Raw genomic sequence first — 57,671 nt, forward strand, 5'->3', positions numbered from 1 at the left:
CCCGATCACGCCGCTGAATCAACAGCGGGTCTAAGTCATTATAAGGCTGCCCAGTCGACATGTAGGCATATTTTTCTGGTAAGTTCATCATTTTTCCTCCCCAAACTTGGCCGCGAACGGCTGCATCATGTGGTCTAATAACTCATGATTCAGCGTTTGGTTCCACCAGTCAGTCGGCACCGACTGTTGTGGCCGTTCAAAGGCCATTAAGGATGCCGCCACAGTCGCCACTGTGTCACTGTCACTCCCTAAATTTGCTGCCGCTAAAATACCGGCGGCTAAGTCGTGGTGGTTTAGTGCAATCCACACCGCGGCCTCTAACGTATCCACCACGTAGCCGGTTGAGCGAATGGCCGTAGCTGGTAGTTGCTGAAAGCGCGGCGTAAAGAGTCGTTGGTACGTTGCAGCTTCACTAGCAAATTTTTCATGAGTCGCCACAAAAGTTATTAGGGCTTCCTGCACGTGGGATAATGCCTGACGTAAGCTCATCCCCATCATTAAGTCACGCAATAATTCAATGTAGATGAAGCTGCCCATGATGGCCCGGAGATGGCCGTGTGTCACCACCGTGTAATTATGAATAACCGCAAACCGGTTATCCTGATTATCTTCATTTTTTAAGACCAGGGCTAGCGGTGCAATCCGCATCAAGGCCCCATTGCCATTGGCATTCTCGGCAGTATCCCCACAATGCAACGGTTCAATATGATTAATCGCATATTGCCGCACTGCATGGGCACAGGTCCGCCCAACATCAAAAGTGGTGCCCGTTGGGGTGTAGGCTCCCGTCATCATGTAACGTTCGAACTTATCCATAAGGTCGGCGTAACTGCCCTGCTCATTGATGTTTGCCAAAAGACAAAGCGTCATCGACGAATCATCAGACCAACTACCAGTCGGTTGGTCCCATGAACCATGGCCCGTCATGCCGGTTAGCTGAAAGGTCCCGCGCGCCTTCATTTCCACCGGGACCCCCAGCGCATCGGCTACCACCGCTGCGCGTAACACATTGAGAATTTCTTGAGCAGTCACGTTATCACCCTCCTAATTATCTCTAGCATAACAGACTCCGCATTAAAAAAGGGGGGAAGCTAAAAAAGTGACGAGATAATTTTTTCAAATTATCTCGCCACTTAAGCGCCTACTTATCGAAGATGTTATTGATTGTTACGTTGCAAAACCCAGCTAGTTGATAAATCCATAGCTGCACGAGTGGCGTGCGTGTCATCCAATGAGTTAACCATCACAAAGTCATGAATCATCCCTTGGAATTGAACTTGTGTGACAGCGACACCGGCTTCACGTAGCTTGTTAGCATACGCTTCACCTTCATCACGCAACACGTCTGCTTCGCCATTTAAAATCATAGCTGCTGGCAAGTCTTTCAACTCATCCAGGCTAGCTCGCAAAGGTGAAGCCGTAATTTCTGCCCGTTGCTTTGGATCCGTTGTATACTGATCCCAGAACCACTGCATCCCTTCTTTAGTTAAGTAGTAGTTATCAGCAAATTGGTTGTAAGATGGCGTGTCAAAGTTGGCATCCGTCACTGGGTAGTATAACAATTGTTGATTGATCTTAATGCCTTGGCGTTGCTTGGTCATCAACGTCATAACCGTGGCCATGTTCCCCCCAACAGAGTCACCGGCGACCGTTAACCGATTGACATCAAAGTTCTCATCCTTAGCAATTTCAGGCAATTGTTGCAAAACCGCATAATTTTGCTCAATGGCCGTTGGATACTTGGCTTCGGGAGACAGCGTGTATTCTGGAAATACAACGACTGAATGTGTCCGCACAGCAAGTTCCCGCACGAGCTTGTCATGTGTTTTGGCACTCCCAAATACCCAACCAGCACCATGAATATAAAAGATAACTGGCATCTTGGCATAATCGCCAGCGGGACGAATAATCCGCACATTAATTGCGCCCCACTTACCGGTATCAACCAGTGTATCTTTGATATCAACATTGTACTTCTTGACTGGTGAAGATTGGACCTTTTCCAGTAATGCCCGTCCCTCGGCTGGCTTCAATTCATAAATCCGAGGATGTGGCGCATTGGCTTCACTAAAGTCCTTAGCAGCTGGTTCCAAAACAATTTTTTCTGACATAGCAAACACTCCCGTTTCGCATGTTATAATGCAATTGAATCGTGCACGATTTAATTGATGAACTTATTATAGGACGTGCACGTCATAATTGTCAACAACTTATTTTAAGAAAGGTTCTGGGTATCTTTGACAATCGAAAATTTTCGCGTGCTAGAAGATCATTTTTGCTTCTCTGTTTACAACACGTCACACGCCATTCAACACGTCTATCAGCCAACCCTAGCGCAACACGGATTAACCTATCCACAGTACTTAGTCCTGGTCATTTTGTATAAGCAGCAAGGAGCAACGGTAAAAGAACTGGGTACCCAATTACACCTTGGCACTGGTACCACCACCCCTTTGCTAAAACGAATGGAAAAGATGGGATTAGTGAATCGCCAAAGGAACCCTGCTGATGAACGCAGTGTTAAATTAACCCTGACCCCCGCAGGTGAACAAGAAAGAATCAACCTGAAAGAACTCCCGGATCTATTGATGAAGCAGGCCAATCTCACAGATGATGAATGGGTCCAGCTCACGAATCTCACGAATAAATTAATGCATGCGTTAAACTAGTGTGGCTTTTGTCGCTATCACCGTCACCATTGAACGGCTTGTTTGGAGGTCGGGATATGGTCTAATTTATCTGAATTATGCAAAAATTATCGCCCAACAATTGGCTGGAACCGATTGGGGCGTTTTTTTTGGCCGCTGTATCAAAAAAGCGCTAGTGCCACTGCACTAACGCCCGTTACAATTTCATCCATGGTTCACAGCACCATCATGACCGCTTGCCATAGCAGATAAACCCCGTACAGCATGACTACTCCGCCAGACACGATGTTGACCCACATAAGGAACTTTTGGGGTAACCGCTCCTTCAATAACCCCAACACTAGCGTTATGCCGAAGAACCAGATGGCTGTCGCGGAAATCACCCCGGTGATAAATGGCGTAACTTCACTATCAGTCAGCGTGCCCCGTAGCGCACCAAACATGAGGCTGGTATCGATAATCGCCTGCGGATTCGCCCAGGTCACTACCCACGCATTAACTAATGACTTCTTCATCGGTAACGGTGTGTTGGCACTTTCCAGCTTAAAACTGGCAGCTGAACGTAAAATGCCAAACCCAATCCAAATTACCAATAATCCACCGACAAACATAATAATTAATTTGAATAATTCGTGAGCACTGATAATCGCACCCATCCCGAAGAATGCCGCTAGTGTTAAGGCGGTATCAGCGAACCAAACCATGACCGTCACTGGCCAGGCCCGCTTCAACGGCTGATTGATTGCATTATTAAAAACGAATAGATTCTGCATCCCAATCGATGAAACCAGCGCTAAACTCAGCAACAAACCTCGCAAATACATAGCTGACACATGCTTTTCCTCCCCTAGGCAACCCAGTTTTAGGCTAGACCGTTAAATAAACATATCCTAATAGAATACCAGAGATCGTTATAAAAGAGTAGTGTCCTTCAATATCCACTGGGTTTTACACAAAATAGCGTTGACTATTCGTTCATTTGCCTCCAATCAATGGAGTCAATTCTATAAACGAATTAATAGTCAAGATAAAGTGATCTTTATTGATTTTAATCCTCTTTTCATCTATGATTAGCTCAACTGCACCACTTAAAAGACAATCAACGTCTAATTATTAAAATTAGGCAAGAATGGTGTAAATTAAACCGAAAGAATGCGATCACTGTGAAGAACCGTTCCCGTTTCATCCCATATCACCTGATACTTAGTCACCATAGATGGGAAGTTCTTTTACATGACCGAAATCACCATTCAGCACCTCACATTTGGCTTCGCTGGTACAGCACCACTCTTTGAACACGTTGATTTAAACTTAGATACAACGTGGAAACTTGGTTTAGTCGGTCGTAACGGGCGGGGAAAGACCACGTTGCTTCAACTCCTCTTGCACCACTACCCGTATCAAGGGACAATTATTAATCCGTTAATCTCACAATACTTTCCCGCCGCGGTTACAGACCCCCGCCAAACAACCATTGACCTGCTACAACGCCTAACCGCCACCGAGACGTGGCAGCTAGAACGCGAGTTGCGTCAGCTTAGTTTGAATCCGGCGCAATGGCAACGACCTTTTAACACCTTATCCGGCGGCGAGCAAACCAAAGCCCTGCTTGCTAGTCTCTTTGCTGCCGATAACACCTATCCACTGATTGACGAACCCACCAACCATTTAGATCGGGCCAGTCGCCAAGCCGTCGCCACTTATTTGCAGCAACAGCGACACGGGTTTATCGTGGTCAGTCATGACCGCTATTTTCTCAATCAAATAACCGATCACACCCTAGCCATTGAGCAAAAACAAGTCGTTTTATATCAAGGAAATTTTGCCACTTATGAAGCACAAAAATCACGGCAAGACGCCTTTGAAGAAGAACAAGATGCGCGCTTAAAAAAGGAGGCTGCCCGTCTCAAGTCGGTGGCCACTGACCGAGCGGCGTGGGCTCAAGCTAGTGAAAACGACAAGCATGGCAATCCGCACGTAAAGAACAGCGGTAAACAGGCCAATAAGAATAATAGTAAGCTCGTCGCTAAGATGATGCGCCGGGCAAAATCAGCGGAGCGCCGGCGCGACCGACAACTAGCGGCCACTGAAGGCTTACGCCAAAACATTGAACACATCGCGCCCCTAACACTGACCCCACTGGCGACCCATTATCCGGTTTTACTCCACGTTCAAGACCTGACGTTGCAATATCCCGGCGGCCAACCTTTATTTCACCCGCTATCCTTTGAATTGAAGCCAGGTGAACGACTGGCCTTGTTAGGCCCTAACGGTAGTGGTAAGTCATCACTGCTTGCCTATCTAACCGGTCACTTTTCTGGGACGCATACGGGGAGTGTCGACCATCCCCAACTCAAGGTGAGCACCTTGAAACAACAAACGACTTTGACTGGCACGCTAGCCGACCTTGCAACTGACCAGCAGCTCAATCTAAATGCGCTCTTGAACACCTTAAAAAAGCTGGGACTACCACGTGACGTGTTCCACACCCCTATTGAACAGCTCAGTATGGGCCAACAACGTAAGGTGGCACTGGCACAATCCCTCATCACCCCGGCTCAGCTCTTTATTTGGGATGAACCACTCAACTATCTCGATGTCTTTAACCAAGATCAGCTACTCACACTGATTCAACAGACCCACCCCACGCTACTCGTCATTGAACACGATCAGCACTTCATTGACCAGATAGCCACGAAGCAGGTCACCTTAACCCCATTTTCATAAGCAAAAAGCCGCGCCAAACCCCAATCGGTTTGACGCGGCTTTAATAATTTAGAGAAAATAAAGCAACTGGCATTTTAGTACGTCGTGACAACGGCTGATATAATTTGCCAGTGGTCGGCCACTCGTTGTACGCGTAGGTCCGTATTTAACGGCCATTCAGTCTTTGAGCCACCATGGATCCGAGCTACCACCCGACTTTGACCAACAATTTGCCAACCAGTCACCATTTCATGTACGCTCACATGGTCTTCCACGGAAGAATAATAATGCATAGTTCCGGCTTCAAGTTCTTGAAACCACTCTGCCCGTGGTTGAACGTCTCCTGTCATGTGGGCTAACGTAAACTCCGGTGCTAGAAGTTGAGCCAATACTGACGTGTCATTCGCTGCCATGGCAGCATTATAATCTCGGTATAATTGGATAAGTTCTTCAGTCATTTTAAAACCCTCTCATTAAGTTATGCACTCACTATATCCCCTTGCAGTAACTTCAAGGCAAGTACTAGTCACTGAAAAACCAAAAAAATGCGTTGGTAACTTCGGGGGAAGTCACCACGCATTTTCTGGGGAAAGTCGTTATCGTTAATTTTTATTAAACCCTATTCACCAGCCGGAAAATCCGTTGAGGCAGCTAGGGCGGTTTGGCGCTTAAAATCGGCAACCCGCTTTTCTAGCGTGTCGATGGTGCTTTGCAGCGCTTGTGATCCCAGTACCAGTCGCAATGGCGCGGGATCTTGGTCCACGCTTTCAATAATTCGGCTAGCCATCCGTTGCGGATCACCAGGGGCCAAACCATTAGCGGGATCCAGCATCCGTTGAAATGCATGGGCTGGATTACCTTCATAAGCTGGCATCATTTTCGCTACTTGAGCACTCCCATACCGAAATTCAGTCCGGGCGCCTCCCGGTTCTACAATAGTCACTCCAATATTAAAATCAGCGACTTCTTGGGCAACAGCTTCCATAAAGCCTTCAATACCAAACTTGGCAGCATGATACATCGAATTCCCTGGAAAGGCCACTTGTCCACCATATGACGAAATCTGAATCAAACGACCGTGACCTTGAGCTCGCATGCTTGGTAAGATAGCCCGAACCATTTGAATTGAGCCTGTCAGATCAGTCGCAATAATCCGGTCAACCTCAGCATCGCTTAGCTCTTCTGCAGCACCAAATAACCCATAACCCGCGTTATTAACCAAGACATCAATTTGATAATCCTGTGTTAGTTTCTCCATCAATTGATGAATATTCGCAACATTCGTGACATCTAACGTCTTGCTGATAAATGTTTGAGGGTATTGTTCAACCAAGCCCTGTACCTTTTGGATATTACGGACTGTTCCAATAACCGTCTGACCTTGTGCCAACAGTTGCGATGTCATAGCGCGCCCAAACCCACTACTAACCCCTGTAATTAACCATGTTCTATTTGCCATTTTTAAAATCTCCTTTATTGACGATTAATGCCGAGACTATCCCGTGACCCTAAAGTCTCATTGTGGGCCAAGCGAACGACTAAGTCGGCAATACTCTTACGTGACACGTCATGCCCGCCAAAGGGTTCACCCTTCTTAGTCACCTGATAATTCGTATCATTGCCGTTGTCGAACCAACCGGGCCGAATGACCGTATAGTTAAGGTCAGAGGCTTCCACGACATCGGCGGCATCGCGATACCCTTGTAAAATCGGATTATCTGCCAAATTGCCACCACCAACCCGCGCCGGAATTTCGTTGTAAATGCCCATTGAAGCAATGAACAATAGCCGATTAACCTTAGCCTCATCCATCGCTGCCACTAGGTGTTTAGCCATTCCTGCTAGATTACCACTTAAGGCGGCAAAGACTACATCTTGACCGGCTAGGGCCGCTTTTAACGCTGCTGGATCGGTCACGCTACCCGCAATTGCTCGTTCACGCTCCGCATTTAATTGCCCCAGTCGCCCCGTACTCCGCGCCATTAAGGTTAATTGATCATCCGTGTTATCCAGGAAATATTGCCGAGTCACGCGGCCTACAGAACCCGTTGCACCAATAATTAAGACATTTGCCATGCTGATATTCCTCCACTTCATTTTTGAATAAATTCAGTTTACAACCTTGCAGTAACTTCAGGGCAAGCCTTTCTTCCGTTTATTTACGCTCACCGGGAACAATTAGGAAAATGGCAGCCAATAAGGCCAGCAATAGAAGGCCCGCGCCGGCTAAGATGGCGTGCTGATAACCTACAATCCGACCGCTAAATAACCCCTGCGTGGTGACCAAAATTGATAGACCGACTGAACCACCAATTTGATGCATAACATTGACCACACCAGAAGCAGCCCCGGCATCAGCCCCTTGTGTATGGGCCACTCCGGCCGCCGTGAAGGGACTCAAAGATAATCCTTGACCAATCCCCACAACCAGCATTGGGGCCGCAATGCCCCACCAGTAACCAACGGTCGGGGTAAATCTACTCATCCAAAGCATTCCCAACATAGTGAGGCCAATCCCAGCGACCAGCAAACCACCATTTCCCCATTTGGCCGTCAGTCGAGCAACTTGTAATGCCACGATAAAGTTCACAATGGTCAATGGAAAGAACGCAACGCCCGCCATCAAGGCACTAAAGCCGAGTTGGTTTTGCATCAGTTGCGGTGTAATGAACCAAAAGCCCATCATGGCACCCAGATATAGGAAACGACCCACGTAGGCACCAATCCGTTCACGATCGTTGAACAATCGTAAAGGCATAATGGGCTGTTCCGTTCGTCGTTCTTGGTAAATGAAGCCCGCCAAGAACACGATTGCTAGTAAAAATGCTGGCAATTTAGCCCAATTACCAATGATGCTGTAAACCAACGCACTCATCCCGATTAATGATGTCAACGTCCCAATCCAGTCTAGCTTGCCGGCCTGACCGCGGTCTTTATTCAAGTGGCGAACGGCTAAATAAAACATCCAGATACTGATAGGAACATTAATGAAAAAGCCAACCCGCCAAGTTAACAGACTGGCAAAGATCCCGCCAATAACTAGGCTGACACTAGCACCGATACCGGCCATGGCACCATAGTAGGCAATTGCCTTGGTTCGCTCAGGTCCCTCATAGGTATCCATTAGAATGGCCAGCGTTGTCGGTGCTAAGATCGCCGAACCAATTCCCTGAAAAGCCCGAGCGGCAATGATCATAGGGGCATTTACCGCCGCACCAACTAGCAGTGAGCCTAGTCCAAAAATTACCAACCCGACTTGGAAAACCCGGCGGCGACCAAATAAATCACCGGCCCGACCACCTAGTAATAAGAAACCACCAAATGTCAGTGAATAGGCGCTACTAACCCATGATAAGGTGGCCTGATTTAGATTCAAATCCTGCGCAATTTTAACTGTTCCAGTAAAGATAATCGAGTTATCCAGTAGAATCATAAAGTAACTCATTAAAATAACCAATAAAATCCAATCAAACCGTTTTTTTGTCGTTGCCATTTGTCTTTTACTCCTCGTCTTTAAGTGAATAACGTGAGTTTAGACCTTCAACTACACTTCAAGGCAAGCAGTAATTTTATAAAGTTTAAAATGCAATCCACATAACTCGGTTCTGGTCATCGCAATTTACCTTAACTAATTGTATTGTTTCTAAAGACTTCTCCGAAAAGCTGGAGCCACCAACTAATATTCCGTTTGTTTCACATGAAACAAGTGATAAAACTGAACATTGACCTGACTAAAAAAGCAGGTAGCATCACTATGAGGCTACCTGTTGATGAGTCATATTTGAATTTGATAGTAATTGGAGCCCTAACCGACCAACCGACGCACGCTCCCGTTGAACCGCATCTTCCAGTGCGGATCATTCAAACTAGAGATACCAAACCCCACCAGTATCCGAACTCGGTGAGTCGTGTAGAAATAGCTTGTTGCCTAGATACAAGGCCACATGACAATTCTTACCTTCATCCTTATCGTTGAAGAAGAAAATATCGCCACGCTTCATATGACTGGCCTTAACCTTACGCCCCATTCGAATTAATGAATAGGTGGTACAGCTGGATGTCGGGCCTAAACGCACGCCTGACTTGGCATAAATGTAGTGGATAAATGATGAACAGTCAAACCGCCGGGCACGAATGCTGGCAGCGCTACGGCCACCACCCCAGTCATATTTGGACTTACCAACCAGCTTAGAACCGGTCTTAACCGCCTTTTCGATCTGCTTAATATTGCCGGCTAACACCTTCGTGTTAAAGGACAAATACTTTCCCCGAATCCAATAGGTCTTGTGATTTACCTTCAGCCGATAATAACCCGTACCGGTATTCAACTCGGCCCGCCGATCCACGTGAACCCAGTGACCAACCAGTTGCTTAGTGCTGGTACTCCCGGTGACCTTGGCACCTTTGAGGCCCCAGGGCTTGTTGTATAGGAGTACATGCGCGTGATTCACCTTCATCGAGTAGTTAAGACCCCCCTGATACCGGGTCCAATGGTAAAAGGCATCGCGATTAATCCAGCCACGCGGCGTCTTGAAGAATGTCCCGTGTCCGTTTTTCGCAATTCGCGTCACCGTGAATTTCTGCTCATAGGTTCCTCGCGCAGAACTGCTACGCTTCATCCCGGTCCGATAGAGTCGATGATAAAAATTATATTTTGTATGGTACAACGTCCGAGTCTGATGATAACTCCGGTTGTACACCACATGATCCTTGGCATCACTCGCTTGAGCCGATACTCCCCAACCTAGTAAAGCCATGCCCAATAAACAACCAATCACTATTTTCTTAAAATGCGCCATTTCTAAACCTCCAAATTTAGTCACTCAATCACGATGCTGCTTGGCCGCCAATTGTTCGTCCCGCCTAGCCTGACGCAAGACTGACTTGACCCACTTCTCGCTATAGCCATAAATGCGGGCCAAGTCTTGTTGATTATGCCCGTTGAACTCACGAACCACCCGCTGTGCTGCTAAATCGCGGTCGTATAAGTGTACTGGGACGCTTAGCTGCGTTCCTTTATACTGCTCATAAATTTTCATCATGGCTTCCGGTCCCACCAAATCGCTTAGTCCATGGTAAAAATTATGTAGTGCGCCAATATCCAACTTATCCGTCATTTAACCACCTCCACGAGTTAGTGTAGACGATTGTTTCGCCTTTCATAAGGGCACTACGTCCACCACTATTCCTTGCAGATAGCCTGCTGTTTTATCTTTAAATTAACAAGTCGTTCGTGGTAAGCCTGATTATCAAAAAGACGGATTTTATTAAATATGTCCGGCTAGCGCCATAAATACCAGCTAACAGCTAATTTATAATATATCCATTTTTCAAACTGATATTTTTATTATCAGCATCACCGATTCCCGAGTTTTCATTTACAAAAAATCTTGCAACCTTCGTGAGCTTAATGAATCGTGAGACTCCTAATTTTAATTATCATCAATAGTGGATGATCCCTTTTATAATGCGGAATCATTTGATAAAATCATTAAATATTCTTACATTAATTTATCGCTTTATTGAACGAATTAGACTAGAATAGAGGTAGAAATTCGGCAAAGATCGGGTGTTTGCCAGATGCGGAGGGGTTACTAATGAAACCGACAACTTTCAAAATGCGTAACAAACAGCGATTGATGACTTTAATGATCGCGGGAACCGTTGTGGGGATTGGCTACCAAGCCGATATTGCCCAGGCGGATACCACAGCGGTAGAACCTGAGGATTCGACAGATCAGTCAACGGCCACAGCAACAACGACCGCTAAAACCGCGACACTGAATCATCAATCAACGACCACGGCAGAAGATGAACCGGCAGCTAAGACCGACTCAAGTACGTCTGAGAAAACACCGGCTGTTGAGCCGACAAGCACGCCAACACCGGCTACTAACACAGACCAAGCGCCAACAACCACCGCGTCATCGGCTGCCGCGACGACACCAACTGCTAAAGCGGTCGCAACACCGGCAGCGGTAACCCCACAGGCCCGGGCCATCAGTACACCAACGGCCACAGCCCCGCAATCGACTAACACGCCAGCCGTAACGCCCACAACCACCGCTGCTTCTATCGTAAAGACCGGGACTTTTGGAACGGCACCGTGGACGCTTGATAGTGATGGCAACATGGTCATTTCGGCCGGAACTTTTCGTGATGGCGCACTGGGATCGTATAACCACACCGATGTTAAGCACGTCACCTTTGCTGGAAAAGTTGTCTTAGGTATTGATGCCAGTCGCCTCTTTTCCGGCTGGTCTAGTCTGACGGGAATTGATGGCCTAGCCAATTTGGATACCAGCCAAACCGTGCTCATGGACGATATGTTTTCCCAAACGGGGTTACAGCAGCTAGACTTAAGCACGGCAAATTGGGACACTAGCCACGTGCTGGATATGAGTTACATGTTTGCCAACAACCCCGCCTTAACAACCGTGAACGTGGCTGGATTAGATACTAGTCAGGTCACTAACATGGCTCAGATGTTCTTTAATGATCCGCTACTCGCCACCATTACTGGCACTGGTGACTGGAATACGGGGCAAGTGACGGATATGAATGCCATGTTCGCCAACGATAGTATGGATTGGAATACCTGGCAGACAGCCTATAACGATGCCCTACAAACGGTCGATGTCGCCAATTGGGATACCAGCCACGTCACCGATATGCGTAGCATGTTCACGGGTGATCGGGCGCTGACGCAGCTCGACCTTAGTCACTGGCAAACTGGTCACGTGAAATACTTAGCACAACTATTTGCCGATGATGCGGCCATTGACCACCTCGATGTTAGCCACTGGGACGTTAGTCAGGTTCTCACCACCACATCGATGTTTGAAAATGCAACTGCCTTAACAGCCGTCGACCTCAGTCAATGGCACCCGACTGCCATTAGGGCCATGAACAACATGTTTGCTGGCGATCGTTCCCTAACGAAGCTGGATTTATCAAACATTGATATGAATGCCGTAAGTTCGCTGAACCATCTCTTGCAAGGGACTGTCAGTTTGCAGGAACTGAAACTGGGAACCAATTCCCACCTCTTTGACGGTGAGGATCAGGTAAACCTATTAGATGCTTCGATTAGCGCCACCTTCACCGGTAAGTGGCAAGCTGTGGGTAGTGGCAAGACTTATACCGCGGCGGATTTAAATACGGGTTATGACGGCGCAACGATGGCGAATACTTATGTATGGGAAAAGGTTGCCACAACGGCACCGGATAACAACAATGGCAACACCACAACGCCGGATAATACCGGGACAACCCCGGATACGGGTACCCCGACGGAAACACCCGAATCTGGTGACAGTAGTGATACCATTACGATTCCCGATACTGGCACACCGGTTAAGAAGCCAGCTACTGGCGGTTCCGCTGCACAGATTGACAGTCGCCCCGCTAACAAGACGTCTAAAGCACAAAAGGTTGCGACGCATCCCCAAACGTTGGTTAAATCGGTGACTGGCGCAACCACTAATCATCAAGTAACGACTAACAAGACGGTTCGCTTAACGACACGGACTAATAGAAACAAATCAGGTAAGACAACCGCAACGGTCTTACCCCAAACCGCCGAAGCCTCGACCAGTTGGTTAACCGTGCTAGGCGTTTTAGGATTAAGCTTGGTTAGTTTACATTGGTTTAAGAAACAGGATTAGCACTAGCGACGGTTTCATCATTAACTCTAAAAACCAGAAGGTATTGTTCAGTGAATTTGAACAATGCCTTCTGGTTTTATTGTTAGCCCCACGCATCAGCCGAATATTCTGCCAACTAAAAAGGGCGGCCCATTCATGCATGAATGAACCGCCCGCCTAAACTCATAATGTTTATTGTTTATAACCCTACTTAGACGATACGTTGCTAGAACTCGATGACATGTAATCAGACAGGACATGTTTTAGCTGACTGTCTTTGATTGAAACATCGCCTTTTTTCAAAACCTTGGCAATGACCTCGTGGGTCACCTCGCTATTATTCACTTCTTGGTTAACGATTTGCGCCGTTAATGCAGCCTTGTGGTCTTTAATTGTACCCTTACCAGGATTATTTAACATTAAGATAACATGATACCCGTACTGGGTCTTAACCGGTGCTGTGGTATAATCATCTGTTTTTAACTTGAAGGCCGCTTGCTTAAAAGCCGAATCAAGTGTGGTATCCGTGCTGTCAAACTGTGCCAGCTTGCCACCCTTATTTTTAGTGATGCTATCTGTAGAATAGCGCTTGGCAAGTTGCGTAAATTCTTTCTCTCGGTTAGCGGGCTTAGTGTCACTTAACCGTGCAATGATTTTTTGCGCCGTGGCTTTATTAGCAACTAAAATATGGGCAACCGTAACTTTCGGTTCATAATGTTTGAATTGCTTTTTAAGTTGGGCATCCGTAATTTTAATATTCGCCTTAACGGCCTCTTTGAACAGTAATCTAAAACGAATATCCGATTTATAACTTGATTGAGTAATCCCCCCCTGAGATAAAACACTGTTAAAGGACGAGCCATACTGGGCCTTCGTCTGATTAAAGAGCTTATTAACCGCGGCCTGACTAACTTTGTCACCATACTGTTTTTCCAAAACTTTGCTCAAGATCATCTGCTGTAAAACTTGCTGTCCAGAAGGTGTCTCTTTCAGGCTACTATAGTAGGCCGGCTCCGTAATGTTTCCCCCATTAGTTGTGGCAACAACCTTTTGGCTACCACAACCGGCAAGCGTTGCCGACAGCAACAAACCAGTGAGCGCGATAGACCATTTTTTCATAATATCCAACACATCCATTCCTCAAAATTGGTGTAAACACCATGTATAATAGCGTATCACAAATAATCGCACTGATAATATACAATAATCAGACTTTATAAAAAGTTCAACTGATTGCTATTTATCCTAGATGGGGTTAGCTAATTAATCTGCTAATATCAATGCTGGAAATAAAAGGAGGAATTATTAAGTAGACCCAATGCTAAGCCCGTCATAGCTGGCAGCGTTTTACAATTCATCAGCCGTCACCTATACTACAGAAAGGGGAAAATAGTTTTCTAATTTTGTTTCAGGGAGGATCTTCATAATGAAAAAGATTTTTGCACTTACCGTGGTCGGTCTAGCAATTGGCCTTAACGGCGGCTTAATTAACTCGGCGCAGGCGGCGCAACCTAAGACCAGCTTTAAACATATCGTCTATAATGATAATCACAGCTATTATCATTACACGGCTGTGGCCTACCATGCTAAGCGAGCCACCAAGAATGCCTACATTTGGAATAACACGCATACCAAGAAACTTTATAATTTAAAATCGTTCCCAACCTATACGTGGTTTCTAACAGCTACCGGTACCTATAAGGGAAATCATAACTGGATTCAGGTCACGAATACGCCAGGAACTAAGACTGGCTGGATTTACCGGCCACAACTGGTCAAGGGATTTAATCCCAAAGGCTATCAAATTACGCATCGTAGATTTCTGCAACCTACTTATGCTGGCGATTATTACCACGTCACTAGTGCCACTAAGAATGCCTATCTTTGGGATTGGACACATACGAAAAAGCGCTTGAATCTCAAAAACTACACGAACCAAAACTTGTACCGCAGTAATTCTGTTCAAATTTCTCACAACGGTAAAACCAGTTGGTACTACTATGTTGGTGTCCCCAAAAATGGTCAAACCATTTACGGTTACGTCCCCAGTTCAGCCGTAACTGCTGGCAAAACAACTAACCATTCCGGACGCAATCTCCTATTTCCAGACGATTTCGTCAGCACCAAAGACTACGTCCACTATCTAAATGACAGTAAGTACCAGAAGTTGGCGCGATCCATGGTTAAGTTATTTCCCAATACTCCCGTTGACCTCGGGCTCTCCCGTATTGCGGCTTATAACTACGCCACCAACGACACCTGGGATGAAGACGCTCCCGAGGCTATTTCAACCAAAGGCTATACCAAGATCGTCCCGTTTACGTCAGTTGCCACCTATTTAATGAACCACAAGACTCAGACTAATACCCAAAAACTGGCTGCCATCAAAAAGTTGTTGGCTAAACAAGGCTATCCACAAAGTAAACGCACGAAACTTTCAGATTACAAATTGGGAATTTACGTGATTAATAACGTAATGGGGGGCCGAACCAACGAAGACGGTAGCGTTCATAAAGGAAATTGGTATGGGCTGATTATTGGTCAAAAAGATTAGATTCACCTGTTTGAAGGACGCCTGCGATTGTGTTGGCGTCTTTTTTTATTACGCAATAAGGATTGCATCCGCCAACGCCTAAGATTAAAATACAATTAGAAATCAATCTTACTGAGGAAGTGTTTTAGATGACTCTAACCCACCACTACCTTCGCGCAAGCAATGCTGCGGCCGCGGCTCAGCTCATCACGACGACGCTCCTGACAACTAATCGAAAGGATTATACCGCCGACTACCTGGCCGCCACAATCGCTAAGCTCCAACCCCAAGATCTCGTCGATAAGGCCACCTGGACCCACTTTTATGTGTTCTATGAAGGAACCGAGCTCGTGGGAACGGGGGCGATTGGTTCTTATTGGGGAAAAGCTGATGAGGCCAGTCTGTTCGATATTTTCGTCTCACCCGAGTATCAGGGCAAGGGAATTGGCCGCGCCATCGTGACGACCTTGGAACAAGATGCCTTTTTTAAAACTGCCAAACGGGTTGAAATTCCGGCATCAATTACCGCCTTGGGCTTCTATGAAAAGCTGGGCTACCGGCCTAAAAATCACCAAACACGCCCCGATAATGAACAACTCTTCCGTTTAGAAAAATTCACTGGTGTATCACCAAAATAATAAACGCGGCTGGCTTTCCCTTATTTTCTAGCCTTTCAGCTTTTATCTCGTTAATTGCAAACCTATACGTCATTTACTTCGTGACGGTAATCGGTTTCATTGGTATGCTTAGAGCGTATCAATTTCATCTTTTCGAGGAGGAGTTATCATCATGGCAAGTGTTCATCACCATAAATTACTCTATAGTTTATTCGTATCCTTATTAGCAGCCGGTAGTGTTACTGCCCTGCCCGGCTTAGCCGATACCGGGCAAGCGGCCAAGGTCACCACGCAAACCGACAAGTATCGCGTTCCCACCAGCCAACCGGGATTCAAAAAAGTGGCTAAAAAGTACAAACAAGCCATCCCCATCCAAATCCTCGGCATTAATGACTTACACGGTGGCCTGGAAACCACGGGGAGCGTCACCATCGGGACGAAAACCTATAATGATGTGGGAACCGTAGCCCGGTTAAGTGGTTCATTGGACCAGGCGCAAAACCAGTTCAAAAAGAGCCAACACGCCAAAGCGGCCAATACCTTCCGGGTTGAAGCCGGTGACATGGTCGGCGCCTCGCCGGCTAACTCAACACTGTTAGCCCATGAGTCAACGATGCACGCACTGCGGGCGATGAACTTTCAAATTGGGACGTTGGGGAACCATGAATTTGATCACGGTCTGGGTGAATTTAACCGCATTTTGAAAGGCCATAAACCCGCGGCCAGTGCCGATTCCTTGATTAAAAACTATCCACATCAGGCCTCAAAGATTAACTTGGTCGTGGCCAATGTGGTTAAGAAGTCTAATCATAAGATTCCATACGGTTACAAGCCCTATACCATTAAAACGATTAAGGCCCATGGAAAGACGGCCAAGGTTGGCTTTATCGGTATTGAAACCACCGATCTTCCCCATCTGACTCTGTTGAAAAACTACCAAAACTACCAGGTTTTGGATGAGGCCAAGACAATTGCAAAATACGACAAGATTTTAAATAAAAAGGGCGTCAAAGCCGTTGTGGTAATGGCTCACACGGGCATTGCCAGCCAAGATGGTAAAACTGACGGTAGCGCCGTATCTATCCTGAATAAAGTTAATCAATTGGATAAGCAGAATCACGTTGGGCTGTACGTTGCCGGCCATTCTCACCAATATGCCAATGCTACGGTAGGCAAAACTCACGTGGTCCAGGCCGTTTACACCGGGAAAGCTTATAACGATACGCAAGGCTATATCAATCCGAAAACGGGGAAATTTATGCACTTAGAATCCCACGTCTACCCTGTCTTGCCAGCTAAAGCCAATCCCAAGGCTAAGAGTAACGCAAAAGTCGTTGCGATTGTGAAGGACGCGGATAAGCGAGTGGCACCAAAGGTTAATGCGGTTATCGGTAAGGCGGCCACACCGGAACCCATCACCGGTCGCAATAACAACAGTAAGACCATGGAAAATGCCGCCGGAGAATTAGTGGTCGATGCGCAACGTTACGAAGCCCAAAAGGCCGGAACGACACCCGACTTTGCAATGACTAATAACGGTGGTGTTCGTGCCGATTTGGCGGTCACTAAACAAGGCGATATCACTTGGGGCGCGGCCGTGGCCGTTCAACCATTTGGCAATATTTTACAAGTGGTCGAGATGACGGGCCAACAAATTAAGGATGCTCTGAACCAGCAATACGATGAAAACCAAGCCTTTTACCTACAAATCTCGGGCTTGCGTTACACTTATACAGATAATAATGATGCCAAACAGCCGTACAAGGTCGTTGATATCAAGAAAGACGATGGGACCCCGGTCAGCATGACGGCCACCTATCGCGTGGTGATCAATGATTTCTTGCATGGTGGTGGTGATAATTTCTACGCTTTCAAGAACACACCGATCAAGGCCTCCATTGGCGCTGATACCGATGTCTTTGTCCAATATTTCAAGGATATGGCGGCGGCCAACACCCCAATCAAGGCCCCAACTCTGGATCGCAAGATTTATCAGCCGGCTGGTAGCGCGATGGCTACTCACACACAGCCAGTTGAACAGGTGGCATTGGGATAGAACAGGTATATAAAATAAAAATCACCAACCGCAAGAAAACGCGCGGTGGTGGTTGCTGAGAAACGGTTGACTGGTCGCTAAGGCTGGTTAGCCGTTTTTTGTCGCTTTCAAGTAATGGCTTATACGCGGCACACTAATGTAAAATGGCACCGCCATCTTTAAAATGGTTAACCTTCTTCGCATAATCATACTTACTGAAGCCATGCTTTTTATGGTAACTATATCCGGTAGAAGCAAAGGTTTTACCCTTGCGATAAACAGCATAATCCATGTTGCCGCCGAGTACAAACCCACTTTTAGCCATGTGGCCTTTAAGTCTGTACAAATGCGTACCGATCTTTTTGTACTTTAAATGTGTTACCAGTTGATCGGGCATATTAGACTCGCTGATATCAAACTTTTTAGCAGTAAGTGTATAAGCGGGGCCGAATCCCTGAACCGATGAGGTCCGTTTCCCTTGATACTTGCCACGTAACGCCTTAGGTGTCCCTTTGTGCCAAGTTGCCGCACTAGCCGTTGTCGATACCGTGCCGCCCACTAATAAGACGGTCATCGCCGTCATTGCTAACTTCGCAATTTTTCTCATGTGCTTCTTCCTCCTAATTAAAACTGTTGTGCGCTTTCATTAACTAGTTTAGCTGATTTATCGGTTCAATGTAATCGGATTAGGTATTGCCATTCAGACGTTCTTTTTCCTTGTCGCCTTCCTAAACTACCATGCTGAGAACGCGCAATGATGAATTGAAAGAAGCTTCAAACATGCGCTGGAAAACTCAAGGAAAACGGTTGGTCATAGTGGACTTGAAGGGCTTTCAGAGTTACGTATACTAAGGCTAATAAGGAGGCTACATCGATGATACTACATAAAAAGGAATGGCTGCTAGCTCTATTCACTGTTACAACAGCGTTGGGACTTGCTGACACTACAGCAAACGCCAAAACTATCTGGTCTTTTGGAAATAAAATGAAGACCGTTCGAACCGCTCCAAAATCTATTCGAGGAAATTGGTATGGATTTGGGTACAGTACGGATAAGCATCCCCTCAAACTATCAGTTCGTAAAAAGGGATTCGTTGTCCCGGTTAAAAAACACGGAAAGACTGTCTCCAAGACTCTAACCTATGTTAAAAACTGGAAAACTGCCTACAAAGGCAAGTTAGTTCCTAGCGTTGACTTGCGAAAGGAAAGTCATGGGTGGTATTACTTCTCCGTAAACGGTAATCACTGGAACATTTCTGACAACACCTTTTTCACTGGGATGATTCAACCAGTCAAGTACAAGCACACCACTGCATTGGCATATTATCCAATCACAATCGAAAAAAAGGGAAAAGTATTGCTACTAACGAAGAAAAAATACAACCATCCCGTCTACATGTCCACTAAACATCTAACCATTGTGAATCTATATGGTGGTAAATAGTCGACTGGATACTTCGAACTATCAGGAGAAATAATGATGAAAAAACACTTAAAAAATCTGATTTTACTGGTCGCATCGGCTGGCCTATTTGCTAGTATCACGCCAACCATGACGGCCAACGCCAAAACGAAATACTATACCAATCCCTATACCCTACGTCACCATAAATACTGGTACTCTTGCCAACAAGATTATAATGGTAATTGGAATTATAGCCGACTTCATTTCGCCAAACACAGCGTCTTTTTTGCTACTAAGACCAACCGCAAGGGTAACTGGCACCACAGCCATATCCGAGCGAAATACTACTTCGTTCGTAAACATAACGGTTGGTATACGTTTGGCACTCGAAATAGTGACGATGTCTATCACGTCAAGCCAAGCTGGCGGTATATGAACAATCATAAACATTGGACTTTAGGTGAATTTGACCCATCCAACAATGACGGTGGCTATCAGATCAATCCCCCATACACGGTCTGGTCATACACCACCTTCATGACTAAAGATGGTTGGTATTATACGCTCAATCATTTACCAAATTTCTAGGAGGCCCACTATGCGTAAAGTAAGCTCATTAATCGCGCTGTCTCTGGCGGCCGTGACACTATCACCACTTGTACTACCGACCACGGCCAGTGCCAAAATAACTTATCTTCCCAGCACCATTCGCCATCATACTTGGTATCGACTAACCGATGGCGCCCAAGGTGGCTTTCATGACAAGACTCAGGTTAAGGGAAATAAGCTACACTTAAGAACTGCTGCTGGAAACGCCCAATGGTATTTCACCGGTCTTAAACGACACAGTAAGACTATCTATTACGGCCGTCTGCATTACTCAAAAAAGGCTTCACAACCGGTAAAAGTCAAAATATTTAGTACCAAACATTTCGATATCGTGCCCAAACATATACACGGTCTCAAGGGAAACTACACCGGAAATGAGCAATACGGCGCAACCATTTTCAAACGGTGAGACTTAGTTACCAATATCGCGTTCAAAGCAAAGAGCCAACAAGTGGCGTTATCGTCCGCTTGTTGGCTCTTTGTGTTGGTTTGGATTCTTCTTTTACATCGCTTATGATACGAAGACCCATAACAGCATCTCAACGTTCTATAAGTATACACAGCTGGGTACCACACAATCATACTAACTGAATAGGTACTTCCATGACATAATGACTTTCAAATGAATCAATCAGATTTACGACATAGGATCAGAACCCCCGACATTTTATAACTGACCGCAAAATCGACGCGATATGAATGCAAGAACTCACCCCCCATAGAAAGCCATTAATTCTTTCTAATTTCAGAAGCCATGTGTCGTATTCTCCAATCATTATCTGAACTAAATGTTTTAATTATATCTTGGAAGTTTTCCGTTGTTACATATTTTTTATACCGCATAAGAGTTGTTATTACTTTAGCACGTACTTCAATCGACTCAGAAGTATGTAGTCCTAATATTCTCTCTAACATATCCACTTGATTCTCACAAAAGAGTAGGTAAATGGCAAGTGGGATTACCTCTAAAGTAATTTCTGCATTGTTTGAATTCAGCCAAATTTTAATATAATCATACCTAGCCTTATTACCACTTATATCTCTTTCTATTGCTAGTATGCAAGCCTTAACCGTATACTTATTTGAATTTGCATATACATTTAGCCATACACTATCGTTAGATAATAATGTGTAATTAATAATTAATAATAAACTATTAATGTCACGATACGTTCTAGCAAATGTCTCTATACTCGTAGCTTTTTTAGCTGATTCTGATAAATAGATGTTCCCAACGTTTTTAAAATATTCTGGGACGTTTAAGTTATTTAAATAAATCTTTTCCAAAAGTTCAACCATAACTTCCAATACACCTAGTATGATTGAAAGACTTGTTCCCGTAACAGCCTTCTTTAACAGATCAACTAAAATTACTGTTGCTTTATTAATATCATTCTGTGATAACTCAAAACCAATAATCGCTGATTCCAGGCACCAAATATTTTTATTTCCCCCAAGAGATATCCCACTTTGTTTTGACTCCTCAATGTCTTTTTCTAATGTGCTTTTTAGACCCACTAGGTAATCCTCCGAAAAATTCCCACCATCTAACAATAATCTAAGATTAAAAGTCATAGCCAATGAATGTTCCCTTACACTATTGAGAAGATCAGGATTATTAAGTTCTCTTATTGCTGGTGCAACTAAACTGAAATCACCAAATGGTAATTCTTTAGGAGCCATCTCAGCTAATTCTTTTACTCTGCTACTGAATGTTAACGTATCATATTCATTTACATTATGGGAAACAAGTATTCTGGGAATATAACCTAGATCTATAGGACTTATATGACTCTTCTTCATAATTTTATATGTTAATTCTATAACTTGATTTGGTTTTAGTCTTTTTGAAAGTACTACCAAAGCTGCACCTACACCAATAATGTTTGTATCATCTTTATCTTCAAGAATAGAGTAGATAAACCGAACTGCCTTATCAAAATTACCCTGATTAACCTGTTGGCCCCAATTTTTAATGAACTCAAGCCTGCCCGAAATATTATTTATGCAATACTTCGAATCAAAAATGGAAAACATGTCATCAATTTCATGGTTAAATTGAGAAAACAATAAACGCTTATTTTTATCAAATAGTTTAATCCCGACTTCAGTTTGCCCATTTAAAAAATATAATCTGATCGCCTGTATAACCAAATACGGATCCTCAAACTCTAAACCGTATTTACTAAGTACATCTGCCAATAATCGTCTTGTACCTTTAATATGCGTTGCAGAACCAAAAATTAATGCAATAAAAAAGTAGTCTTGTAACTTTCCCACAATAACTGGCAAAGAGCTACCAAAATTCACAGTATCAGGAGACTGTAAATTATACTTCTGCATTTCATTATCTAATTCCTGCAATGCTTCCGATTTAAATCTATCTAGTACCGGATAAACCAGGATATTTGATCTATTTTCAATTCTCTTTTGAATCTTAGCACTTTCATCATACTGATTGGAATTAAAATATAAGTTTCTGCAATCAATCAACAAATCATCGACTAACCATTCTGGTACCTTTTTTTTACCATCATCCAAATTCTGTAATACATTACTTTCTATTGTCGTTGCTAGTTCATAATTTCTATCCATATTATTCAAAAATGATCTCCATCTTTCTTGAATAATAGGTAAAAATTCACCTAAGCTTTTTTCACTCTTAACAAAATTGATATACTCCTGAACACTTGGTAAATCTGAACCCTGTAGTAACCAGTTAATGGACTTCAACCCAAACTCATTATCCTTAATGTCAATATGTTTTTGAAATAAGGTATCATACAGATTATCTTTATTCTTTTCAAATAAGCTAAGTGTACTAGTGAAATTAACATTACTATTGTTAGTTCCCACAATCTTTGAATACTTTGCTTTTCCTTCAACATCTACAACATATCGTGAGCGTATTTCATCAAGTGTATCTCGTAGAATATTATTACCATTAAAATCTAATAAATTAGTTTCATTAAATGTTTCTCTGTTATCAGCTATCAATTCATTTTTAAAATGCTTGGCATCCATTGTTACCTTTGGATCAATCGCATTGCCATCTATAGTGCTTAAAGTCTTATCAAAATACACAAGCAGAGGAACTTTTAATTCTAACGCTCTTTGGTACTCAGCGTAGGTACCTGATCTTATCACTGATCCAACCAGAAGAATTACTAAATTGGAATTAGTAACTTCATTTAAAAATACACTCTCTGGATCACGTGTTGCAGCCCTATTTTCAATTTCAAACACTTTCAATAACGGATTAGATTCTAATAATATTTTCAAGTTTCTACGAATATCAAGCCAATGTATTCCATGTTCGTCATTCATAGATGAACTAATAAACACTCTAATCTTTTCGTTATCCATATTCAACCCCCCAAAAAATTACAATTTATTTCAGCATTCACCAATTATAAGCGGTTATTTGTGATGTGATACACAAGCGCATCTATCGCATCACTTGTGATATGGACTCCCCTCATTAATCATAAATGCCCGATACACCTGCTCCGTCAGCACCAGCCGCATCAACTGGTGAGGCAGGGTGAACTTACCAAAGGAAATCTGCGTGTCGGCACGCTTCAAGACGGCTGGAGTCAACCCCAGCGAGCCGCCAATCACGAACGTAATATCCGAGTGACCGTACGTGGTTAGATCCTTAATTTCCTTGGCGAATGCCTCCGACGAGCGTTCCTTGCCCAAAATCGCCAGCGCATACACGTACTCGCGGTCCTTGATCTTCGCCAGTATTCGCTCCCCTTCCTCTGCCATTACCCGATCCATTTCCGCTTGCGATAAATTCTCCGGCGCCTTTTCATCTGGCACCTCCACTATTGAAAATTTACAGAAACGCGACAGCCGTTTGGCATACTCCGCAATCCCCTGTTTGAAATACTTTTCCTTGAGTTTACCCACAACCACAAATTTAATGTTCATAATTAGCCTCCTATGCACAGCTTATCCACAAAGTTATCCACAGGTGGATAAGCCGTTTTCCTAGATATAGTGGTTTCATTGGCCCGACCCACTACATTTATTTTTTCTTAAAATGTCAATGATTTTTTAGTTATCCACAAGACACAGACAAAACGCGCGTTCGTTCTGTCCGCTTACAAACCCTACGGTGACAGTCTTTTCGTCCACAATAGCGATCAATACTTTTATTATCCACAGTTATCCCCAATACCTGTGGATAACTTTTGCACCGGTTCCATTCCCGGTTTCACCCTGTTCATAACTTTTCTCCCATTTTGTGGCCAAAGTTATTCCCTGAGTTATCCACAGCCTTGCACCTATCTTTTTTATCGCCTGAATTACTACTCCCAATTTATACCGGTTCGTTCGGCCTTATCCGCCAAGCTGGCGCTTTCATCCCGCTTAATGCCGCCATAAATTTCGGCTTTTCACTAAACAGTTTATCATACTAAAAAAGCGACCGCAGGAAAATTCCCACGGTCGCTTTCATTTAGCGCCTAACTCTCTGACGTTGCCGTCGTCGAGCTAGTCTTTAATTGAGAAGATGTTTCCGTTAATTTAATGGTGCTGGTCTTCTTCTTACCATTGTGATAGTAAGTGATCGAGACTTTATCGTTCAGCTTATACTTGTACAAAATATCTCGCAACGTGGATTGGTCTGAAATCTGATGACCGCCCAGCGCCGTAATCACATCGTACTTGCTCAAGCCAGCCTTCTTCGCTGGTGAGCCCGCCGAAGCACTCATCACCACGACCCCGTTTTCCACATTAGATGGTAACTTCAGGATCGATTTCTGTTGCGCACTAGAAACGTTCGCCAAGTCAACGTAGGTAATCCCTAACGCTGGCCGCACGACCTTCCCGTTCTTGACCAGTTGATTGATGATATTGACCACTTCGTTAGATGGAATGGCAAAGCCCATCCCTTCAACGCTGGTGCCTTCCGCATCACTGGCGATCTTCGATGAGGTAATGCCGACCACTTGGCCACCAACATTAATCAAGGCCCCCCCTGAGTTCCCAGGGTTAATCGCCGCATCCGTCTGGATAACCGTCGCATTTCCGGTTTGCGTTCCCGAAGAATTAGTCGTCTCAATCGTCCGCTTCTTGGCGGAGATGATCCCTTGCGTCAATGACGTTGCGTACTGGCTACCCAGTGGTGATCCAATTGCCAAGGCCGTTTCCCCAACCTTGATATTATCTGAGTTTCCAAATGACGCCACGGTCTTTAATGACGAGCCGTTAACCTTTAAGACGGCCAAGTCGGTAACGGAATCCTTACCAACCAACTTCGCTTGCAGTTGTTTACCGGAACTCGTCACGACTCGTAAGGCTGAAGAGCCGGAAACCACGTGATTGTTCGTCACGATGTAAGCCACGTTACCGTCCTTCTTATAAATCACCCCAGAACCTTCGGAAGCTTCTTCCAGCTCTGACTTGGATTTCGATGAATTGGAGCTCGAGCTTGAGCCGAATAATTGGCCAAGCGTCCCACTACTACTATTTTCCTTCTGTAAATTAATCACCGAGACCATGGCCCCTTTAACCTTATTAAAGGCCTTGGTTGATTGACTCGAGACATTGACGTTGACGTTAGAGGTCTTGGTGTTCCCGGTCGAGTTACTCCCGGCTGGCACCGCCGTATCATTCATCCCACTATTATTAAAGTAGTTGATACCGCCGTACGCAACCCCACCGCCTAAGAGTCCAGCGACCGCAGCCGTCACTGCCACTTTCGTCAGTGTCAGGCCACCCCGCCGTTTCCGTGGTTCCGGAGTTGGTGTGGTTTCTTCATTATGATCATGTTGTTGGTTATTAAATTGATTATTATTGTTATCCATCACATTGCGCTCGCGCGCGAACCCTCCTCATTTAGCGGTCCGAACCAACCGGTCTTCAACCGCTTCGTTATTTTAATACCCCTATCATACCGGGTGCGTGTGAATTTTTTTTGATGATTTAGTGCTGAAGTCCTAAAGTTTCATAAAATTTATAAAGCGACTAGTGGCGTTGCTTCTTCTGGATTGGTATCAATCAATTGGAAGTCATGGCCCACGCCAAAGTCCCGATTTTCCATCATTGACGCCACCGTCAAATGACACAGGGACTGCATATTATTGTGTAAACTACGATGACCGAGATAAATCTTTTTGGTGCGATTACCCAGCACATCCATCAGCGTATCGGCTCCTTCTTCATTGGACAGGTGACCCTTATCACCCAGGATTCGTTGCTTCAAGGGCCATGAATACTCCCCCATCCGCAACATTTCCACGTCATGGTTACACTCCAACAAGTACGCGTCCGCATCGCTAATGATGCCTTCCACATGTTCCGAAACATACCCGGTGTCCGTCAAAATGACAAACGTCTTGCCGTGGTAGTGAATCGCGTAGAACTGCGGTTCTGCCGCGTCATGGGAAACTGAAAAGCTTTCCACATCAATATCGCCAAAGGTCTGCACGGTATCCGGCGCAAATAAGTGCTTTTGTGCCAGATCTACCTTGCCAATCTTGGAACTCATGGCGTCCCAAGTCCCTTCATTAGCATAAACATTCAACTGCTCATAACGCCGGGCTAAGATCCCAACGGCTTGGCGGTGATCGCTATGTTCGTGGGTCACCAACAAGGCATTGACGTCTGCCATCTTGCGGTCGATATCACCCATTAACTTCTCAATCTTTTTACCACTCAAGCCCGCATCAATCATAATGCGCTCGTTAGGGCTCTCCACGTAGCAAACATTACCAGTGCTACCACTCGATAACACACTGATCCGTAAGTCATCGGCTACTGTTATTTTCGTCCGCAAATCCAAATTGACCGCTCCTTTATTTCAATACCGTAATCATACCGCATCTGAGTCGCTTTGTAACTAATATTAATCTCGTTATCTCGCAATTAACGCGACCCCGGTCCAAGAAAAAAGGCTACCCCACGGCAGCCTCTTCACATCATTTTCGTTACTCACTCGTCGTTGTCGAGCCGCTAACCGTCTTCACATTGCTATCATTCGTTAGGATGGCCCCGGTAAAGGCATTCACGTGCTTCAACTGTAAAACACCAGCGTTATTGCCACTATTGGACTTAACCGCGACAACCCACGTGGGAATATAAACGCTACTATTCTTCAAATTGAAATAACGGGTGTAGGCCAATTTTGTCCAAACCACCTTGGTATTGTTGGGAATCTGATTATATTGATACAACCAGATCAACGCTTTACGTTCCGAGATGGTTTCCGTCTTTTCCCGCAACGTTGAGACGTTTGCCAAGTAGCCTTGCGTATAGCCAGTCACAGTGCCCGCATTGGTCAGGCTAAAGCGAATCTCACCATACCGCGAATAGATTGGGCCATCCGCCACCTCCTGCGTATAGACCACCGTATTACGACTAGAAAGCTTGGCATTATACGTGTAGTCCGTCCCGTTAAGAATCAGCGTACTGTTGCTGACCACGGTATCCAAGGTCTTATCCGGATGCTGCGTATCCACGCCGGTAATCGGCGTCTTAAACGTTGACGTAATGGTGCCATCACTTTGGTAACGCACCGTTTGATTACTCAAACTGGTCAGGCTACTCTTGATACTACTATCGTTACTCGTTGAAATGTAATACCCCTCGCCACTCTTTTTAGAAGGCGCCTTAAAGGAAATATTATCAGCCCGCATTTCCTTTAAAATGGTGGTATCACTACTAGAACGGTTCGATGACGTATCCGTTTCACCAGACGTATCACGCTGGAAGGCGGCAAACAAGAATATATCGATGACAATGAACGCAACGAGAAACAACCACTCAATGCGGCGAAAATCCATGCCGGACCGCCCTCCTTTACTGTTATGCCTGTGTCTTTAGCATTTGGGTATACGTCTTCCAGCTACCGGCGTAGTACACGTACCAGGTTGGCGTTAAATTAACCACCTTGTCAGAAGACGTCGACGTCTTCCACTGATACCCTAACTGCAACGTGCTGATTTTCTTTTGACTATACCCCGCCGCTGTTAGCTGGTCAATGACCTGTTGGGTCCCTGGCAACGTCGCGGACTTTTTATCCGTTGGTACTGGAACTTGTAAACTATACAGTGAGAAATTATACCGCCGAACGCCTTGCGATAGCATCTGAATCCTAGCCGCCCCATAATCACTTTGATTAAAGATGGGGAACCCTTCGACAAAGCTCCGGTAAGTCACCGTTGATTTGCCCGTATCATAGCCATAGTAACGTAAGTTTTCCATCGGCAACCCAATGGACTTCACCGCTGAGTAACCAGCCGTCAACGCCTGGCTAAAGCTCAATGAGGCTTGCATCGCGCTATAATCCTCAAATAATGCGGTCCCCCGCTTATTGTAGACGGTCATTTGCCGCGATGCCCCATCACTATACGTGGTGCTATCTTTATTCTTCTTAGCTGACACGTTGGTCGATTCCCCACTATTTAACAAACGCGTGGTAAAGTAATCGGTCGACTGCTGGTTAACCAAATAACTATAGGATGGGACGGTCACCTGACTCGTGACGTATGGCATAACTGTTTGGTTCAGCCAATCCAGTTTCACATTAATCCGAAATAAATTCTCCTGCAAGATTTGTTTAAGCGCCTGCGTGTGACTTTTGCGTACCGTCACCCGGTAAACCCGGTGATCCTGATCGTTTAACAGGTAAATATCTCCCGTATCCGTCAGCGGTACCAAGATCCGTGAGAACTTAGTCGCCGTACGATTAAGCTGACTGCCAAAAACCGTGTTATACATCTTCACGTTGATTGGCGCCGCATAGGACAGCAAAACGCTACTCTTGGTTTGCAAAAACTTCATGTAAGCCGCTTTTGATGACACGTTAACCGTCCGCACACGTCCCAGTTCCCATTTTGACAAGGCTTCTCTGATCTCCGTTGTCAAACTCACTTTACGGTTGTTCAACAACTCCTGATTCCCATTAGCATTCGTATAAACCACTTGCGTCGGTAAGTACACGTCCTTTTGGGGGCGCGCACTTAATTCAGTCGTCGTGGTATTCGAACTACGCTGCCGGTTACGTTCATACTGCGCTGGGTTCGTCCAAATCATCGCTGACAAGGCTACACTCACCGCTACAGCAAGGGTTAATCCCAGAGGCAAAAAGGTTTTAGTTATCTTCATCCCAGAGATCCTCCTCATCATATGGCTTATAAGGCAAGGAAATATAGAACGTCGATCCGCGCCCTTCACGACTGTCGACCCAGATTCGGCCACCTAACATTTGCACAACTTCTCGCGAAATGGCGAGGCCCAAGCCGGTTCCCCCTTGTGCCCGTGAACGGGCCTTATCAACCCGGTAGAACCGATCAAAGATCCGCGGAATATCTGCCCGTGGAATCCCCAATCCTTGGTCAGAAACACTTAAAATGACGTTGTTATGGGTCTCTAGTAGGCGAGCCGTCACGACCCCACCGTCTGGCGAATACTTAATCGCATTATTCATCAAATTATCTAGCACTTGTGTAAAGCGGTCGGTGTCGATTTCCACCCAGAGATCACGCTTCGTGAAGTCCCGTTTGATGGTATACGTTTTTTCCGGCTGGTCATCTTGTTTTAACATCATGTCAAAACGATCCAAGACGTAGTTAAACAACTCATTTAGGTTGACCATTTCCAACTCAACTCTTTGCGTCCCGGAGTCCATCCGTGACAAGGTCAAGAGGTCATTAATCATCCGAATCATCCGGTCCGTTTCTTCTTGTGTCACCTTTAAGAAGTCTGGTGCCACCTTAGGGTCCTTCCAAGCACCTTCTGACAAGGCTTCAATGTAAGACCGCACACTGGTTAATGGTGTCCGCAACTCATGAGACACGTTTGACACGAACTCACGCCGATCTTGGTCGATCTTCTGCTGTTCCGTGACATCATGCAGCACACAGACCAACCCAGAAATAAATCCGGATTCCCGTTGAATAAGTGAGAAGTAGGCCTGCAAGATCAGATCGTGTTCCTTGGTTGAAAAGTCCAAGACCAAGTCATCTGGGTCTTCCAGAAGTTCACGTAACGTATAGTCATCCCGAATATCCAATAAGTCCAAGATTGACTTGCCCACTGCATCATCCGGTTCATGATCCAAAAAGCTGCTAGCCGTTTCATTAATAATCGTCACGTTCCCCCGGCGGTCGGTCGCAATCACGCCGTCCGTCATGTGGGCCATAACTGAGTCCAACCGTCGCCGCTCAGATTCCGTAGACTCCTGGGCTTCTTCCACCCGGACTGACAGGTTATTAACCGCACTAGCCAACTGACCCAATTCATCATTACCATAAACATGAACGTGGCCCGAGTAGTCGCCACGAGCGATCCGCAACGTTTGCTTCTTCATTTCATCAATCGGTCGGGTAATTGCCCGGGAAATAATGATCGCCATGACCAGTCCCAAAATGATGGCTACAAAAGTAGCGGAGACATAGATCAAAGTAATCTGGTTAATATTTTGGTAAACGGAGTCTAAACTCGACCGCATATAAATAACCCCGACTAATTCGCTGTTATTGCCTTGGGTACGAATTAAGCGCGTAATGGTGGTATAGTAGCGGCTATTGCTCTGAGAGCTATAGGTTGTCCGCACCACGTCTCGGTTATTATAAATGGCATTCTTAATGTTATTGTCAGTAGTTTTTTGCCCAACAATTCCTTGGTTATCCACTTCGTTAGTTCCGCGGATAATTCCTTTATTATCAATGACGCGGATCTGCGCATTATTAGTGTTGTTGATTTCCGACAGCGTCGATTTAATTTGCTTATTACTTTTGGTCATCCCACTCGTCGATAGCTCATCTGACAAGCGATTGACGATATGCGTTTGGACGACCTGTTGGGCCTTAAACGTATTTAAATTTTGCCGTTCCAACTGCCGGACAAAGACGGCACCAACGATCTCCAGCGTTAACAGGAGGAGTAGCGCGAAGACCAACGCAATCTTAAAATGAATCGACTGAAACCATCTAATTTTACTATTCACGAAGTCACATACTCCTCAATGCGAGATTTAGCGTTATCGCTAGGTTAAGCTTGATCGGAATCCGGGTTACGTAAGTAGTAACCGACCCCACGGCGCGTCACTAACCACGTTGGGTGACTCGGGCTATCTTCAATCTTTTCCCGTAACCGCCGGACTGTGACGTCCACCGTTCGCACATCACCAAAGTAGTCATAACCCCACACTGTTTGTAGCAAGTGTTCCCGCGTCATAACTTGCCCAATGTGTTGGGCTAGGTAATGGAGCAATTCAAATTCACGGTGGGTCAACTCGATGTTGGCACCCCGCTTAGAAACAGAGTAAGCCTCTGGATGAATCGTCAAATCGCCAATTTCAATGTCTTGGTTTTCTGGTTCTTCGGGTTGAGCATGGGCTGCCGTGTTTTGCCGCCGTAAGTTAGCCTTAACCCGCGCCACTAATTCCCGGTTAGAGAATGGCTTGGTGACGTAATCATCCGCCCCCAATTCTAGTCCCAAGACCTTATCCAATTCAGAATCCTTAGCCGTGACCATGATAATCGGCATGTCATGCTTCTTGCGAATCTCACGAGCAACTTCTAGTCCATCAATCTTTGGCAACATCAAATCTAGGATCACTAAGTCGGGGACGTCTTCTTCAACGGCTTGCACCGCTGCTTCACCATCGTAGGCAACCGCTACTTCATACCCCTCTTTTTCGAGGTTAAATTTCATAATATCAGAAATCGGCTTTTCATCATCAACAACGAGAATTTTCTTAGGCATAGTAAAAATTTCCTCCTTAAGGGAAATACAAGTGAATCCGGTAATTGCAGGATTACCGGCAGGCCAGCCATCGGGTGTCACATTACCACCGACAATGGGGCCACTACGTTAGTTTTTAATCTTTCATCGTTTAAAGTCAAGGAATAATGGTCCCCACTAATTAGGGGCACCCGTTTCAAGGCGTTGCCCGACCTGATAACGTTCCAGTGTCGGCAAAATCAACGCTACCTGAATTATAACACATCATGAAACTTCTTTCAGTCCTAGAGAGCCAAGCTTTTAAGGTTTCTTTAACCGGATATTTCCCGGGAAATGATGCTTCCATTAGTCAGCTGTTTAAATTTTCACTGCGCATTGATTTTAGTAAGCGCTTTCATCAAGCCTGCTTCCTTTTATCATTTTAACTGTCACTTATCTAACGCTGTACCAAACGAGTTACTTGTTACTCATACCACGAAATCGCCGCCTATCTTACCTATTACCCGGCTATTTTTTGCCGGAAATCTTACTTGATGATCCCCTTGTCGGCAACAGCTAAACCATAAAATGCAAAAAAAATTGAATAAAAATCAATTTTTTTCAAAAAAGGGGTTGCGCACCTCTGGCCTGCATGATATGATAGTTCTCGTTGATATGGAAGACATACAACTTAATCACATGGGCAGTTAGCTCAGCTGGCAGAGCAACGGACTCTTAATCCGTGGGTCCAGGGTTCGATCCCCTGACTGCCCATCACTTACTAATCAGCTTTCACGAAGTCGACTTCGTGGTTGCTGATTTTTTTGTACCTTCAAGTATAAATATCCGTATCGCTTATGTTTATTCATCGACTATCAGCGACAACCGCACGGCCAGTTCAGACGTTAATTTTCTGAAATGGCCGTGTTTTAGCACGCTCCCGTTATTTTGTCTCCTAGACAGACCCACGCAAATTGTTTTAAGCTTAATATGTTTACATTGGCAGTTAGCTCAGCTGGCAGAACAACGGACTCTTAATCCGTGGGTCCAGGGTTCGATCCCCTGACTGCCCATTGATCAACACCAGTAAGTGTCATTAAGGTTCATTTAACGGCGTTTTAACAGCTTTTGTAAAAAACGACAACTCATTAAATATCAGCGAAGATCACTTCGATGGTAGTCAAAATGGTAGTCACTATCAAAAGAAAACCCGTTGTGTAAACCACGTTTTATACGACTTATGTATAATCGAAAGAAGAAATTTGGGTATAAGTTACCTGAGTTTCTTTTTTTGTGTCTTAAAATCCCTCCAGCAAAGATGTATTGAGACTTTTGCTTATTGTATACAATCTGGAACAAAATGATATTGAGGGGCCTTTAGAATACAAATACCCTCAAGAGTAAAGTGCTGTGAATTACGCTTTACTCATGGGGGTATTTTACGTCGGGCACGCATAGGAACTATTCTCTCGGATTTCTCTTACTGTAAAACCATACAAGCGCACAGTCCAAAAGTACACCTACAACTAGTACTAAAATGATTAATTTTATAATCAACCGAATTGAAATAGCCGCGATGCCCAGCCCAAAGACAGACAAAACCAATGTTAGAAACAGGTTAAGCGCAATTGCCGTAACAACCCACTTACTAGGGCGACTTGACCAAAAGAACGATTTAGTGCGTGTCATCAAAATTGTTAACATGGCACTTGCAATCAAGAAAACGTACATCGCACTGCTTATTTGGCCCGCAGCTAATTCCGACTGATGTAACCAAGTTAACATCGCAATACCTGTCACTGTCCAACCAACCGTCAAAATACCCGCAATGCTGCTAAGACGCCGAAAATTCCATTGTTCTGGCTTGTAGGAAATAGTTGTATTGTCGGTCCCCAGCACCAAAGTAACAAGATCATTTAAAATAGCCACTAGTACCATCGCATTTAAGGACAATGGGATTTGCTTAAAAACTAAATAACCAAAAGTTAACATCAACGTTAGTTCGGCCGTTCGAGCTAATTTAGTAATGGTCCATGTCATCATACGTTGGTACACGCGGTGACCACTATCTAAAATTTGGGGAAAGGAAGATAAACCAGTTTTCATTAAAATAATCTTTGCCGATTTTTTAGCTAAATCAGCTGCATTTGCCACTGCTACACCGACTTCAGCCCTTTTTAGCGCTGGTGCATCATTGATGCCATCACCAGTCATCCCAACCACATATCCATCAACCTGCAACTTCTCCACGATTGCAAGTTTATCTTCGGGCAAAACACCAGCAATGCCAGCGACTTTACTAAAGTCGGTCATCTTTTGAAAATCTTCTGATGCAATGATATCGCCTTTTAGTCCGACTTCTCTAGCTACTTGCTGAGCAGTCACTGCGTTATCACCAGTTAACATCATGACACGGACTCCTCGACGCTGAATTTCCAAAATTGACGCTCGGCTATCGTTCCGCGGCGCATCGCGCAAAATAAAAATACCGATTAACTCATCATCATCCGTGACGGCCAATGAACGTCCAGTATTCAATTGTTTGCGCCATTTAGCACTCTCAATCGTATCTGCGTCAACTAATCTTTTGAGAGATCCTAAGCGAATTACATGTGATTTTTGGCTAGTATTTACTATCGCCTCGGAGTACCCCAGACTAGGGTCAAAGGGTTTAAAATCTAACGCGTTATACTGACCCATTTTTTCTGTGTACGATTGAACTGCGGTATCGACGACACTAGGTTGATGATAGTCAGTCGCTTGTCTAGCAAGGTATAAGACATCATAATCCGACAGTTGGCTTGTATTCAGAAAAGACACGACCTTCGTTTGATTTTCCGTAATTGTTCCTGTCTTATCAACCAGCAAGATATTTAAGTTACCGGCTTCTTGAATACCCGTTAAGTTGCTCACTAGAATATCTTCGTCACTTAAAACTCGTGCTTCAACAGCGTTTGCAACAGAAAAACTTGATGGCATTGCTATGGGGATAGTAGCAATAAATAACATTCCTAAGAACGGCACCATAGACAATGAGCTTTCGCCCCGAATAAACGAAGTTATTAAAATTACTACTGCTAATACTGTATCTAAAATTGCTAGATAACCAATAATTCTACTTAATAGTTGCTGTAAATGTCCTGGAGCTGAAGAGGTTGTCGCCAAATTAACGGTTTTGCCTGAGCGACTTCTTGCACCGGTTGCAATTACTTCTGCCATAGAATTACCCTTTAATATCTCAGTACCCGCATAGACGTTGTCTTTAACCGATTTTGTAACAGCCGTTGATTCACCTGTGATGCTACTTTCATCAACTTCAAGGCCACTATCCAACAATTGGGCGTCTGCAGGTATGAGATTGCCCCGGTGCAAATCTATAATATCTCCCACGACTAATGCCCTGCTTGGTATTGAAATCCATTTATCAGACCTAATCACACGGGATGTCAAACTTAACTGTTTGGAGAGCTTACCGAGAACTCGACTGGCACGCCCCTCCTGAACCGCACCATTTATAGCGGCAAATAGAAGCATGAGCACAATAAAGCCAGCTTGTATTGTCTTACCCAGCACTATCTCAATAATTAGCGCTACTTCTAGAATCCACGCGGATGGTTCCCACAAACGACTCAGTACGGATTTGCCAAAATTAAAATCATGACTGGCAACTTCGTTTGGACCATCCTTTTTTAAACGCAACTCCGCCTGCTCATCTGTTAACCCCTTTAAAGTCATCGTTTCCCACTTCCTCCTATGAAAGAAAATAAAAAGACGCCTATTGTCCCGAGACTAACCCCAGAACAATAGACGTCATCAAATTTAAAAATTAATTACGGCGAACGTCATCGCCTATGTTATTAGACTTAGTTTACTTCATAAGTCTGTCGGTTGCAAACCAAAAAATTGCTCATTTGATCATTCTTGTTACCTCTTGCACTTTCAAAAAAATGGCAGTATAATGACTTCGAAACAACGGTGATGGTGTTCACCGAAAAAAACTATTCATTAGAATTGACGACACCTACCTCTATTTTAATTGGAGGTAGGTGTCGTCTTTTTTTTAGAAAGAAGTCCTATCTATGTCAGTTTATATTGAAAAGGTTCACGCCAGAGAGGTCTACGATTCTCGTGGCAATCCAACTGTTGAGGCGGATGTTATTTTATCTGATGGTACCCTTGGTCGAGCAGAAGTTCCATCTGGTGCTTCCACTGGCGAAAAAGAAGCTATTGAATTACGTGATGGTGGTACTCGCCTGCAGGGCAAAGGGGTTTTAAAGGCCGTCAACAATGTTAACACTGAAATTAACCAAGCCTTACATGGATTAGACCCATTAAATCAACCACTAATTGATCAAACAATGATTGCGCTAGATGGAACCGACAATAAGGCCCGCTTGGGTGCCAATGCAATTCTGGGTGTATCTATGGCAACTTGTCGCGCGGCAGCCAATTTCCAAAAAGTCCCACTGTACCGTTACTTAGGTGGGACTGACTTAGAACTCCCTCAATCTTTCCACAACGTTATTAACGGCGGTAAACATGCAGATTCAGGGATTGATACGCAAGAATTTTTGATTACTCCCGTTAAGCGTAATTCATTCCGTGATGGCATTGAGAAAATTGCCAACACCTATCACACGCTAAAGACTATTCTCAAAGAAAGAGGATATGATACCGGGTTAGGTGATGAAGGTGGATTCGCGCCTCATTTGGCTTCAACTGACGATGCTATCAAAATCTTAATTGAAGCCATTAAAACAGCGGGGTATAAGCCGGGGTCAGAAATTGCGATTGCAATAGATCCTGCATCATCCGAATTCTACAACACCGAAACCGGATATTATCAGTTTGAGGGCGGTCAAAAATCCCCCGATGAAATGATTCAGTACTATCAGAATTTGGTATCTGAGCATCCCGAAATCATTTCAATTGAAGATCCTTTTAGTGAAGATGATTGGGAGAATTATGCTAAGTTCACTACTGCTATGGGAAATAAAATTCAGATAGTGGATGATGACATAGTCGTTACCAATCCAAAAATCATCCGTGAAGCGATCAAACAAAACGTTGGGAACGCGATTTTGATTAAACTCAATCAAATTGGGACAGTTACTGAAACGTTAGAGGCCATTAGACTCGCCAAGAAGAATAACTTTACTGTCATGATTTCCCACCGCTCCGGCGAAACTGGCGATACATTTATTTCTGACTTTGCAGTGGCGACAAATGCCGGTCAAATCAAAACCGGCGCAATGGCGCGTTCTGAAAGAGTCGAAAAATACAATCAATTTCTTCGCATTGAAGAAGAGCTCGGAAAAGGCGCAAGACTAGCACACTTCCCAAACGACGTTGATTTTGATTAATCAAGAAGGGTAAGAAGATTATGGATAATCAGCCATTAAATAATTTTAGTGAATTACTAATGATTGTCCCTCAGAAAAAGAATGGGAGCCAGGCTGAAATCGTGCAGAATATTATTCATTATTTAGAGAGCCACGATGTATTATGGTATGATGTTCAATCATCTCAAAACGAACGTCATCACAAACATTCGGCCATCCGAATTCAGGCTCATATGCCAAACCAATCAGTCAACGAAACAATAAATGTCCTTTCCGCTTTCATCGATGTTTCTCAAATCATTGTTAGGCCATTGGGCTAGCCCTAAAGGAATCTTCTAATACAAGGAGATTCCTTTTTTATTTGGTAAGCATTTGTTTGTCTGGTAATAGACAGACAAATCTATTACATAAAAATTGTTGGTTTCACCGACGAAAAAATACAACCTAAAGAGTGTATTTCATTCGTCCAATTGCGAAAGCAATTGCTGGGTTTGGGTTTGGGTTTGGGTTTGGGTTTGGGTTTGGGTTTGACCGTCGGCAGGACCCTCTCGGGAGAGTTCTAATGGTAGTCATTCGCAAAAATCGCAGAATTTTGGAGGTCTAAATGCCTATAAATAAGCCTTTCTCTAAAAAATGGATCTTTTCCTGACTGCCCATCACTTACTAATCAGCTTTCACGAAGTCGACTTCGTGGTTGCTGATTTTTTTGTGTCTTCAAGTATAAATATCCGTATCGCTTATGTTTATTCATCAATTAGCAGCGACAACCGCACGGCCAGTTCAGGCGTTAATTTTCTGAAATGGCCGTATTTTAGCACGCTCCCGCTATTTTGTCTCCTAGACAGACCCACGCAAATTGTTTTAAGCTTAATATGTTTACATTTTGCTACAAGTTACTTTTACCCTAATTTAGTCATGGAGAGGAACCCCGTCACATGAAAAAACGTTTGTCTCTAGCGCTGGGCTGCTTGGTCTTACTCGGCTGTTTACCAGCCAGCGCCGCTACAAAGCGAACCACCCCAGCCAACAAATTTCGTTATAGGACCAATAAAGCCAGCTACTACAATAAATCAACTAGCTCCTATTATCGCGCCGTTTGGACCAGTGCTCGCAAGGCTTGGAACGGTTCTAAGACCTTCAAGTGGTCCACTACAAAAAACAAAAAGTCCCGTTCATTTACCACATCCGTGAACCGAAATACCGGCGTATGGACTAACGCCACCGGTATGGCTTATAACGGCCTTGCAATTAACAGTCAAGGTATTCAGACCGGTGCGGGCATGTATTTGAATCGAACTGTTTTGAAGAAGTATAAATACACCAAAAAACAGCGAGTCAACGTCGCTATTCATGAAATGGGACACGCATTAGGTCTTGCTCATAATAATGGCGGCTCCGTCAGTGCGATGAATCCTGCTAATCGAGTTTACGCTCTCCGGTCTTGCGATCTTCGAGGAACTAAACGCGTCTACGCCACCGCAGCCACCACCACGAAGGCCCTTGCCACCGCGGCACAACCCAGTCTAACCGTTGACCACCTAAAAGACTATGACAATGGTATTTCCGGTATCAACCAATTGAAAAAGACTGCTCCCGTCATTGTTGAAGGGCACATTACCAAGAGCGTTGGTCATCATAAAGCGCCCAAGAATTATTACACGACACAAACACTAGCTGTCGACAACACCTTTAAGGGTAAGGTTGGGTCGACACTAACCTTCACACAAGGGGGCACCACCCAAATGGCCGTAACGGCGAGTGAAATCTTGCCGCAACACCAAACAATCATCGTCATGTTGGCTAAGAACACCCACGGTACCTACTACGTCATTAATGACGGCCAAGGCATGTTCGTTGATACGCACACTAGCAATGGTCACAAGTTATTTGATCACGTCTCAGACCATGCTATTTATACCGAAAATATGCTCCACTAAAAAAACGCTAGACTGCCGTCTGGCGTTTTTTCTTACTATAGTAGGACTATATCTGTCGATAATAGCGCCACGCGGCTCCAATGACGTCAATTAACAAAAAGAGGCCGAGAAAACCACCGATACACTCGCCTAATAATCGGCCGTAATCCCACCAAAATAACTGGCCCATCGCAATGAGGTCCATCACACATTTTAAGCCAAAGATCGGGATCAACAGCCCCAGGTAGAGCTTCAACAAGTCAATCGTCTGCTGAACCTGTTGCCACAAAATCTCGCGAAAGGTCACAATCACCGTCTCCTCCCCTATAACATTTATAACCAGACGTAAGGTTACGCACTGATTCCCCTGAAATGATCAGTCATTATTCTCCACCAGCTATTTTACACTAAGCTGGCCAAAAAAAGCGACGACCAACACTTTTTCCCCCCATTATAGTGCGACTAATAAAAATTCCCCGCTTTGATCACCAGATCATCGCGAGGCATTTTCGTTATTTCCAATAAGCGTATTTATACTGAGCATCCGTGGTCATCGTGTAGGTTAAGCCACCAACTGTCTTGGAAACCAGGTGTGCTTTAGCCTGTTGGTACAAGGGAACTAATCCGGCTTGCTTAGTAACATACGTATCGGCTTGCTTCATCAGATTCCACCGTTGTGCTGTGGTGTACGTCGCCGTATCGTCCACTTTCTTCATCAAATTCGTGAAATGCGCATTCTGCCACTTCGTGAAGTTCACTGAACTAGTCCCATCCGCCATCTGCAAGAAGTCAGCTGGATCACGCCAATCGGTCGTCCACCCATCCAGATCAATATCAAAATTCCCGGCGGCACCCTTGGCAATCTGTTGCGCTAACGGCATCGACTTAATGGTAATCGTCAAGCCCGGTAAGTACTTTTGGGCCTGTTGCTGCAGGTATTGGGCTGCGTGCTTTTGTTCATCCGTATCAGCCGTCAGTAACTCCAGACTGGCCTTCTTGATTCCCAATTCCTGTTTGGCTTGCTGCCAAAGTTTAGTGGCCTTTTGGGGATTATAACTCACCAAGTTCCCCACTTCTTTGGTGAAGTCTTTACCCGTCTTAGGATTCGTGCCATCTCCCGACGGAATTAAACTCGTGGCGGCCTTGGACCCATCTTGCAAGACATTCTCGGTCAGGGCCTGACGATTAACCACGTAGGAGAACGCTTGGCGAACTTTGGTATTGTGCGTAATGGTCCGTTTGTCATTAAATTCTAGGAACCGCATCGAACTATTGAGGGTCGTAGTCATTTCCGGATTATTGGCATTCTGCTTGATATATTGGCCGGTCAACACGGTCTCTTGCACCTTACCTGACTTGAATAAGTTAGAAGAAGTCCCCGCATCCTTGACTACTTGAACGTTAACCCGCTTAATTTTGACGTTCTTAGCATTCCAATAATGGGGATTCTTCACGTAAGACCAACTATCGGCAGCACCATTCCACCCGACTAACTTATAGGCTCCTTCGGACATGGTCTTCGCCGCTGACGTCCCATATTTACTGCCACCAACCTGCTTAAACAGGCTAGTCTTAATCGGGTAAACTGCCGTGGCTAAAATATCGGGTAGCCAAGGTTGCGGCTGGGTTAGCGTGATCTGTAAGGTCCGTTGATTCAACGCCTTCACCCCTAGTGTGGACGCCGCCTTTTTCCCCGCTTGAATCGCTGAATAATTTTTAACGTATTTAAGCTTATTGGCTACCTGTGATTTAGATTGCGGGTTAACCTGCCAATCCATTGACGTCACAAAATCCTGGGCTGTCACCGCATCACCATTTTGCCATTTGGCATTCTTTTTGAGCTTAAACGTATAAACAGTCCCATTCTTAGTGGGTTTAACCACTTTCTCTGCCACACCAGCAATTACCTTACCGTGACTATTCAGGGTATACAGGCCCTCCGACGTTTGTGAAATCATGCTGGAACTATTCGTATCACCAGAAATCGCCGGATTAGCCGTTGCGGGATTTCCCGTCATTGTTACGTTCAACGCCTTATCCGTCGTACTCTTCGCCTGGGCCCCACAGCCGGCCAACGCCATCACTGCTAGCAACCCGACACCCAATCCCATAACCTTATTCATTCTCCATTACCCCTCTCAATTCGCCACAAAAAAATCGTTCGTCTCGTTGGCCGTCTCCGGTCAACAAGGGCGAACGATTCGCGGTACCACCTTGATTTATCTCTTATGGTGTTCATGAGAACACCGCGTGCGTTAATGGGCACGACCCAGTACGGACTACTCATTTCACCCGTACGACTTCCAGATGCGCTTCATGGCGATTGCTGACCCGGCTTCCATCATTCCCGGACTCGCTAAACAGTTGATCCACCATTACTCTTCTGGGCAACGTCGTTTTGATTGATATTAAATCTATCATCATTCATTTTCACTGTCAATAGTTTTATAAATATTCATTTAATTGAATATAAGTCCAGAATCAGTGCATAAAAAAGACGACCCCACGTCGCCGTAAGGTCGTCCACTTGAATATAGCCTAAAAAATAGCTCGTATTTACGATAAATCTTTTTATTTATTCACATCTTGCGACTGGCGGCCCGTCATCGTGGTCGTTTCCCGGCTAACCGTTTTACCGGCCTGACTGGTCGTCGTTTGCGTCTTGACCGCCACGTGCCCCTTACCCGTGGTATCCGTCAATTGAACGGCCGTCTGCCCTGAAGCCGGCTTAACAACCGAATCCGTCACCGTTGAGCGGTTTTGCGGCACCTGGCTGAAGAGCAATCCCCCAGCAACGAGGCCCAGCGCAAGCCCAGTAATGCCCCTCGTTCGTTTTTTCATATGATTTCCCCTGATTTCCCTATTGTTCGTGACAATTCCTCTGATGCCATTATACACCAAACGCCCAAATAAATTACTTATAAATTTCCACACGGTGTTGGTTCCGTTGAATCACGAGGCCATTTAGCCCCAAAATCATTAAATTAGCCACTGCCGCCAGAATAAACAGCAATGTATAAGACCCGTGATCAATCACGAGACCACCAAATAACGGACCAAAAGCTTTGCCAACACTGGCCCAAGCATTGGCCATCCCCTGGTACTTTCCCTTAACCGCGTGCGGGGTCAAACTGTTAACAATCGCTGGAATCGCGGGGAATGCGGTGGCCTCACCCAGCGTTAAGATAACCATCGCTACCACAAAGTGGGCGTAATCTTTGGCGAAGATCAGCGTGAAAAATGACAAGGCCACAAAGAAAATGCCGGCATAAACTTGTAAGTATAAATTGCTGAAAAAGTTACTCAACCAATTAATGATCGCCTGGAAAACCACGATCAACCCCGCATTAAGTGTCCACAACAGACTGTAGTCACGCATAGGAATACCCATCCCCGTCATATACACGGAAAGATTGGACACCCATTGCTCATACATCATCCAAATGATCACTAGCGAAAGAAAAAAGGCCGCCATGATGCGGCGATTAGGCCGTGCAATGGCTACTTTCTCCCGTGTCTGCGCAACCACGTGGCGGTGCATCACGGCTGGTGCGCGATAGCACGTCACCACTACCCCCATAAAACAAACGAAGAGACTAAAGGCAATGGCAAATAAGAGCGTGACACTAGTACTATACACGAATCCCACCAGAGCTGTTCCCAACACCACTCCTAGGTTTTGCGCAAAGTACAGCATATTAAAAATATATCGACCGTCCCGGCTATGAATCGTGGTACCCAGCGAGTTGACCATCGTGAGCGTCCAACCCGAAGCTAACCCTAAGAAAATCAGGGCGATGGGAAAGGCCGGCCAGCCATGGTTCAGCATTAGCCCCCCCAAGGTTATCAGCGATAAGGTGACCCCACCGATTGTGAGATAGTAAGGGTTAAAGCGGTCAAACAACCGGCCGCCCAAAACACTACCAACCACGTTGGCTGATGAATATAGAAGTAAGATCACCCCGACCACTGTTAGTGATGCGCCCAGGCGATTATGGAGGTAAATGGTCGTTAACGGCCAAATAAAACTCATCCCAATACTGCTACACAAAGCCCCCAATAGTAGCCATCGTAACCGAATCTCTTGCATCGAACCCCACCTTTCCTAAAGTTAAAATTCAATTAGATTCCATTCTAGCATAGGCGCGCTTCAAAACACTACCCCTCCGAGTCATTTCAATTGCCTTTTACCGCTGGTTCCCCGTAAACTGGTGATCAGGAGGTGGCGAAATGACTGTTTTATTTATCAACGGCAGTCCCCGTAAAACGGGCAACACGGCCGCACTGGGCGAAAGACTCTTACATCAGGTGCCTCACACCACGTGGCACTTAACCGATTATGCTCTACACTTCGAACACGACCAGCGCGAAACTGGGCGTCCGCAGCAAGACTTAACGGACGATTATGAACAACTCATGACGCAATTTGCGACGTTTGATGACATTGTGCTGGGGACGCCGGTCTATTGGTACGGGATGACCGGCCAACTTAAAGTCTTTATGGATCGCTGGTTTGATAGCTATACCCACGATTTCCCCTTTGCCGGTAAACGCCTCTACCTTTTGGTCGTTGGCGCTGACCAGCCCCAAATTAAGGCGACTGGGATTACGCAAGCCGTACAGTATTCCTGCGACTGGCTTCATATGCACTTTCAAGGCGCAACTGTGATTACGGCTGACGGTCCCGATGATGTTCGGCAATTAACGACGCTCCCGGCGAGTTATGCCGCGCTGGCCGCGAAGCTACAAAACACTTAACGTCTTACATAAGAATAGCGGCAACTTCAGTATGATTAGAACTGAAGTCGCCGCTATTTTAGGACAAAAAAAACCACCGCTCGGGGAAAGCGATGGTCATCGGAGTAGGGGTAACGTCATTATATAAGAATGACGTTAACTATTTTTTCATTATTCCAGGGGAGGAGGAGTACATGAAAAAAGATTGTTAATCTTTGGTAGAAGCACCTTACTGGTTAACTTCTATGTTTTATATACTAATCGGAAAATATGATGAAATTGTGAACTTTCTGGCACACTCTTATGAATTTTATCAATTTTGGTGGTTTATTTGGTTACTGTCTAACCAAACATTGATAAAAAATAATCCGATCATCAATTTCACAATCGGTGATCGGATTACTTCCCATCATTACCCCTGATCCGGCGTGTAGGCTACCGAAGAGAACTTGTTGAACGACTTCACGAAGAGTAACTTAACCGTTCCTCGAGGACCCGACCGGTTTTTTTCAATGATGACTTCGACTTCTCCCACGTCTTGATCCTCTTCTTCTCGCGGATCACCGCCACCATCACTGTCGTCGCCTTCCCGTTCGTAATAATCATCCCGGTAAAGGAAGGACACGATATCAGCATCTTGTTCAATTGATCCGGATTCTCGGATATCAGACAAGACTGGTCGTTTATCTTGTCGTTGCTCCACGCCCCGTGATAGCTGCGACAAGGCAATCACTGGCACGTGAAGTTCTTTAGCTAATTTCTTCAATTGCCGTGAAATATCGGACACTTCTTGCTGACGACTTTCGTGGTTACTTCCTTCAATCAATTGGAGGTAATCAATGACAATCAGTCCGAGGTCGCCGCGTTCCTTAGCCAGTCGCCGACATTTGGCCCGAATTTCGGTAATCTTATTTCCAGCCGTATCGTCGATATAAATGCTGGCCTTCGCCAAACTGCCCATGGCGACAATTAAATTTTGCCACTCGTCTTCAGAGAGTTGCCCCGTTCGCAAATGGTTGGCATCAATCGAACCTTCCGCACACAGCATCCGGTTAACCAATGATTCGGCACTCATTTCCAAACTAAAAATTGCCACCGTTTTATCCGTCTTAGTGCCAACGTTTTGCGCAATGTTCAACGCAAACGCTGTCTTCCCCACGGCCGGCCGGGCGGCTAAGATCATGAGTTCATCATCATGTAATCCGGTCGTCATCTTATCCAACTCCGCGTAACCCGTCGATAGACCCGTGATGGTGTCGCCTTGTTCCGACAATTGGTTGATTTCTTCAAATGAACTATTTAGGACCTCACGAATTGGCTTAAACCCGGATTGATTGCGGGTTTCAGCCACACCCATGATGTCGCGCTCAGCGTTATCTAAAAGGTCTGAGACATCCCCATCTTGTTGATAACCCTGAGTGGCAATGTTTGTAGCCGTTTGAATCAGCCGCCGCAAAATCGCTTTTTCTTGAACAATTTTGGCATAGTACGTGGCGTTCGCCGCCGTGGGCACAGCCCCTGCCAGTTCGGCAATATACGTGACGCCGCCGACATCATCTAATTCATTCTTAGCCGTTAACCGGTCAGTAATGGTCACCACGTCAATGGCTTCGTCGCGGTCATTTAGGTCCATCATGCTTTGGAAAATAATCTGATGTTCCCGCCGATAGAAGTCTTCTGGGGTGAGATATTCCAACGCATCCACCAACGCATCGGTACTCAAAAAGATCGCCCCTAAGACGGCCTTTTCAGCTTCGAGGTTCTGTGGTGGTGTGTGGTCTGTTAATACGCTATTATCCATGCTTACCCCTTCATTTTTAAACGCTGTTCTAAATGACCATTTTACCATGAGAGGACCGGGGTCGTAAAATATATGCTTCAATTTCAGCGCTAGTCCGCACTGGTCAACCCGCGCACGGTAATCTGGCATTTCCATCCAAGTCGTTGTCAGCAATCGGGTAGTTTCCGGCATTTTATCATATTTTTCCGTCAGACCGACGAGTTTAGATCACACGAGAAACAATTCGATAGCTAATCAAAATAACCGTTTTGGCAACAAAATCCCCACGATCATTTACGATCAGGTAATCTGGTGATGCATCATTAGGAGGTGTTACACCATGTGGGCATTAATTTTGTTACCAGCTGAAAGAGAATTCCCAGAGCCAGATTTACGCACCAAGTGGTTTTATGATTTTGGCTTTCTATACTATCAGGCACACCAAGTCGTACTGCAACCTAATTGGCACTACCACGTCGCATAATACCAAAAAGCAGACTGTCACCGAACATGCGATGGTGACAATCTGCTTTTTCTGTGGCTATTTTAACGATTCCGTCGCCGATTCATATTGGTGGCTTCCTGCATCCGCAAGTTCTTACCAGTGATTTCATCAAGGACTGCTGACCCGAGTAAGATTAAACCGGCAATTCCAATGATAAAGTTGATAAACCAGATAAAACTAATGACTGAATCGGAGAAAAGTGCTAGAAAATTAACCAAAAAAATTAAACTAGCCCAAAATTTTGGTGTCTTAAATAACATCGCATACACTCCCTTTTACGGTTAAGTATATCGCGATTAGTCGCACCCGTAAAAACGTTTTCTATATAACCTTTAGTCTATTAATGCCATTTACCCCATAATCATATTAAAACTCACTTAGACATAGAAAAACCAGCTGAGATACCTCTAACTGGTTTTCGTCTATAATTATTAAGCTATCGCGTTACTTTATAGGAAAAGTCCGTGAAGGTTGCACTGGATTCATTGCGCCGATACATATCAATGACGTCTAACCCAATAAAATTCCCAGTATATCCTCCCGACAAGAAGCTAACGTCCACCGCGCCCAATGACAGTTGCCGGTGACTATCACTAACAATAAATTCCGCCTGTGACTCATTCATTTGAATACTGAACTGATATTGTCCCTCACCATCAACTGAAACTTGAGCTACTCGTTCAAATTCACCGGCCACTTCCTTATGCAAGATCGCGCAAGGCTTGCCTTGTTCGTCTACCGTAATCATCAGCAAAACGTAGTTTGATAAATCTAAATACAGTGTCATTCCAGCCATCTGTAAATAATTGTGTGGTTGATATTTCATCGTTACTGCTGATCGACAATAGAAATCAACTTGGCGCGTCGCAATTAGGTGCTGATCAAAAGCTGACTGAGGCGATTGACCACCCCGGACAACCAAACCAGCCGTCCCTGGTTGCAACCAATTAGCCTGCGGGAATTGGCGTAACGTATTCCAATACTTTGTATTCAATCCGGCATGTCGGAAATCATCAATAAACTGATGGCTTTCTATCGGCCGTTCACTAACACCTTTGGGTGCTGGCGTTTCGAGGCTAGGATGATTGCCACCATTTGCCAATCTTAGCCAGCCATCGGCCGTCCAATTGACCTTCTGAATGGCTGTTTCACGGCCTAAAATTGGGTCATCCCCTTTAAGCGGACGCGTACATAGGTGTGCCAGATACCATTCATCCTGATCGGTTACCATCAAACTTGCATGCCCTGCACACTGCAACGGTAAAATCGGATCATCAGCAGATGTCAATACTGGATTTTGCGGATCAACTTCATAAGGTCCCCAGACACTACGACTACGAGCAACTGTCTCCTGATGACCAGCCTCCGTACCACCTTCTGCACACAATAAGTAGTAATAGCCATCGTGTTTATAGATTTGTGGTGCTTCCGTTTTTCGTGCTGCAGTTCCATCAAAAATCACTCGCGGATCTCCTTGTAATTTAAGCGTTTTCAGATCCAACTGCTGAGCTACAATCCCGACTGATTTATTATGCGTAGCCAGTCGATAATCCCAAATTTCATTTAGAAAATAAGCTTGACCATCATCATCCACGAAGATCGATGGATCAAAGCCGGAGCTATTAATATACACTGGTTGGCTCCACGGGCCATGAATATCGCTAGCCGTAATTACGTAATTATCACAGTCTTTATAAGGAATCCGAGTAGCATTTACATTGGTATAAACGATGTAAAACTTTCCCTCATGATAACTAGCATGCGGTCCCCAAATTGAGCATCCAGTTGGATTTCCCTGTAGGTTAACACCCGTTTCAGGACCCAGGATAGATGTCTCATACTGCCAATTAACCAAATTATCTGATGAATAGACGCGAATGCCTGGTAACCATTCAAAAGTTGATACAACAATATAGTATTTTTCATTAGCCTTAAACAAAACCGGATCAGGGTTAAAACCGGTCAGGACTGGATTTTGAATCGTTGCCATAATTAATCGCTCCTCAATATTCCACTATTTTTCGGTAGCCTCCGCTGCCATTTCCTTAGCATTCCGTTCTTTTAGTTCAGCGGAAATCTTATCATAGGTTGCTTTATCCAAGTTGTAGAACTTCATTGAGAAAATCGCAATAAAGTAAATAACAATTGGCACAATCGTTGTGGCAATTACAATCCCATGTAGTGCACCGCTGGTTTGATGAGTGGCCGTTGCCACATAACCTGTTGCTGATAGAATCAAACCTGGAATCATACCGCCTAAAGCATTCCCACACTTGAAAACAAAGCCAACAATTGCATAAATCACACCACTCATCCGTTTATTAGTTTGATACTCACCATATTCAACTGTTTCAGGAATTAGGGCCCACATATATGCTGAAATCATCCCATTCCCGATAGAAGCAATACCACGAGAAACAAAGATCCAGACTAACCATTCAGGACGAGCAAAGAACAATCCCACCATCCCAATAATATCAGCCGCTACAGAAAGAATAATCAACTGAAATTTAGATAAGTGGTTCGCTAACCACGGAATTGCTGGAATAAAGGCCAACGCTGGTAAAGTTCCAGCTAAAGAATACCACTTCACTAGATCGGCTCGACCAACATAATAAGTTACATAGTAAATCCCAGTCGCGCTGACAATCGACTTTACACCATAAATTACGAAGAAAAAAATACAAAGGATGACTAAGGGACGGTTATGTAGCAATTGTTCAAAGACATCTTTCACTTTGATCTTAGTGTGTGCAGCCGGTACTTTAACCCGTTCATGGGTAGAAAAGAAACAGCCCCATAATAATAGACCACCTAAGATGCCCATCACCGTCATGGTTAACTGCCATCCACGAGCAGCCCCCATACTCTTGGTGAAAATATCCGCCAAAAATGGAACGAAGAAGGCCACAATTACCTGGCCTACATTGGCTAAGAATGTCCGGTAAGTCGTCAGACTCACAGATTCCTGTTGATCGTTGGTCATCGCCGCTGTTAGACTCCCATAAGGGACATTAACAAACGTATAACAAATCGATAAGAGAATATAGGTAATGTAGGCATAAGCCAACTTAGTCGCTCCGCCAAAACTTGGCACCGTGAAACACAAGACGGCCAAAATGGCAAATGGAATCGCTCCATATAGTAAAAACGGCCGATACTTTCCCCAGCGCGTATTGGATTTATCCACAAAAAAACCAATAATGGGATCGGAAAGTGCATCCACAAAGCGAACCACTAGGAACAGAAACGATGCGGCAGCGGCTGTGATACCAAACACGTTCGTATAAAAGAATAACAAATAACTTGAAAGACTGGCATAAATCAGATTACAGGTAAAGTCACCTAAACCAAATCCGACCTTTTCACCCACACCAATTTGACCGATCGGCCGAATGGCCGGTTTCGTAGGACTGGTACTCATCATAATTGTTTCATCTCCTGATTAAATTTAAAAAAATAAACTAACCAGGGGTAATTATAGCAGAAAGCGTTTTCCTTTCAAGCTTGCGTAATACTGCAAATTGCTTTCATACAAGCATTTAATTAACAAGAAAGCTTTGTTTCATTAATTTGGGCGTTGCTATATATTTTTTTGATTTTATTTTATTAATTTATAAAAATAAACAAATGAAAAGGATCCGTTCTACCGAACAGATCCTCTTAATCATTACTATACTCCCATAAATTCAGCGTTTGACCATCTAGTCCCAATGCCTGATGAGTCAACAAAGCAGCACCACCTAGTAGAGTTGCTAATTGAATGTTTGGCATGAGTTGAATTGAAATATCATACCCGGATAGTCGCTTAAAATACCGTCGAATTTGTCCCAAAGCGCTAGGCACTTGATGTAGGAGTGGTGAGTTCAAATAGAAAACATCTGGATCTAACATTCCAGCCATGTTATGGAGCATCTCCGCAACTCCATTCGCAAACTGGGAAATAACTGTCACAACTTCACTATTGTGATCATCATATAATTTTGAAATATCATCTAAAGACAACGTTGTTTTTTCTACTAGCTCACTAATCTGACGAACAATGGCTAATTCCGAGTAGACATCCTGATAGGTCACTAAACTACGCCGATTATTAATTGGAAATGCTGGCATCACAATATTAGTCCCGATCTTTCCTACTCGCCCTTGAGAGCCTCGATAAAGCTGATCACCCAAGATGAGTCCGGCTGAAATCCCCTGATGAATACTCAAAGTGACCGTATTTTTTTGTGCCGCTGTTTGAATAAAGTCTCGTGAATACAGAGCAGCTAAGTTTGCCTCATTTTCCAAAATTATAGGAACTTGATAATCTGCAAAAAGATCCATAAACGCAACCTGACTAAGATCCACAAAAGAGCTTTGAATCTGATTATGATTGACTAGTCCATGAATAGCGAAACAAATACCCAATAGGCCATGCTGCGTATCTTCAATATCTTTAAATTTAGCAACCAATCGTTGTAATTCTTGCGGTAAATTGCTTGTTGTCGTTAGCTTAAATTGCTGAAAGGCAATAGTTTCACCGTCTAAATAACATGCCAAAGCCCGCACTAACTGAGCCTCAATCTCGACCGTAATTGTGTACCCGTATTGTTTATTGATCTCAAGCAACGTTGGCTTCCGCCCACCATTGGCCGAGGCCGATCCTGATCCGACTTCACTAAGTAGCCCCTGTTGTTGCATTTCACCGCAAAGCAATGACACCGTGGCCTTATTGAGATCTAGGGCCGCCGCAATATCCGAGCGCGAAATCGAGCGGTGATTAAAGATATAGGCAATGATCCGCTGATAATTATAATCATGTGAATTACGTCGATTCTGTTCCTTAACCATTAATCGCTCATCCTTCTTCGTTCAAATTGTCTTCACTTATTTTAGCACAACCAGTGCCGTAAGCGGCTAACCGCCCCATCTTAAATTCTATCTCCCCAAAAGAAAAAGGCCACCCAGCGGCGACCTTTCAAATACAGACTACTGTTGTTTAGCAACCACGTGCACCCGAATCTTAGCGGTCACGTCAGCATGCAATTTAACCGGCACATTGGTGAAGCCCAGAGACCGAATTGGTTCCGGTAATTCAACCTTGCGTTTGTCCAGCTTCAGATTGTATTGCTTATCCAGTGCTTGAACAATTTGCTTACTTGGAATTGACCCGAACAAGCGGCTGTCTTCACCAGCTTTGGCGACAATTTCCACCACCGTCTTATCATCTTCCAGGCGCTTTTGTAAGTCCTTAGCTTCAGCTAATTCTTCTGCTTCGCGGCGCTGTTCAGCTTTCCGTTCTGCATTCAATTGACTCATTGCGGATTGGTTAGCTTCCTTAGCCAAGCCCCGCTTGATGAGAAAGTTTTGGGCGTAGCCATCTGGGACATTCTTAATTTCGCCCCGCTTACCCTTGCCTCGAACATCTTTCATAAAGATCACTTTCACGTCGGTCACTCCTCACTTATTCCATTCTAGGTTCAATCCTACGCCAAGTCTGACGCAGAAGCAATTAACTACATTGTCGCCGTTTCTGGCTCATCGCTATGCGTTAAAATATCTAGCAATTGTTGGCGAACCTCCGCCACCGTCTTATCAGCAATTTGAGTTGCCGCATTAGACAAATGACCGCCGCCTCCCATAGCTTCCATGGTTAACTGGACGTTGATTTCACCCAATGATCGCGCTGAAATACCAACGCGTCCATCAGCTCGCCGGGTTACCACGAAAGAAGCATCGACCCCCGACATATTCAACAAATCATCCGCCGCTTGAGCCGCCGTAACGGGATCATAGCTTTGGTCTTCTTCACCCACAATCAACGCCATATCCTCGTTAACGAACTCAACCATTTCAATCAAGTGGTTACGTTGCAAATAACTATCAACATTTTCTTTCATGTACTGTTGCATCTCAACGGCATCGGCACCGGCAGACCGTAAGTAACTGGCGGCATCAAACGTCCGCGTCCCGGTCCGTAATGAGAAGTGCTTGGTATCAACGAAGATCCCCGTCAACATCGCCGTTGCTTCCAGTTTATTGATCGGTTCGCCTTCTTGAGACTGATACTCAAACATTTCCGTAATCAACTCACACGTTGAGCTCGCATACGGCTCGATATAAACCAACAACGGGTTCTCAGGGAATTCTTCGCCCCGCCGGTGATGGTCAATAATCATCACGCGGTTTTCCAATCGATGATACAGGTCGGCAGAAATTGAAATCGACGGTTTAGAGTGATCCACCATCAAGAGCATGCTTTGATCGGTTGCCTTCTCTAAAGCCGTTTCTGGTGAAATAATCGCCGCATCAATGTCCGGATACTGTTTCAAGTTGTCCAATAAACGTTGCACATCGGAGTGCACCGTTTCCTTATCCAACACAATCCAGCACGTCTTGTTGTTCATCTTGGCAATCCGCCGAATTCCGAGACAAGCACCCAGTGAATCCATATCTGGCTGTGAATGTCCCTGAACAAAGATCTGATCGGATTCGTTCATCAACTCTTGCAAGGCCTGCGAGATCATCCGTGCACGGACCCGCGTCCGTTTCTCCATCGGGTTAGTCTTACCACCGTAGTACCGGGCTTCTTGATCGGCTGCTTTGACCACAACCTGGTCACCACCCCGGCCTAAGGCTAAGTCCAGATTACTCTGAGCCTGGTCGGCCAACTTGTTAAGATTAGGATCACCATACGCAATCCCCATACTCAAGGTCAACGGGAAGTTTTGCTTCGAGGTGCTTTCACGAATCGTATCCAAGATTTTGAACTTATCCGCTTCAATCGCGGCTAACGACTTCGCATAAGCCAAAATGAAGTAATGGTCATCATCCAATTGCTTGAGGTACATATCAAACTGCTGGACCCACGTTGACAGCTCATTGGTCACGTAATTTCGCAGGTTGGAAATGTCCTGATCCGTCATCGACTGGGTAATCTCATCATAGTTATCCAAGAAAATCTGGCCAATCGCAATCTTTTCATTGTCGTATTGCTCCTGAATCAACTGATAGTGCGTGATGTCATAGAGATAAACGGCATGAAAATCTGGTTGAACATACAACGTAAAGCGATAATCGCGCCAAGTGACCGTTGTCATCGTCTGGGCTGGCGCGTCTGCGATTAACTTCGCTAACTCACCATCAACAGCTGTCAGTGAGCGGTTCAAGACATCCGTATCACCAAAATAATGCTGGAGATACGGGTTAACCCATTCAATCTGATCACTATCGCCCAGAATCATAACACCCGGCGGCATGCGGATCAGGGCTTCTTGCTCACCCTGTTGAATCCGAAAAGACAGATCGGAAATATATTGCGTCGTATCCGCACCAATCTCAGCCATCGTATTAAACACCATCAGTGTCGCCACGCCCACCAAGATTAGGATAACGATCCCAAAAATCCAATTAAGCAAAAACGCCAATACAATACCTAAAATGGCGAGTCCGGCCGTCATCATCGCGATGCCCCGTAAGCGCCGGTTCTGTAAAAACTCCGGCACGTTCGCTCGTGAAAATAATTTATTCATTTTGCTCCTCATCTGATTCTTCTGGAAAAGTTAGATTATCCCCAACCAGTCGTTGGGGTAAAAAGGTTATAAATAACAGTTTCATTTTATCACACTAACCCGCAATCACAAAACCGGTTTACCACGACAACCCGCGACATGACGGGATTAGTAGCGTATTTGGCCGTTTTCAATATTTTACGTACTTGCGTTGTTTCACGTGAAACATCACCCTAAACACCCTGTTACGATGACTCGACGGACGACACCTAATCACTGTGTGCCTACCTAAACCAGCATTCGCCAGCCAAAGTAGCTAATAATTACCCCTAAAAACGGCATTAACCAGCGATTAAGCCGTTCTGTATTTAATCGATGCAAGACAAGCGGTGTCCCAATTGATCCGATAATCGCGCCCACCATTAGCCCCATTCCGGCGGACCAGTCCACGGTGCTCGTTATCAGATGAATCGCCAGTCCAATGGCGGACATGACCCATAAAACATAGGTGGCCGTTCCAGCTGCCTGTAAAGCTGACAAGCCCAAAATAGCTAGTCCCGCTGCGGTCGTTGCGCCACCACTTAGCCCGCCAATACCAACCATCAGACCACTCAATAGCCCAAACAGACTGGCGACCCAACCTGATTGTCGAACGTCCCGTTGTTTTCCTGGTCGAAGGGCCTTCACTACCACAATGATTCCCATGACGAGTAAAATTACGCCAACGATCCGGTTATACAGCGTTGCCGTGATATATTTTGCTAAGAGCGCGCCAGCTAAGATTCCAGGAATCGCCGTCAACAGCAATTGGTTGCCCAATTTAAAATTGACGTTATGAATCCGAACTTGGGTTAAGAAACCCAAAAATAGCGCCGGTAAAGCAACAAATAATGACGTTGGTACCGCGACAGCCGTTGCCAATCCCAATTGACTGGTCAAGACTCCCAGATATAACGACGCGCCCCCGCCGCCAATTAAACTAACAAAAACCCCGATCATAAAGCCATACCCGATACTTAACAAGGCCAACACACCTTTCAATTAAAAGTGGAATATATTCCATATCATAATCGGAATATATTCCACTTGTCAATACCGTGTATTTAGACTATCTTAGAGATAACTTGAAAGGAGTTATTTTTATGCGACAAGATGCGCAGTACAATCATCAAAAGATTTTGACAACTGCAACCCACCTACTTTCGACACAAGACATTGCAACCATGAAAATGACCGATATCGCCCACGCTGCTGGGATTGGTGTGGGCACGCTCTATCGTAACTATCCTAATAAAAGTGCGCTTTGCCTTGCGCTAGTCTATGATCGACTACGGGTCTTTATTACGACAACGCAGGCCCAAATAAAACAAACGACCCCCACACCAGCCACGCTTAAAGCTGTCTTAACAGATTACTTGGCCTTTCGTGATGCTAATCAGGCATTGCTCAACACCATTAGTGAGGTGCCACAAGCCGGTCAAGATTTTTACCAAAGCCCCTTATTCCAACAACTCACAGATCTTTTCCAAAAGTTGCTGACCCCCTTACATCCCGATTGGTCAGCCCAGACGATTGTGTTTCGCTCGGATATGCTAGTCGCTATGCTCAAGAGTGAAATGTACGCTTTCGAACGCCAGCAGCGCGGACTAAGCAATCCGGATTTGTTACACGAACTCTTAAGCCTCCTAGAGGTATCGCCCGCTGACTAACCGCCCATTTCAGTTGTCAAATTCTCATTTTCCGCTAATCATTGATTAGTCATTAAGTGTTACCAAACGGGGGCTCTCCCACAAATTCGTTTTTAAAAAGTTCTCTACATACCTAGTATGCTGCATTTTGGGTCGTTGTTCATTAAATTTCTCGTTGACATTCTCAATAGGCATGCTAAACTAGCAATCATTAACAAACGATTAGAATTTTAAAAGTGATGACGAAGACTAGTACCCCTGTTGCTCATTGTTAGCGAGCCCGGTTAAGTGCAAGCGGGTCAAGAACAATGGTGGAAACTCCCTTCTGAACTGTCAGCTGAATTCACAGTAAGCCCGACCGGTGGCCCCGTTATCCCCAAGTGAATCGCGACCTGGCCCAACTAACGGGACCTAGCCCGTGACATTTGGCCTTCTAGGAGTGTCGCCGTTCACGATTGAGTCCCAATTAAGGTGGTACCGTGCGCAAGCGCCCTTACAGAGAAATTTTTCTGTAAGGGCGCTTTTTGCCGTTCCCCTGACAGCTCTGTTCTAACCGTTTGCCTAGGAGGCTATTTTATGCGACGTTTTGTATCTCTGATTCCAATTACCCTACTGCTACTCGCTGGCTTAAGTGCCTGTGGTAGTAAATCCAGTGCTAACCAAAATAAAACGCTCAACGTGACTTTGGCCGATGAGCCAGCCACCGTTGACCCCAACAAAGACACCGACACCAATAGTGCCAGCGTCATCGCCCAAACCATGGAGGGACTGTACACCTACAGTAAATCCAATAAGATCATCCCAGGCGTAGCAACCAAAGTGGTGAAGCCCACCAACCATGGCAAGACCTACACGTTTACCTTAAAGAAAACTGCCAAGTGGGCTAACGGGCAACGCGTCACGGCGCAAGACTTCGTGACGTCACTTCGCCGAATGGCTGACCCGACCACTAAAGCGCAATACGCGAGCGTCCTGTCCGCCTTTAAGAATTACAACGCCGTGCAGCACGGTAAACTCGCGCCGTCTAAACTTGGCATCACTGCACTCAGTAAGACCAAGCTTCAAATTCAATTGACCAAGGCCGTGCCCTACTTTAATGACTTAGTAGCCAGCAAGTATTACCCGCTTAATACGGCGGCGGTCCGAAAGTATGGATCAAAATACGGGACAAATGCCGCCAGAGCAATGAGCAATGGCCCTTACAAATTGGTTGGTTGGACCGGCAGCAATTCCACTTGGCGTTACGTCAAGAACCCTCACTATTGGAATGCCCAAAACGTCAAGATTCACCAAATCAAGATGGCGGTCACCAAAGATTCCACGACCGCAGCCAATTTATTTAACGCTGGTAAAATCCAAGAAACCACGGTTAGTGGCGAATATGTCCGGGCAAATGGTAACAGCAAGCAACTCCACACCCACCTGCTTGGCCGGATGAATCTACTGTACTTCAACAGTAAACGCCAAACGACGGCCTCGGAAAACCTCCGTCAGGCTGTCTCCTACGCCATTGACCGTAACCAATTGACTAACTCCGTCCTCAAAGATGGCTCCAAGGCGGCTTTAAGTGCCGTTCCCCGCGGTGATCAGACCAACCCGCAGACTGGCAAGGATATGGCAAGTGAGGTGGGTAATCTGTTAACTTACAACGTCAGCACGGCCAAACGCTATTGGCACAAGTACTTAAAGGAAACCGGCAAAACCAAGGTGACCTTGAGTATCTTGACCGATGATAGTGATGACGATAAGAAAGTCGGGACTTATTTACAATCCGTCTTGGAAAAGAATCTACCGGGCCTGACCATTACGCTCACGCAGATCCCCCACGCCCAACACGTATCCCGCGACTTTGCTGGTAACTTTGACATCAATCTCATTGGGTGGTCGACCAACTGGCTCGATGCCTCAGACTATCTTGACTTGGCCGCCAAAGGTAATTCCGTGAACTTCACCAACTGGAACGACCAGACATACAACCAAATCCTAACGAGCGCTGAGAATCAAAGCGGCCAAGCCCGTTATAACGGGTTGGTTAAGGCGGATAAGTATCTGATGCGTGTTAAAGGCTACGTCCCACTCTACCAGCCATCTGAAGCGAAATTAATTAGCAAGCAAGTTGGGGGCCTAACTTACTCGCTACTCAACGATGCCCAATACCAGTACGCTTATTGGAAATAATTTATTTAGGAGGACTTATCTATGACGCAAACAACTTTTTATAACTGTTATTTCTTTGATGGTACCAACGACCAGAATCAAACCGATACGTGGTTTACGGTTGACGACACCGGGCGGATCACCGCAATCGGTCACGGCACCCCGACCGACACAA

49 protein-coding genes, 2 tRNA genes, 2 riboswitches and 1 other annotated feature (1 of these 54 running past the window's edge) are annotated in these 57,671 nt (G+C 45.1%); of the genes, 19 read left to right on the top strand and 32 right to left on the bottom strand.

Going from position 1 to position 57,671, the window contains the following annotated elements; translation table 11 throughout:
- Positions 1-87: 87 nt before the first annotated feature.
- Positions 88-1,032: an ADP-ribosylglycohydrolase family protein gene (locus FC61_RS05980; RefSeq protein WP_021742002.1), complete on the bottom strand. Its 945-nt coding sequence runs from the start codon at positions 1,030-1,032 to the stop codon at positions 88-90.
- Positions 1,033-1,157: 125 nt separating this feature from the next.
- A complete protein-coding gene (locus FC61_RS05985) occupies positions 1,158-2,111 on the bottom strand; it encodes an alpha/beta hydrolase (protein ID WP_021742003.1) in 954 nt (317 codons plus the stop codon).
- 126 nt (positions 2,112-2,237) lie between these two features.
- Between FC61_RS05985 and FC61_RS05990 the strand changes: the two genes are divergently transcribed.
- Entirely contained in the window at positions 2,238-2,669 is a 432-nt protein-coding gene (locus tag FC61_RS05990; RefSeq protein ID WP_024525999.1) for a MarR family winged helix-turn-helix transcriptional regulator, read from the top strand.
- A 194-nt stretch (positions 2,670-2,863) separates the two neighbouring features.
- On the opposite strand, the gene FC61_RS05995 is transcribed toward FC61_RS05990, so the two are convergent.
- Complete coding sequence (locus FC61_RS05995) at positions 2,864-3,472, bottom strand: LysE/ArgO family amino acid transporter (RefSeq protein ID WP_021742006.1); 609 nt, start codon at positions 3,470-3,472, stop codon at positions 2,864-2,866.
- Between the two features lie 409 nt (positions 3,473-3,881).
- Between FC61_RS05995 and abc-f the strand changes: the two genes are divergently transcribed.
- Positions 3,882-5,375 carry a ribosomal protection-like ABC-F family protein gene (abc-f, locus tag FC61_RS06000; protein WP_021742008.1) on the top strand — a complete coding sequence of 498 codons (1,494 nt, stop codon included), beginning with the start codon at positions 3,882-3,884 and terminating at the stop codon, positions 5,373-5,375.
- A 74-nt stretch (positions 5,376-5,449) separates the two neighbouring features.
- Here the strand turns inward: abc-f and FC61_RS06005 are convergent, their stop codons facing one another.
- From FC61_RS06005 to FC61_RS06030, 6 genes are all read right to left on the bottom strand, one after another.
- Positions 5,450-5,812 carry a nuclear transport factor 2 family protein gene (locus tag FC61_RS06005; protein WP_021742009.1) on the bottom strand — a complete coding sequence of 121 codons (363 nt, stop codon included), beginning with the start codon at positions 5,810-5,812 and terminating at the stop codon, positions 5,450-5,452.
- Between the two features lie 161 nt (positions 5,813-5,973).
- Complete coding sequence (locus FC61_RS06010) at positions 5,974-6,813, bottom strand: SDR family oxidoreductase (protein WP_021742010.1); 840 nt, start codon at positions 6,811-6,813, stop codon at positions 5,974-5,976.
- A 14-nt stretch (positions 6,814-6,827) separates the two neighbouring features.
- Positions 6,828-7,451, bottom strand: coding sequence for an NAD(P)H-binding protein (locus FC61_RS06015; RefSeq protein ID WP_021742011.1), 624 nt, complete (start codon positions 7,449-7,451; stop codon positions 6,828-6,830).
- Between the two features lie 58 nt (positions 7,452-7,509).
- A complete protein-coding gene (locus FC61_RS06020; protein WP_021742012.1) occupies positions 7,510-8,847 on the bottom strand; it encodes an MFS transporter in 1,338 nt (445 codons plus the stop codon).
- Positions 8,848-9,220: 373 nt separating this feature from the next.
- The gene (locus FC61_RS06025; RefSeq protein WP_052471863.1) at positions 9,221-10,153 is read right to left on the bottom strand and encodes an NlpC/P60 family protein; all 933 of its coding nucleotides are present in this window, start codon (positions 10,151-10,153) and stop codon (positions 9,221-9,223) included.
- 24 nt (positions 10,154-10,177) lie between these two features.
- Entirely contained in the window at positions 10,178-10,471 is a 294-nt protein-coding gene (locus FC61_RS06030; RefSeq protein ID WP_021742014.1) for a Mor transcription activator family protein, read from the bottom strand.
- 480 nt (positions 10,472-10,951) lie between these two features.
- On the opposite strand from FC61_RS06030, the gene FC61_RS06035 reads away from it, so the two are divergent.
- Positions 10,952-13,021 (top strand): BspA family leucine-rich repeat surface protein, encoded by a 2,070-nt coding sequence (locus FC61_RS06035; RefSeq protein WP_042516691.1) that lies wholly within the window; start codon positions 10,952-10,954, stop codon positions 13,019-13,021.
- Positions 13,022-13,207: 186 nt separating this feature from the next.
- Here the strand turns inward: FC61_RS06035 and FC61_RS06040 are convergent, their stop codons facing one another.
- Positions 13,208-14,119, bottom strand: a complete 912-nt coding sequence (locus FC61_RS06040) for a peptidylprolyl isomerase PrsA (RefSeq protein ID WP_035464319.1) — start codon at positions 14,117-14,119, stop codon at positions 13,208-13,210.
- 307 nt (positions 14,120-14,426) lie between these two features.
- On the opposite strand from FC61_RS06040, the gene FC61_RS06045 reads away from it, so the two are divergent.
- The 3 genes from FC61_RS06045 (at position 14,427) to FC61_RS06055 (ending at position 18,206) form a co-directional block, all read left to right on the top strand.
- Positions 14,427-15,554, top strand: coding sequence for a hypothetical protein (locus FC61_RS06045; protein ID WP_021741316.1), 1,128 nt, complete (start codon positions 14,427-14,429; stop codon positions 15,552-15,554).
- 128 nt (positions 15,555-15,682) lie between these two features.
- The gene (locus tag FC61_RS06050) at positions 15,683-16,171 is read left to right on the top strand and encodes a GNAT family N-acetyltransferase (protein WP_021741317.1); all 489 of its coding nucleotides are present in this window, start codon (positions 15,683-15,685) and stop codon (positions 16,169-16,171) included.
- Positions 16,172-16,322: 151 nt separating this feature from the next.
- Positions 16,323-18,206 (top strand): bifunctional metallophosphatase/5'-nucleotidase, encoded by a 1,884-nt coding sequence (locus FC61_RS06055; protein ID WP_021741318.1) that lies wholly within the window; start codon positions 16,323-16,325, stop codon positions 18,204-18,206.
- A 133-nt stretch (positions 18,207-18,339) separates the two neighbouring features.
- On the opposite strand, the gene FC61_RS06060 is transcribed toward FC61_RS06055, so the two are convergent.
- Complete coding sequence (locus FC61_RS06060; RefSeq protein WP_021741319.1) at positions 18,340-18,792, bottom strand: hypothetical protein; 453 nt, start codon at positions 18,790-18,792, stop codon at positions 18,340-18,342.
- Between the two features lie 267 nt (positions 18,793-19,059).
- Between FC61_RS06060 and FC61_RS06065 the strand changes: the two genes are divergently transcribed.
- The 3 genes from FC61_RS06065 to FC61_RS06075 are packed head-to-tail and all read left to right on the top strand — an operon-like array spanning position 19,060 to position 20,608.
- Positions 19,060-19,629 carry a hypothetical protein gene (locus FC61_RS06065; protein ID WP_021741320.1) on the top strand — a complete coding sequence of 190 codons (570 nt, stop codon included), beginning with the start codon at positions 19,060-19,062 and terminating at the stop codon, positions 19,627-19,629.
- A gap of 36 nt (positions 19,630-19,665) precedes the next feature.
- The gene (locus FC61_RS06070; protein WP_021741321.1) at positions 19,666-20,178 is read left to right on the top strand and encodes a hypothetical protein; all 513 of its coding nucleotides are present in this window, start codon (positions 19,666-19,668) and stop codon (positions 20,176-20,178) included.
- Positions 20,179-20,188: 10 nt separating this feature from the next.
- Positions 20,189-20,608, top strand: coding sequence for a hypothetical protein (locus tag FC61_RS06075; protein WP_035464312.1), 420 nt, complete (start codon positions 20,189-20,191; stop codon positions 20,606-20,608).
- A 320-nt stretch (positions 20,609-20,928) separates the two neighbouring features.
- Here FC61_RS06075 and FC61_RS06080 read toward each other — a convergent pair whose 3' ends face one another.
- The 8 genes from FC61_RS06080 to yycF form a co-directional block, all read right to left on the bottom strand.
- A complete protein-coding gene (locus FC61_RS06080; RefSeq protein WP_021741323.1) occupies positions 20,929-23,565 on the bottom strand; it encodes a hypothetical protein in 2,637 nt (878 codons plus the stop codon).
- Between the two features lie 90 nt (positions 23,566-23,655).
- Complete coding sequence (gene rlmH / locus FC61_RS06085) at positions 23,656-24,135, bottom strand: 23S rRNA (pseudouridine(1915)-N(3))-methyltransferase RlmH (protein ID WP_011666849.1); 480 nt, start codon at positions 24,133-24,135, stop codon at positions 23,656-23,658.
- A 536-nt stretch (positions 24,136-24,671) separates the two neighbouring features.
- Positions 24,672-26,015, bottom strand: coding sequence for a S1C family serine protease (locus FC61_RS06090; RefSeq protein ID WP_021741325.1), 1,344 nt, complete (start codon positions 26,013-26,015; stop codon positions 24,672-24,674).
- Positions 26,016-26,164: 149 nt separating this feature from the next.
- Entirely contained in the window at positions 26,165-26,974 is an 810-nt protein-coding gene (locus FC61_RS06095; protein ID WP_191976681.1) for an MBL fold metallo-hydrolase, read from the bottom strand.
- A gap of 163 nt (positions 26,975-27,137) precedes the next feature.
- On the bottom strand, positions 27,138-27,992 hold the full coding sequence (locus FC61_RS06100) for a two-component system regulatory protein YycI (RefSeq protein WP_021741327.1): 855 nt from the start codon (positions 27,990-27,992) through the stop codon (positions 27,138-27,140).
- 22 nt (positions 27,993-28,014) lie between these two features.
- A complete protein-coding gene (locus FC61_RS06105) occupies positions 28,015-29,316 on the bottom strand; it encodes a YycH family regulatory protein (protein WP_021741328.1) in 1,302 nt (433 codons plus the stop codon).
- Positions 29,303-31,159 (bottom strand): cell wall metabolism sensor histidine kinase WalK, encoded by a 1,857-nt coding sequence (gene walK, locus FC61_RS06110; protein WP_021741329.1) that lies wholly within the window; start codon positions 31,157-31,159, stop codon positions 29,303-29,305. The genes FC61_RS06105 and walK overlap by 14 nt, the downstream gene beginning before the upstream one ends.
- Before the next feature lie 44 nt (positions 31,160-31,203).
- Positions 31,204-31,920 (bottom strand): response regulator YycF, encoded by a 717-nt coding sequence (gene yycF, locus FC61_RS06115; protein ID WP_011666843.1) that lies wholly within the window; start codon positions 31,918-31,920, stop codon positions 31,204-31,206.
- A gap of 659 nt (positions 31,921-32,579) precedes the next feature.
- On the opposite strand from yycF, the gene FC61_RS06120 reads away from it, so the two are divergent.
- Both FC61_RS06120 and FC61_RS06125 read left to right on the top strand, forming a co-directional pair.
- Positions 32,580-32,652, top strand: a tRNA-Lys gene (locus FC61_RS06120).
- Positions 32,653-32,879: 227 nt separating this feature from the next.
- A tRNA-Lys gene (locus FC61_RS06125) sits at positions 32,880-32,951 on the top strand.
- 388 nt (positions 32,952-33,339) lie between these two features.
- On the opposite strand, the gene FC61_RS06130 is transcribed toward FC61_RS06125, so the two are convergent.
- A complete protein-coding gene (locus FC61_RS06130) occupies positions 33,340-35,613 on the bottom strand; it encodes an HAD-IC family P-type ATPase (protein WP_021741333.1) in 2,274 nt (757 codons plus the stop codon).
- 62 nt (positions 35,614-35,675) lie between these two features.
- Positions 35,676-35,737, bottom strand: a riboswitch (Fluoride riboswitch).
- Between the two features lie 106 nt (positions 35,738-35,843).
- A riboswitch (Fluoride riboswitch) is annotated at positions 35,844-35,909 on the top strand.
- 48 nt (positions 35,910-35,957) lie between these two features.
- Between FC61_RS06130 and eno the strand changes: the two genes are divergently transcribed.
- The 3 genes from eno (at position 35,958) to FC61_RS06145 (ending at position 39,157) form a co-directional block, all read left to right on the top strand.
- Complete coding sequence (gene eno / locus FC61_RS06135) at positions 35,958-37,241, top strand: phosphopyruvate hydratase (RefSeq protein WP_021741334.1); 1,284 nt, start codon at positions 35,958-35,960, stop codon at positions 37,239-37,241.
- A gap of 20 nt (positions 37,242-37,261) precedes the next feature.
- Entirely contained in the window at positions 37,262-37,540 is a 279-nt protein-coding gene (locus tag FC61_RS06140) for a hypothetical protein (RefSeq protein WP_021741335.1), read from the top strand.
- Positions 37,541-38,155: 615 nt separating this feature from the next.
- Entirely contained in the window at positions 38,156-39,157 is a 1,002-nt protein-coding gene (locus tag FC61_RS06145; RefSeq protein ID WP_021741336.1) for a M12 family metallo-peptidase, read from the top strand.
- A gap of 46 nt (positions 39,158-39,203) precedes the next feature.
- On the opposite strand, the gene FC61_RS06150 is transcribed toward FC61_RS06145, so the two are convergent.
- The 4 genes from FC61_RS06150 to FC61_RS06165 all read right to left on the bottom strand — a co-directional run bounded on the left by FC61_RS06150 (position 39,204) and on the right by FC61_RS06165 (position 43,226).
- Positions 39,204-39,443, bottom strand: coding sequence for a hypothetical protein (locus FC61_RS06150; RefSeq protein WP_225363210.1), 240 nt, complete (start codon positions 39,441-39,443; stop codon positions 39,204-39,206).
- Positions 39,444-39,648: 205 nt separating this feature from the next.
- Complete coding sequence (locus tag FC61_RS06155) at positions 39,649-41,259, bottom strand: peptide ABC transporter substrate-binding protein (RefSeq protein ID WP_021741338.1); 1,611 nt, start codon at positions 41,257-41,259, stop codon at positions 39,649-39,651.
- A gap of 62 nt (positions 41,260-41,321) precedes the next feature.
- Positions 41,322-41,536 (bottom strand) — a binding site (T-box leader).
- A gap of 171 nt (positions 41,537-41,707) precedes the next feature.
- Positions 41,708-41,977, bottom strand: coding sequence for a hypothetical protein (locus tag FC61_RS06160; protein ID WP_024526026.1), 270 nt, complete (start codon positions 41,975-41,977; stop codon positions 41,708-41,710).
- 73 nt (positions 41,978-42,050) lie between these two features.
- On the bottom strand, positions 42,051-43,226 hold the full coding sequence (locus FC61_RS06165; protein WP_021741340.1) for an MDR family MFS transporter: 1,176 nt from the start codon (positions 43,224-43,226) through the stop codon (positions 42,051-42,053).
- 140 nt (positions 43,227-43,366) lie between these two features.
- On the opposite strand from FC61_RS06165, the gene FC61_RS06170 reads away from it, so the two are divergent.
- Positions 43,367-43,894 carry a flavodoxin family protein gene (locus FC61_RS06170; RefSeq protein WP_021741341.1) on the top strand — a complete coding sequence of 176 codons (528 nt, stop codon included), beginning with the start codon at positions 43,367-43,369 and terminating at the stop codon, positions 43,892-43,894.
- A 391-nt stretch (positions 43,895-44,285) separates the two neighbouring features.
- Here the strand turns inward: FC61_RS06170 and dnaB are convergent, their stop codons facing one another.
- The gene (gene dnaB, locus FC61_RS06180) at positions 44,286-45,674 is read right to left on the bottom strand and encodes a replicative DNA helicase (RefSeq protein WP_011666835.1); all 1,389 of its coding nucleotides are present in this window, start codon (positions 45,672-45,674) and stop codon (positions 44,286-44,288) included.
- Between the two features lie 319 nt (positions 45,675-45,993).
- Here dnaB and FC61_RS12390 point away from each other — a divergent pair, with 319 nt between their 5' ends.
- Positions 45,994-46,137, top strand: coding sequence for a hypothetical protein (locus FC61_RS12390; RefSeq protein ID WP_021741344.1), 144 nt, complete (start codon positions 45,994-45,996; stop codon positions 46,135-46,137).
- A gap of 62 nt (positions 46,138-46,199) precedes the next feature.
- Here the strand turns inward: FC61_RS12390 and FC61_RS06185 are convergent, their stop codons facing one another.
- From FC61_RS06185 to FC61_RS06215, 7 genes are all read right to left on the bottom strand, one after another.
- Positions 46,200-46,418: a hypothetical protein gene (locus tag FC61_RS06185; RefSeq protein ID WP_021741345.1), complete on the bottom strand. Its 219-nt coding sequence runs from the start codon at positions 46,416-46,418 to the stop codon at positions 46,200-46,202.
- Between the two features lie 176 nt (positions 46,419-46,594).
- Positions 46,595-48,148 (bottom strand): glycoside hydrolase family 43 protein, encoded by a 1,554-nt coding sequence (locus tag FC61_RS06190; protein WP_021741346.1) that lies wholly within the window; start codon positions 48,146-48,148, stop codon positions 46,595-46,597.
- 24 nt (positions 48,149-48,172) lie between these two features.
- On the bottom strand, positions 48,173-49,585 hold the full coding sequence (locus tag FC61_RS06195) for a glycoside-pentoside-hexuronide (GPH):cation symporter (RefSeq protein ID WP_021741347.1): 1,413 nt from the start codon (positions 49,583-49,585) through the stop codon (positions 48,173-48,175).
- A gap of 236 nt (positions 49,586-49,821) precedes the next feature.
- Positions 49,822-50,991 (bottom strand): ROK family transcriptional regulator, encoded by a 1,170-nt coding sequence (locus FC61_RS06200; RefSeq protein WP_021741348.1) that lies wholly within the window; start codon positions 50,989-50,991, stop codon positions 49,822-49,824.
- A gap of 138 nt (positions 50,992-51,129) precedes the next feature.
- Positions 51,130-51,588 (bottom strand): 50S ribosomal protein L9, encoded by a 459-nt coding sequence (rplI, locus tag FC61_RS06205; protein ID WP_011666833.1) that lies wholly within the window; start codon positions 51,586-51,588, stop codon positions 51,130-51,132.
- A 68-nt stretch (positions 51,589-51,656) separates the two neighbouring features.
- Positions 51,657-53,672 (bottom strand): DHH family phosphoesterase, encoded by a 2,016-nt coding sequence (locus FC61_RS06210; RefSeq protein ID WP_080664791.1) that lies wholly within the window; start codon positions 53,670-53,672, stop codon positions 51,657-51,659.
- Between the two features lie 267 nt (positions 53,673-53,939).
- Positions 53,940-54,674 carry a sulfite exporter TauE/SafE family protein gene (locus tag FC61_RS06215; protein ID WP_225363211.1) on the bottom strand — a complete coding sequence of 245 codons (735 nt, stop codon included), beginning with the start codon at positions 54,672-54,674 and terminating at the stop codon, positions 53,940-53,942.
- Positions 54,675-54,793: 119 nt separating this feature from the next.
- Between FC61_RS06215 and FC61_RS06220 the strand changes: the two genes are divergently transcribed.
- From FC61_RS06220 to FC61_RS06230, 3 genes are all read left to right on the top strand, one after another.
- Positions 54,794-55,360, top strand: coding sequence for a TetR/AcrR family transcriptional regulator (locus tag FC61_RS06220; protein WP_011666830.1), 567 nt, complete (start codon positions 54,794-54,796; stop codon positions 55,358-55,360).
- Between the two features lie 555 nt (positions 55,361-55,915).
- Positions 55,916-57,517: a peptide ABC transporter substrate-binding protein gene (locus FC61_RS06225; protein WP_021741352.1), complete on the top strand. Its 1,602-nt coding sequence runs from the start codon at positions 55,916-55,918 to the stop codon at positions 57,515-57,517.
- A gap of 21 nt (positions 57,518-57,538) precedes the next feature.
- A protein-coding gene (locus FC61_RS06230) for a metal-dependent hydrolase family protein (protein ID WP_042516692.1) crosses the window boundary here: on the top strand, positions 57,539-57,671 show its beginning. It continues 1,052 nt past the right edge of the window; only the first 133 of its 1,185 coding nucleotides appear in the window; it begins with the start codon at positions 57,539-57,541; its stop codon lies off the right edge, out of view.

Origin of the sequence: Levilactobacillus brevis ATCC 14869 = DSM 20054, from assembly GCF_001433855.1 — a bacterium.
GTDB lineage: Bacteria > Bacillota > Bacilli > Lactobacillales > Lactobacillaceae > Levilactobacillus > Levilactobacillus brevis.

Excerpts from the sequence above, each read along its gene's own strand:
- FC61_RS05985 (WP_021742003.1), bottom strand. The coding sequence starts at position 2,111 with ATGTCAGAAAAAATTGTTTTGGAACCAGCTGCTAAGGACTTTAGTGAA.
- FC61_RS05995 (WP_021742006.1), bottom strand. The coding sequence starts at position 3,472 with ATGTATTTGCGAGGTTTGTTGCTGAGTTTAGCGCTGGTTTCATCGATT.
- abc-f (WP_021742008.1), top strand. The coding sequence starts at position 3,882 with ATGACCGAAATCACCATTCAGCACCTCACATTTGGCTTCGCTGGTACA.
- FC61_RS06005 (WP_021742009.1), bottom strand. The coding sequence starts at position 5,812 with ATGACTGAAGAACTTATCCAATTATACCGAGATTATAATGCTGCCATG.
- FC61_RS06010 (WP_021742010.1), bottom strand. The coding sequence starts at position 6,813 with ATGGCAAATAGAACATGGTTAATTACAGGGGTTAGTAGTGGGTTTGGG.
- FC61_RS06015 (WP_021742011.1), bottom strand. The coding sequence starts at position 7,451 with ATGAAGTGGAGGAATATCAGCATGGCAAATGTCTTAATTATTGGTGCA.
- FC61_RS06020 (WP_021742012.1), bottom strand. The coding sequence starts at position 8,847 with ATGGCAACGACAAAAAAACGGTTTGATTGGATTTTATTGGTTATTTTA.
- FC61_RS06025 (WP_052471863.1), bottom strand. The coding sequence starts at position 10,153 with ATGGCGCATTTTAAGAAAATAGTGATTGGTTGTTTATTGGGCATGGCT.
- FC61_RS06030 (WP_021742014.1), bottom strand. The coding sequence starts at position 10,471 with ATGACGGATAAGTTGGATATTGGCGCACTACATAATTTTTACCATGGA.
- FC61_RS06035 (WP_042516691.1), top strand. The coding sequence starts at position 10,952 with ATGAAACCGACAACTTTCAAAATGCGTAACAAACAGCGATTGATGACT.
- FC61_RS06040 (WP_035464319.1), bottom strand. The coding sequence starts at position 14,119 with ATGAAAAAATGGTCTATCGCGCTCACTGGTTTGTTGCTGTCGGCAACG.
- FC61_RS06045 (WP_021741316.1), top strand. The coding sequence starts at position 14,427 with ATGAAAAAGATTTTTGCACTTACCGTGGTCGGTCTAGCAATTGGCCTT.
- FC61_RS06050 (WP_021741317.1), top strand. The coding sequence starts at position 15,683 with ATGACTCTAACCCACCACTACCTTCGCGCAAGCAATGCTGCGGCCGCG.
- FC61_RS06055 (WP_021741318.1), top strand. The coding sequence starts at position 16,323 with ATGGCAAGTGTTCATCACCATAAATTACTCTATAGTTTATTCGTATCC.
- FC61_RS06060 (WP_021741319.1), bottom strand. The coding sequence starts at position 18,792 with ATGAGAAAAATTGCGAAGTTAGCAATGACGGCGATGACCGTCTTATTA.
- FC61_RS06065 (WP_021741320.1), top strand. The coding sequence starts at position 19,060 with ATGATACTACATAAAAAGGAATGGCTGCTAGCTCTATTCACTGTTACA.
- FC61_RS06070 (WP_021741321.1), top strand. The coding sequence starts at position 19,666 with ATGAAAAAACACTTAAAAAATCTGATTTTACTGGTCGCATCGGCTGGC.
- FC61_RS06075 (WP_035464312.1), top strand. The coding sequence starts at position 20,189 with ATGCGTAAAGTAAGCTCATTAATCGCGCTGTCTCTGGCGGCCGTGACA.
- FC61_RS06080 (WP_021741323.1), bottom strand. The coding sequence starts at position 23,565 with ATGGATAACGAAAAGATTAGAGTGTTTATTAGTTCATCTATGAATGAC.
- rlmH (WP_011666849.1), bottom strand. The coding sequence starts at position 24,135 with ATGAACATTAAATTTGTGGTTGTGGGTAAACTCAAGGAAAAGTATTTC.
- FC61_RS06090 (WP_021741325.1), bottom strand. The coding sequence starts at position 26,015 with ATGGATAACAATAATAATCAATTTAATAACCAACAACATGATCATAAT.
- FC61_RS06100 (WP_021741327.1), bottom strand. The coding sequence starts at position 27,992 with ATGGATTTTCGCCGCATTGAGTGGTTGTTTCTCGTTGCGTTCATTGTC.
- FC61_RS06105 (WP_021741328.1), bottom strand. The coding sequence starts at position 29,316 with ATGAAGATAACTAAAACCTTTTTGCCTCTGGGATTAACCCTTGCTGTA.
- yycF (WP_011666843.1), bottom strand. The coding sequence starts at position 31,920 with ATGCCTAAGAAAATTCTCGTTGTTGATGATGAAAAGCCGATTTCTGAT.
- FC61_RS06130 (WP_021741333.1), bottom strand. The coding sequence starts at position 35,613 with ATGACTTTAAAGGGGTTAACAGATGAGCAGGCGGAGTTGCGTTTAAAA.
- eno (WP_021741334.1), top strand. The coding sequence starts at position 35,958 with ATGTCAGTTTATATTGAAAAGGTTCACGCCAGAGAGGTCTACGATTCT.
- FC61_RS06140 (WP_021741335.1), top strand. The coding sequence starts at position 37,262 with ATGGATAATCAGCCATTAAATAATTTTAGTGAATTACTAATGATTGTC.
- FC61_RS06145 (WP_021741336.1), top strand. The coding sequence starts at position 38,156 with ATGAAAAAACGTTTGTCTCTAGCGCTGGGCTGCTTGGTCTTACTCGGC.
- FC61_RS06155 (WP_021741338.1), bottom strand. The coding sequence starts at position 41,259 with ATGAATAAGGTTATGGGATTGGGTGTCGGGTTGCTAGCAGTGATGGCG.
- FC61_RS06160 (WP_024526026.1), bottom strand. The coding sequence starts at position 41,977 with ATGAAAAAACGAACGAGGGGCATTACTGGGCTTGCGCTGGGCCTCGTT.
- FC61_RS06165 (WP_021741340.1), bottom strand. The coding sequence starts at position 43,226 with ATGCAAGAGATTCGGTTACGATGGCTACTATTGGGGGCTTTGTGTAGC.
- FC61_RS06170 (WP_021741341.1), top strand. The coding sequence starts at position 43,367 with ATGACTGTTTTATTTATCAACGGCAGTCCCCGTAAAACGGGCAACACG.
- dnaB (WP_011666835.1), bottom strand. The coding sequence starts at position 45,674 with ATGGATAATAGCGTATTAACAGACCACACACCACCACAGAACCTCGAA.
- FC61_RS12390 (WP_021741344.1), top strand. The coding sequence starts at position 45,994 with ATGTGGGCATTAATTTTGTTACCAGCTGAAAGAGAATTCCCAGAGCCA.
- FC61_RS06185 (WP_021741345.1), bottom strand. The coding sequence starts at position 46,418 with ATGTTATTTAAGACACCAAAATTTTGGGCTAGTTTAATTTTTTTGGTT.
- FC61_RS06190 (WP_021741346.1), bottom strand. The coding sequence starts at position 48,148 with ATGGCAACGATTCAAAATCCAGTCCTGACCGGTTTTAACCCTGATCCG.
- FC61_RS06195 (WP_021741347.1), bottom strand. The coding sequence starts at position 49,585 with ATGATGAGTACCAGTCCTACGAAACCGGCCATTCGGCCGATCGGTCAA.
- FC61_RS06200 (WP_021741348.1), bottom strand. The coding sequence starts at position 50,991 with ATGGTTAAGGAACAGAATCGACGTAATTCACATGATTATAATTATCAG.
- FC61_RS06210 (WP_080664791.1), bottom strand. The coding sequence starts at position 53,672 with ATGAATAAATTATTTTCACGAGCGAACGTGCCGGAGTTTTTACAGAAC.
- FC61_RS06220 (WP_011666830.1), top strand. The coding sequence starts at position 54,794 with ATGCGACAAGATGCGCAGTACAATCATCAAAAGATTTTGACAACTGCA.
- FC61_RS06225 (WP_021741352.1), top strand. The coding sequence starts at position 55,916 with ATGCGACGTTTTGTATCTCTGATTCCAATTACCCTACTGCTACTCGCT.